The organism is Mesorhizobium sp. C372A (assembly GCF_030323245.1).
GTDB lineage: Bacteria > Pseudomonadota > Alphaproteobacteria > Rhizobiales > Rhizobiaceae > Mesorhizobium.
On sequence record NZ_CP100475.1, the window covers coordinates 4,369,910 to 4,424,304 of the forward strand.

Consider the following 54,395-nt stretch of genomic DNA (forward strand, 5'->3'; position numbering starts at 1 on the left):
AAAAGCCGTTCTCGCACCTCACGATCGTCGTTCGTGAAGTCGAAGAAAAAGGGGAGGCCGCATAATGGGTCAGAAAGTCAATCCGATCGGTCTGCGCCTCGGCATCAACCGTACCTGGGATTCGCGCTGGTTCGCGAACACCGGCGAGTACGGCAAACTGCTGCATGAGGACATCAAGATCCGCAAATATCTTGAAAAGGAACTCAAGCAGGCTGCGATTTCGAAGGTCGTGATCGAGCGCCCGCACAAGAAGTGCCGCGTCACCATCCATGCGGCGCGCCCGGGCCTGATCATCGGCAAGAAGGGCGCCGACATCGAAAAGCTTCGCAAGAAGCTGATGGAGATGACGAAGTCCGAGACGCACTTGAACATCGTTGAAGTGCGCAAGCCGGAAATCGACGCGACCCTGGTCGCCCAGTCGATCGCCCAGCAGCTCGAGCGTCGTATCGCGTTCCGCCGCGCCATGAAGCGCGCCGTTCAGTCGGCGATGCGCCTGGGCGCCGAAGGCATCCGCATCAACTGTGCCGGCCGTCTCGGCGGCGCCGAGATTGCGCGCATGGAATGGTACCGCGAGGGCCGCGTGCCGCTGCATACGCTGCGCGCCGATGTCGACTATGGCACGGCCGAAGCGCACACGGCTTACGGCATCTGCGGCGTCAAGGTCTGGGTGTTCAAGGGCGAAATCCTCGAGCACGATCCGATGGCTTCGGAGCGTCGCGCGACCGAGGGTGATGCTGCGCATGGCGGTGGTGGTGATCGCGAACGCGGTCGTCGTCGCGAAAACGCCTGATTATTTAGGAATTTGGAGTTAGAACGATGCTGCAGCCAAAGCGCACAAAGTTCCGCAAGCAGTTCAAGGGCCGTATCCATGGCACCGCAAAGGGCGGCACCAACCTGGATTTCGGTGGTTTCGGGCTGAAGGCGCTTGAGCCGAACCGCGTCACCGCGCGTGAGATCGAGGCGGCCCGCCGCGCGATCACTCGTGAGATGAAGCGTGCCGGCCGCGTGTGGATCCGTATTTTCCCTGATGTGCCGGTGACGTCGAAGCCGACCGAAGTGCGCATGGGCAAGGGCAAGGGCGCTGTCGACTACTGGGCGGCGCGCGTCAAGCCGGGCCGCATCATGTTCGAGATCGACGGCGTCAACGAAGAAACCGCCCGTGAGGCGCTGCGTCTCGGCGCGGCCAAGCTCTCGGTCAGGACGCGCTTCGTACAGCGCATCGCAGAATAAGGACGGGCTGATCATGAAAGCCGAAGACATCCGGACCAAGACCCAGGACCAGCTGACCGACGATCTGGCCAGCCTGAAGAAGGAGCAGTTCAACCTGCGCTTCCAGAAGGCCACCGGCCAGCTCGAGAAGACCGCGCGCGTGCGGCAGGTTCGCAAGGACATTGCGCGTATCAAGACCATCGCTGCGGAAAAGTCCGCGGCCAAGAAGGCTTAAGGACGAAAATCATGCCAAAGCGCATTCTGCAGGGCACTGTCGTCAGCGACAAGAACGAGAAGACGGTAGTCGTCAAGGTCGAACGGCGCTTCACGCATCCCGTGATGAAGAAGACCGTGCGCATGACCAAGAAGTACAAGGCGCACGACGAGAACAACGCCCACAAGGTCGGCGATCAGGTGTTCATCCAGGAATCGAAGCCGATTTCCAAGGACAAGCGCTGGATCGTCGTGTCTTCGGACCAGGCGTAACAAACCGAATTTTGGACAGACCGGGGAGGGGCTTTGAGCCCGTCCCGTTAGAAGAGAAGAAGGCGGCCAGTCATGATTCAGATGCAAACAAACCTCGACGTCGCGGATAATTCCGGCGCCCGTCGTGTCATGTGCATCAAGGTGCTGGGCGGCTCGAAGCGGAAATACGCTTCCGTAGGCGACATCATCGTGGTGTCGATCAAGGAAGCCATTCCGCGCGGCCGCGTTAAGAAGGGCGATGTGATGAAGGCGGTCGTGGTTCGCACGGCCAAGGACATCCGCCGCCCGGACGGCAGCGTGATCCGTTTCGACAAGAACGCGGCCGTTCTCGTCGACAACAAGAAAGAGCCGATCGGCACGCGTATCTTCGGACCGGTTCCGCGCGAACTCCGCGCCAAGAACCACATGAAGATCATCTCGCTCGCGCCTGAAGTGCTGTAAGGAGCCGGACCAATGCAAAAGATTAGAAAAGGCGACAAGGTCGTCGTGCTGGCCGGCAAGGACAAGGGCCGTTCGGGCGAAGTCCTCTCGGTTCAGCCGAAGGAAGACACCGCGCTGGTGCGCGGCGTCAACATGATCCGTCGTCACCAGAAGCAGTCCCAGTCCCAAGAGGGCGGGATCATCACCAAGGAAGCGCCGATCCAGCTGTCGAACATCGCGCTCGCCGACCCCAAGGATGGCAAGCCGACCCGCGTCGGCTTCATCTTCCAGAAGGACGGCAAGAAGGTGCGCGTCGCCAAGCGCTCGGGAGAAGTCATCAATGGCTAAGGCTCAAACCACGAAGCCCAAGGCTGAAAGCAAACAGTCCAAGGCCCAGAACACGCCGCGCCTCAAGCAGGTCTACAACGAGACCATCCGCAAGGCGCTGCAGGAGCAGTTCGGCTACGAGAACGAGATGCAGGTTCCGCGCATCGACAAGATCGTGCTGAACATGGGCGTCGGCGAAGCGACCGCGGATTCGAAGAAGCCTTCGATCGCGGCCGAAGACCTGGCGATGATCGCCGGCCAGAAGGCCGTCGTCACCCGCGCCCGTAATTCGATCGCCGGCTTCAAGGTCCGCGAGAAGATGCCGATCGGCGCCAAGGTCACGCTGCGCAAGGAACGCATGTACGAGTTCCTCGACCGTCTCGTGAACATCGCACTGCCGCGCGTCCGCGACTTTCGCGGACTGAATCCGAAGAGCTTCGATGGCCGTGGCAACTACGCCATGGGCATCAAGGAACACATCGTGTTCCCGGAGATCAACTACGACAAGGTTGATCAGATCTGGGGCATGGACGTCATCGTTTGTACGACTGCGAAGACGGACGACGAAGCCAGGGCATTGCTCAAGGCCTTCAACTTCCCCTTCCGCCAGTAACGGCAGCGAGAAAAGGAAAAATCTGAAATGGCAAAGACCAGCTCAGTCGAGAAGAACAACAGGCGCCGCAAGCTTGCCGACCAGTACGGTCCCAAGCGCGCAGCGCTCAAGGCGATCATCATGGACCAGTCCAAGCCGATGGAAGAGCGTTTCCGCGCTCAGCTGAAGCTTGCTGCCCTGCCGCGCAACTCGGCCAAGATCCGCATCCGCAACCGCTGCGAAGTTACCGGCCGTCCGCGCGCCTATTATCGCAAGCTCAAAGTATCGCGCATCGCGCTTCGTGATCTCGGCAATAACGGCCAGATCCCGGGCCTGGTCAAGTCGAGCTGGTAAGGAGGACATAACATGTCATTGAGCGATCCTCTCGGCGATATGCTGACCCGCATCCGCAACGCGTATGGCCGTAAGAAGTCGAGCGTTTCGACGCCGGCGTCGCGCCTGCGTACCCGCGTCCTCGACGTGCTGAAGGCTGAAGGCTATATCCGCGACTACAGCCAGACCGACTTCGACAACGGCAAGTCCGAAATCGAAATCGAGCTGAAGTATTTCGACGGTGCTCCGGTCGTGCGCGAAATCGCCCGCGTCTCGAAGCCTGGCCGCCGCGTTTACGTTTCGGCCAAGTCGATCCCGCACGTCGCCAACGGCCTCGGCATCGCCATCCTTTCGACGCCGAAGGGCGTGATGGCCGATCACGAAGCACGCGAACAGAATGTCGGCGGCGAAATCCTCTGCCAGATTTTCTAATTCGGCAGACCTGAAACAAGAGAAGTGACGAGGACAACCAAATGTCTCGTATTGGAAAGAAACCCGTTTCGCTGCCGCAGGGCGTGACCGCGACCGTCAACGGCCAGACCGTGACGGCGAAGGGCCCCAAGGGCGAACTGAAGTTCGTGGTGAACGATGAAGTGCTGGTCAAGATGGAAGGCAGCGAAATCGCTGTCCAGCCGCGCGACCAGACCAAGGCCGCCCGCTCCAAGTGGGGCATGTCGCGCACGCAGATCGTCAACATCCTGCAGGGCGTCAAGGACGGTTTCGAGAAGAAGCTCGAGATCACCGGCGTCGGCTATCGCGCGGCACTTCAGGGCAAGAACCTGCAGCTGGCACTTGGCTTCAGCCATGATGTCGTCTACCAGACGCCGGCTGGCATCACGATCACTGTGCCGAAGCCGACGGAAATCACCGTGACCGGCATCGACAAGCAGCAGGTCGGCCAGGTTGCCGCCGAGATTCGCGAGTATCGCGGTCCCGAGCCCTACAAGGGCAAGGGTGTCCGCTATGCCGGCGAGAAGATCGTCCGCAAGGAAGGCAAGAAGAAGTAGTAGGCCTGGCCCCGAAAAGTTGCAGACTTTTCGGAAAAGGCCAAGCCAAAGAAGTGCAACGCCGCGGGGAGCGGTCGCGGGAGGCGCTTTCGCCTACCGCACATGGCGGCCCCCGTTTTTTGAAGGCAAGGAAGACTATCATGGCTACCAAGGAATCCATCCAGCGCCGCGCGCAGCGCGTCCGCCGCCAGATCAAGAAGGTCGCCGGCGAACGTCCGCGTCTCTCGGTTCACCGCACGTCGAAGAACATTTACGTGCAGGTCATCGACGATGCCAAGGGCCATACCATCGCGGCTGCATCGACACTCGAGAAGGACCTCAAGGGTTCGCTCAAGACCGGCGCCGACACCGAGGCAGCAGCCGCTGTTGGCAAGCTGATCGCCGAGCGTGCTTCGAAGGCCGGCGTCAAGGAAGTCGTCTTTGACCGCGGCGCCTATATCTATCACGGCCGCGTCAAGGCGCTGGCCGAGGCTGCCCGTGAAGGCGGTCTGAGCTTCTAATTGCCTGATCCCGAACCGAAGGTCAGCGCAGCAAAAAGTTGCAGACTTTTCGGACAAGATCATGCAAGGAAAAATAATTCGCCCCCGGTGACCCAAAGAGGCGCACCGGATCTTATCAGCAACCGTGCTTCCGGAAAAAAACAAGGAACAGGATATGGCACAGGAACGTAGGGATGGCGGCCGCGGCCGCGATCGTGAAGAACGCGATGACGGCATGGTGGACAAGCTCGTCCACATCAACCGTGTCGCCAAGGTCGTCAAGGGCGGCCGTCGCTTCGGTTTTGCAGCACTCGTCGTCGTCGGCGACCAGAAGGGCCGCGTCGGCTTCGGTCACGGCAAGGCGCGCGAAGTGCCGGAAGCGATCCGCAAGGCAACTGAGTCGGCCAAGCGCGACATGATTTTCGTGCCGCTGCGCTCGGGCCGCACGCTGCACCACGACGTCGAAGGACGCTGGGGCGCCGGACGCGTGCTGCTGCGCGCTGCCAAGCAGGGTACCGGCATCATCGCCGGCGGCCCGATGCGCGCTGTCTTCGAGACGCTCGGCATGCATGACGTGGTCGCCAAGTCGATGGGTTCGTCGAACCCCTACAACATGGTTCGTGCCACATTCGACGCGCTGAAGAGCCAGATGCATCCCAAGGATGTGGCTGCTGCACGCGGCATCAAGTATTCGACCCTTCAGGCCCGCCGCGGCACCGCCGTTGCGGCTGAAGAATAGTCGATCTGACCAGGGATTTTGACCATGGCCAAGAAAGCAACCAAGACCATCACCGTTGAGCAGATCGGTTCGCCGATCCGCCGCCCGAAGGAACAGCGCGCGACGCTGGTCGGCCTCGGCCTCAACAAGATGCACAAGCAGCGCACTCTGGAGGACACTCCCTCGGTGCGCGGCATGATCGCTGCCGTCCAGCATCTCGTCCGCGTCGTGGACGAGGGCTGAGCAAAAGCGCAGGAGAACCCAGATGAAACTCAACGATCTGCGTGACAAGGACGGCGCGACGCACTCCAAGAAGCGTCTCGGCCGTGGCATCGGCTCCGGCTCGGGCAAGACCGGCGGTCGCGGCGTCAAGGGCCAGAAGGCGCGCTCCGGCGTTGCCATCAACGGCTTCGAGGGCGGCCAGATGCCGCTCTATCGGCGCCTGCCGAAGCGTGGCTTCAATAACATCTTCGCCAAGAGCTTTGTCGTCGTGTCGCTGGCTCGTATCCAGACGGCGCTCGATGCCAAGAAGCTTGACGCCAAGGCGACCGTGACGGCCGAGGCGCTCGTTGCCGCCGGCGTCATCCGCCGCGTCAAGGACGGCGTGCGCATCCTCTCGGACGGCGAGCTCAAGGCAAAGCTTGCCTTCGACGTCGCGGGCGCCTCCAAGGCCGCGATCGAGAAGATCGAAAAGGCCGGCGGTTCGGTCAAGCTGCCGGAAGCGGCAGCGGAGTAACGGCAATTTGAAGCGCGGTCGGCAGGAACGGTATCCGTTTTTGTTCACGATTGCGCTTTGATCCAATCAATTAGGCGGCCGCGTCAACGCGGCCGCTTGCATGTTTAGAGCCCGGAGCTTATCTCGTGAGCTTCGGTGCCACGCGCCGCCTGAGCTGCGGGCATCGAGCGTGACATACAAATCAAAGAAGTAGCGCATGACGTTGTCCGAAAACCGCTTCACACTTTTCGGCATCATGCTCTAGCGGAGAATCAGGCATGGCTTCGGCTGCTGAACAACTAGCCTCGAATCTGAATTTTGCGGCTTTCGCCAAGGCGGAGGACCTGAAGAAGCGAATCTGGTTCACCGTCGGCGCGCTGCTCGTCTATCGCCTCGGCACCTATATCCCGCTGCCCGGCATCAATCCGGATGCATTCGCGCAGGCCTTCTCTTCGCAGGCCAAGGGCGTGCTCGGCATGTTCAACATGTTCGCCGGCGGCGCCGTGCAGCGCATGGCGATCTTCGCGCTCGGCATCATGCCTTACATCTCAGCCTCCATCATCATGCAGCTGATGACCTCGGTCATTCCGTCGCTGGAGGCGCTGAAAAAGGAAGGCGAGCAGGGCCGCAAGGTCATCAACCAGTACACGCGCTACGGCACGGTACTCCTGGCGCTGGTGCAGGCCTACGGCATTTCGGTGGGCCTGGAAGGCGGCAACGGCATCGTCAATGATCCCGGCATGTTCTTCCGCATCTCGACCGTCGTCACGCTGGTTGGCGGAACCATGTTCCTGATGTGGCTGGGCGAGCAGATCACCGCCCGCGGCATCGGCAACGGCATTTCGCTGATCATCTTTTCCGGCATCGTCGCCGGCCTGCCGCGCGCCATCTCCGGCACGCTGGAGCTCGGCCGCACCGGCGCCCTATCGACCGGGCTGATACTCGCGATCATCGTGCTGGCTATCATCGTCATCGCGCTGATCGTGTTCTTCGAGCGCGCGCAGCGCCGCCTGCTGATCCAGTATCCGAAGCGCCAGGTCGGCAACCGCATGTTCCAGGGCGATACCTCGCATCTGCCGCTGAAGCTCAACACGTCGGGCGTCATTCCGCCGATCTTCGCGTCGTCGCTGCTTTTGCTGCCGGCAACGGTCGCCGGCTTCTCGCAGACGACAAACCTGCCGGCCTGGGCAAGCACCGTGCTCGCCTCGCTCGGCCACGGCCAGCCGCTCTACATGCTGTTCTATGCGGCAATGATCGTGTTCTTCGCCTTCTTCTACACGGCCATCGTGTTCAATCCGAAGGACACCGCCGACCAGCTCAAGAAGCATTCCGGCTTCATTCCGGGCTACCGTCCGGGTGAGCGCACCGCCGATTACATCGACTATGTCCTGACGCGCATCACCGTCGTCGGCGCCATCTATCTGGTGCTGGTGTGCCTGCTGCCCGAGTTCCTGATTTCGGCGACTGGCGTACCATTCTACCTCGGTGGCACATCGCTTCTGATCGTGGTCAGTGTAACCCTCGATACGGTGGCGCAGATCCAGGGTCACCTGATCGCGCACCAGTATGAGGGCCTGATCAAGAAGTCGAAGCTGCGCGGGGGGAAGAAGGCCAGATGAGATTGATATTGCTTGGGCCGCCAGGAGCGGGCAAGGGGACGCAAGCACAAAGACTGGTAGAAAAATACGGCATACCGCAGCTGTCGACGGGTGACATGCTGCGGGCGGCCGTGCAGGCCGGCACCGAAGTCGGCAAGCGCGCCAAGGCGGTGATGGATGCCGGCGAGCTGGTTTCCGACGCCATCGTCAACGCCATCGTGGCCGAGCGCATCGATCAGCCCGATTGCATCAACGGTTTCATTCTCGACGGCTATCCGCGCACGCTGGTGCAGGCTGATGCGGTTGAATCGATGCTCGCCGAGCGCGGCATTGGCCTCGATGCCGTGATCGAGTTCGTCGTCGACGACAAAGCGCTGGTCGGCCGCATCGTCAAGCGCGCCGACGACGCCAAGGCCGCCGGACAGCCGGTGCGCAAGGACGACAATCCGGTGGTGTTCGAAGAGCGCCTGCGGGAATATTACAAGAAGACCGCGCCGCTGATCGGCTATTATTATGCCAAACGCTCGCTTAGGAGTGTCGACGGCATGGCCCCTGTCGAGACCGTGACGGCGGAGATTGAAGCGCTGCTCGCGGCGGTGACGCGGGAGACCGTTACGGTAAAGTAAAGATTGCGCTTGACCGGAACGGTTCGCTGGGTTATGGCGGCCCGTCTTCCTATCAGGCATGAGGCTTGCTTGTCCGCAAGGGCAAGGCAGCCGCATTGAAACTAGGGAACTCCCGCAAGGGCCGGCCTCCACCGGACGCGGGGTAATTTGAACAGCGCCGCGCATGCCTTTTTTTGAAGGCCGGCCGGTCCCACATGGAGAAGAGAAGAATATGGCTCGTATAGCCGGCGTCAACATTCCGACCAACAAGCGCGTCGTCATTGCGCTTCAGTACATTCACGGCATTGGCAAGAAGTTCGCCCAGGAGATCGTCGACAAGGTCGGCATCCCGGCCGAGCGCCGCGTCAACCAGCTGACGGACGCGGAAGTGCTGCAGATCCGCGAGACCATCGACCGCGACTACCAGGTCGAAGGCGACCTGCGCCGCGAAGTGTCGATGAACATCAAGCGTCTCATGGACCTCGGCTGCTACCGCGGTCTGCGTCACCGCCGTTCGCTGCCGGTTCGCGGCCAGCGCACGCACACCAATGCACGCACCCGCAAGGGCCCGGCCAAGTCGATTGCAGGCAAGAAGAAGTAAGTGAGCGAATAGCGAGTAGCCATTAGCGAGTAGGGGTTCCCTATTCGCTGGTCCCTGCTCACTACTCGCTTTCAAAGGTGGAGCCGCTGGCATTACGGCGGTGTAGAGATCAACTGAAAGGACTATCATGGCCAAGGAAGCCGCTCGTGTTCGCCGTCGCGAACGCAAGAACATCTCGTCGGGCGTTGCCCACGTCAATTCGACCTTCAACAACACGATGATCACCATCACCGACGCGCAGGGCAATTCCATTGCCTGGTCGTCGGCCGGTGCCCAGGGCTTCAAGGGTTCGCGCAAGTCGACCCCGTTCGCCGCCCAGATGGCTGCCGAAGACGTCGCCAAGAAGGCCCAGGAACACGGCATGCGCATGCTCGAAGTCGAGGTCTGCGGACCCGGCTCCGGTCGTGAATCGGCGCTTCGCGCCCTGCAGGCGGCCGGCTTCACCATCACCTCGATCCGTGATGTGACGCCGATCCCGCACAATGGCTGCCGCCCGCGCAAGAAGCGCCGCGTCTAAGACATTACCGAACGCCGCGTGAGCGCCTCAAGGCGCTCCTCCACGGCACTCCAGGTCGCCCGCCACGATTGGATGGTGGCGGGTCAACGGAAGGAAAGCATCATGATCCAGAAAAATTGGCAGGAACTGATCAAGCCGAACAAGATCGAGTTCTCGTCGAAGAAGAAGACGCTGACCACGCTGGTCGCCGAGCCGCTCGAGCGTGGCTTCGGCCTGACGCTCGGCAACGCGCTGCGCCGCGTGCTTTTGTCTTCGCTGCGCGGTGCGGCTGTCACCGCCGTGCAGATCGACGGCGTTCTGCATGAATTCTCGTCGATTGCCGGCGTGCGTGAGGACGTGACCGACATCGTCCTCAACATCAAGGAAATCGCCATCCGCATGGAAGGCGATGGTCCCAAGCGCATGGTCGTTCGCAAGCAGGGCCCGGGTGCGGTTCTGGCTGGCGACATCCAGACGGTTGGCGACGTCGAGATCCTCAACCCCGACCACGTCATCTGCACGCTGGACGAGGGCGCTGAAATCCGCATGGAATTCACCGTCGACACCGGCAAGGGTTACGTGCCGGCCGACCGCAACCGCGCCGAAGACGCGCCGATCGGCCTGATCCCGGTCGACAGCCTGTATTCGCCGGTCAAGAAGGTCTCCTACAAGGTCGAGAACACCCGCGAGGGCCAGGTTCTCGACTATGACAAGCTGACCATGACTATCGAGACCGACGGTTCGATCTCGGGGGAGGACGCGGTGGCTTTCGCTGCCCGCATCCTGCAGGACCAGCTTGGCCTGTTCGTCAATTTCGACGAGCCGCAGAAGGAAGTCGCCACCGAGGCCGTCACCGAGCTCGCCTTCAACCCGGCGCTGCTCAAGAAGGTGGACGAACTCGAGCTTTCGGTGCGTTCGGCCAACTGCCTGAAGAACGACAACATCGTCTATATCGGCGATCTTATCCAGAAAACCGAAGCCGAGATGCTGCGCACCCCGAACTTCGGCCGCAAGTCGCTGAACGAGATCAAGGAAGTGCTCGCGGCGATGGGCCTGCACCTCGGCATGGAAGTGCCGGACTGGCCGCCGGAAAACATCGAAGACCTCGCCAAGCGTTACGAAGACCAATATTGAGCATGAATTTCCAAGGATCGGCGGCGTGGGCCGCTCGATCCGACGGTCATGCGGAAAACCATCAGAGGCCACGGCCTCTTGAACAACTGAAGAAGGAAAAGAGCCATGCGCCACGGTTTTAAAGGCCGCCGCTTCGCCCGAAGCATTAGCCATCGCAAGTCGATGTTCGCCAACCTCGCCGTGTCGCTGCTCGAACACGAACAGATCGTCACCACCCTGCCGAAGGCGAAGGATTTGCGTCCGATCGTCGAGAAGCTGGTGACGCTCGGCAAGCGCGGCGACCTGCATGCGCGCCGCCAGGTCATTGCCCAGATCGGCAATGAAGGCGTCGTCAAGCGTCTGTTCGACACCATCGCGCCGCGCTACGCCACCCGCAATGGCGGCTATCTGCGCATCATGAAGGCCGGCTTCCGCCACGGCGACAATGCCGCCATGGCAGTCATCGAGTTCGTCGATCGCGACACCTCGGCCAAGGGCGCCGGCGACCGCGCCCGCATCGAGGCCGAAGGCACCGACGAGGAAGCCGCTGCCGCATAAGGCTCGGTTTTTCAGGAATGACTTCAAGGGGCCTTCGGGCCCCTTTTTTGCATTGTCGCGAGGGCATGCTTCGCCAGGCTTTTTTGCCTGCCGGCCAAGTGCTTTTGCACGACAATCGCCGCATTTCAGTGCATTAGCCTTTCATTCTGCACAATCGTCGGGACAATGCCCCCGAACTTGCCTTGGAGGATTCGCGAATGCGCGCCAACCGACTGTCTCTTGTTCTGCTCTTCGCCATGATGGCGTTCGCAGCCGCGCCGACAGTCAGGCAGGCTCTGGCCGAGGACGCCGCCAAGCCAGCCGATCCGGGGCTCTCCGATGTGCTGACCGACCTCCTGCATGGCGTCGAAGGCGAGAACGGCACCTCCGGTCCCGACAAGCGCGTGCCGTTCGGCCGCGAAGAGGTACAGCTGTCGTTTGCGCCCCTGGTCAAGCAGACGGCGCCGGCGGTGGTCAATGTCTATGCTTCGCAGACGGCCAAGGTCACGTCGCCCTTCGACGGCGATCCTTTCTTCGAGGAATTCTTCGGCCGCGCGCAGCCGCGCGCGCAATCCTCGCTCGGCTCGGGCGTGCTGGTCGATCCAAGCGGCGTCGTCGTCACCAATTTCCACGTGATCAAGGATGCCGACGAGGTCAAGGTCGCGACCGCCGACGGGCGCGAATTCACCTCGAAGGTCATGCTCAAGGACGAGACGCTTGACCTCGCCGTGCTCAAGATCAACTCCGACAAGCCCTTTCCGGTGATCGCCATCGGCGATTCCGACGCGCTCGAGGTCGGCGACCTGGTGCTGGCCATCGGCAATCCGTTCGGCGTCGGCCAGACCACCACCAGCGGCATCGTGTCGGCGCTTGCCCGCAGCCATATCGGCGTTTCGGATTCGGGCTACTTCATCCAGACCGACGCCGCCATCAATCCCGGCAATTCCGGCGGCGCGCTGATCAACATGGGCGGCCAGCTGGTCGGCATCAACACCGCCATCTACAGCCGCAGCGGCGGCTCGATCGGCATCGGCTTTGCCATCCCGGCCAACATGGTGCGCGCCTTCGCCGACGCGGCCAAGGCCGGGCTCGATTTCTTCGAGCGGCCTTATATAGGCGCCGAGTTCGAAGCGGTCACACCGCAGATCGCCGAATCGCTCGGCATGGAGAAGCCGACCGGCGCGCTGGTGTCGTCGGTTGAGGAAGCCGGACCGGCGGCCAAGGCAGGGCTGAAGCCCGGCGATGTCGTGCTGCAGCTCAATGGCACGACGGTCGAAGGCATCGAGGCGCTGGATTACCGCATGGCGACCCTGTCGATCGGCACCAAGGCGACCTTCGCCATCCTGAGCAAGGGCCAGCAGGCGACGATGGAGATTGCACTGGAGCGCGCGCCGGAAGGAGCCAAGGCTTCGGAAGTGACGCTGCATGGCCGCAGCCCGTTCTCCGGCGCCAAGGTCGCGGAACTGTCGCCCAGGCTCGCCCAGCGGCTCGGCCTGCGCACCGACCTCAAGGGGGTCACCGTGGTCGACATCAACCGCGATTCGCCGGCCGCCGATTTCGGCTTCCAGCCGGGCGACATCGTGCGCGAGGTGAACGGCACGACGGTCGATACGGCGGCGACACTGGCGCAGCTTGCCCAGCAGGATACACGCTGGTGGCGCTTTACCGTCGAGCGCGGCGGGCAGATACTGCGCCAGGTGTTGCGTTACTGAGGCGATCTTCCCATTTCTGAGGATCGTGCTCCAACCAGAAGACCTAGATGGCCGATCTGTTCAGCGTCGATGAACCGGAAAGAGCGCCGCCCGGCCGGCCTTTGGCCGATCGGCTGCGTCCGAAAAACCTCGGCGAGGTTGTCGGCCAGGAGCATTTGACCGGGCCGGACGGCGCGCTGACGCGGTTGATCAACTCCGGTTCGCTCGGCTCGATGATTTTCTGGGGGCCACCCGGCACCGGCAAGACCACGGTGGCGCGGCTGCTGGCCGGCGAGACCAGCCTTGCCTTCGAGCAGATCTCAGCGGTGTTTTCCGGCGTTGCCGATTTGAAGAAAGTGTTCGAGGCGGCAAAGCTGCGTCGCACCAATGGCCGCCAGACGCTGCTGTTCGTCGACGAGATCCATCGCTTCAACCGCGCCCAGCAGGATTCGTTTCTCCCGGTCATGGAGGACGGCACGGTGGTGCTGGTCGGCGCCACGACCGAAAATCCGTCCTTCGAGCTGAACGCCGCGCTTCTGTCGCGCGCGCGGGTGCTGGTGTTTCACTCGCTGGGCGAGGACAGCATCGCCAAACTGATGACGCGGGCGGAGGAGACGGAGGGCAGGGCGCTGCCGCTCGACGACGAGGCGCGGGCGATGCTCATCCGCATGAGCGATGGCGACGGCCGGGCCTCGCTGACGCTGGCTGAGGAAGTCTGGCGCGCCGCCAAACCCGGCGAGGTTTTTGATCCCGAAGGGTTGCAGCGCATCGTGCAGCGCCGCGCGCCGATTTACGACAAGGGCCAGGACGGCCACTACAATCTGATCTCGGCGCTGCACAAATCGGTGCGCGGGTCCGATCCCGACGCGGCGCTCTACTATCTCGCCCGCATGTTCGACGCCGGCGAGGATCCGCTCTATCTCGGCCGCCGGCTGGTGCGCATGGCGATGGAGGATATCGGGCTGGCCGACCCGCAGGCGCTGGTTATCGCCAACGCCGCCAAGGACGCCTACGACTATCTCGGCTCGCCCGAAGGCGAACTGGCCTTCGCCGAGGCCACCGTCTATCTCGCCACCGCGCCCAAATCCAACGCCGTCTATACCGCCTTCAAGGCAGCCACGCGGGCGGCGAAGGAGTTCGGTTCGCTGCTGCCGCCCAAGCACATCCTCAACGCGCCGACCAAGCTGATGAAAGAGGAGGATTACGGCGCCGGCTACCGCTACGATCACGACCAGCCCGATGCCTTTTCCGGCCAGGACTATTTCCCCGAAAAGATGGGCCGGCAGACCTTTTACGATCCGCCCGAACGCGGCTTCGAGCGCGATATCAAGAAACGGCTGGACTATTGGGCAAAGCTGCGCAGCGAGCGGGAAAAATAGGTGCGCGGGACAAACGGGACGAACTCGGCTGCCTGCGATGAACTGAAATTCTGTCCTCGCCAGTCACAGCAGTGTGATTGTACCGCATGACAAAAAGCCCTATCACGTCGCATGACTCGGCCGGGAGGCTGCCAGGACGGGCGATAATTCGGAACGGGGACAGCGCGCCGCGCGAACAGAAAATGACAAAATCCCTTCGCAAAACGCTTCGCCAGGCTGTGATTGCTGTCCCGCTGCTCGCGCTCGGCTTCTATTTCATTCCGATCCTGACCACGATCTGGATCGTCTGCGGCCTGATCGATGTGCTGCGCAACGCCAACAAGGATCTGTCGCTGTTGCGCGGCTATTTCCTCGGCAATGGCATCTTCACCTGGCTGCTGTCGCCCTTCAATCTGCTGGTGGACCTCGTTTGCTACAGGAACCCGGGCGTGTGGAAGCTGGAGCAGTTTCCCGCCGATTATCAGCGCGAGGTCAACGAGGTTCTTGACGTCTTCAAGGCGCGCAAGGACGAGATCATCGCCGATATCGACGCCAATTTCGGCACCGGTCGTCGCGGCATGTATGTCTATCAGTGGTACGGCAAGCACCGGATCGACAATGTCGCGGAATTCAACAAGGATTTCAAATACATCAAGACCATTGCCGTGTCTGTCTTCAGAGGCAAGGAATCGACTTCCTGGCATTTTGGACCGCTGCGGCTCAGCCTGCGCATCCTCTACAATCTCTTGCCGGTGAAGGCAGAGGTTTTCGTCGAATGCAACGGCGCCAGGAATTACTGGCACGACAACCCGCTCTATATTTTCGACGACACGCTGCTGCACCGCTCGGTCAACGAGTATGATGGGCGCCGCTACTGCGTGTTCATGGACATCATCCGCCCGTCGCCGTTCCCCGGTTTCATCGCCGGACTTCTGGCCATCGTTTCGGTCACCGTCGAGCGCATCAATTCCATGTTCTACAAGAACTGGAAGATGATCGGCTCGAGCAAGGCAAAGAAGGTCGAGACGACCTGAGGCGTTGGCCTGAAGGGATTGACCGCACTGCCTTGGCCGGGCAGTAAACGGGCATGTTCAATCTGCTTCTTGTTGTGGTCGGCGGCGGCATCGGCGCCGGCATCCGCCACCTGACCAACATCGGCACCTTGCGCCTCGTCGGCCCCAACTATCCCTGGGGGACGATGGCGATCAACATCGTCGGCTCATTTGCCATGGGGTTGTTCATCGCCGCGCTGATGCGGCGCGGCGGTTCCAATGAGCTCCGGCTGTTCGTCGCCACCGGCATCCTTGGCGGCTTCACCACCTTCTCCGCCTTTTCGCTCGATTTCGCGACCCTATGGGAGCGCGGAGCGACGCTGCCGGCGTTGGGATATGCGCTGGCCAGCGTCGTTGGCGCCATTATCGCCCTGTTTCTGGGACTTTGGCTCGCAAGAACCGTTTCATAGTGTTATTGCCCCGCCTGGAGCACGGCGCATCCTCCTGGACGCGCTGCAGAAACTTTGATCTTGCGCATGATCCTTTCCGAAAGCCGGAGTAGATTTTCGGGGTCACACGTTAGAAACGGATAAAGCGAAAATCATGGCAGGCGTAGAACAGATCACGGTGGAGGCCGGCGAGGCGGGCATGCGGCTCGATCGCTGGTTCAAGACCCATTTCCCCGGCCTCGGCTTTGGCCATCTGCAGAAGTTGCTGCGCTCGGGCCAGATCCGCGTCGATGGCAGCCGGGTCAAGGCCGACAGCCGTGTCGAGCCCGGCCAGGTGGTGCGTGTGCCGCCGCTCGAGGTCGACAAGAAGGGCGAGAGTGCGCTTACGGGTTACTCGATCCGCAACCAGGGCGACGCCGATGTGCTGGCCAAGATGCTGATCCACGAAGATCCAAAAGTCTTCGTCTTCAACAAGCCGGCGGGCCTGGCGGTGCAAGGCGGCTCGGGCGTCACCCGCAATGTCGACGACATGCTGGAGGCCTGGCGCAGCCAGAAGGGCGAGAAGCCGCGCCTGGTGCACCGGCTCGACCGCGACACGTCGGGCGTGCTGGTGGTTGCCCGCACCAGGCTTGCGGCGATGAAGCTTTCCGAGTCATTCCGGGCGCGTGAGACCAAGAAGACCTATTGGGCGCTGGTCAAGGGTGTCCCGCCCAAGCGTGAGGACAAGATCTCGACCTGGTTGATCAAGGAGCCCACCGAGGACGGCGACCGCGTGCGCGTGGCAGCCCATGGCGAAAAGGGCTCCGACCACGCCGTGTCCTACTACCGCATCATCGAGCAGGCGGCTCAGACGATGACCTGGCTGGAAATGGAGCCGTACACTGGCCGCACCCACCAGCTGCGCGTTCATGCCGCCTATATCGGCTGCCCGATCCTTGGCGACCCCAAATATTTCGAGGCCGACACCAACTGGGACTTTCCGGGCGGCATTCAGAACCGCCTGCATCTGCATGCGCGCCGCATCGTCATTCCGCACCCGGACAAGGGCGTCATCGACGTCACCGCGCCGATGCCGCCGCATATGCGCCAGAGCTGGAACCTGATCGGCTTCGACGACGCCAGCGCGGAGGACTGACATTGGCCGTTGCCTCGGCATTGGATCGCCGCGATGCGGTCGATCTGGCGGCTGCCTCCATCATGGTCGGGCTGACCTTTTCCTGGGGATTGAACTACGTCGCTGCCAAGATCTCCTATGCCGGCTTCGATCCGGTTTTCGTCTCGATCGCACGCTCGATCATCGGCGGGCTCTGTGTGCTCGGCTGGTGCTGGCTGCGCGGCATCAGGCTGTTTAAGGCCGACGGGTCGCTTGTCGCCGGCATCATTGTCGGCGTGCTGTTCGGCGTCGAGTTCCTGTGCCTCTATATCGGGCTGGAATACACGACCGTTGCCCGCAACACACTGCTGGTCAACACCATGCCGTTCTGGGTCCTGATCGGCGGCCATTTCCTGCTCGGTGAGCGTATCAACGCGCGCAAGCTTGGCGGGCTCGTGCTTGCCTTCTGTGGCCTTGTGGCGGTGTTTTCCGACGGGATTGCCGGCGGCACCGACGTGACCTTGATGGGCGATCTGCTCAGCCTCGGCTCGGGCATCCTGTGGGCGGCGACCAGCATCGTCATCAAGCGTTCGAAACTGGTCGAGACCAGTGCCGAGAAATTGCTGCTTTATCAGCTGGCCGGTGCGGCCATTGTCGGTGTCCTGGTTCTGCCTTTCGCCGGCCCGCCGATCCGCGCGGTCAGTGCCTTGCCGACATTGGCGCTGCTGTTCCAGTCGCTCTATATAGTTGCCTTCACCTATGTGCTGTGATTCTGGCTGCTCAGGCGCTATCCGGCATCGGGCCTGTCGAGCTTCGCCTTCCTGTCGCCGGTGTTCGGCGTCCTCTGCGGCGCTATCATTCTTGGCGAGGCGCCAACGACCAGGATCTTTGTGGCGCTTGGGCTGATCGCAGTCGGCCTGATCATCGTCAACCGGCCGGCGCGCAAGCAGGTACCTGGATAGAAAGTTCGACCATGCGTGACATCCTCAACGACCTCGAAGCGGGAAAGCATCTGTCCGATCCGGATCCGGTCCGCCGCGCCCAGATCCAGATGAAGACGCACCTGCCGAAGCGCTTCTACAAGGACGTGTCGGTCGCAGCTGTGGAGGACGGTTTTGCCGTCCATCTCGACGGCAAGCCGGTGCGCACGCCGGGCAAGGCGCTGCTGGCGCTGCCGACCGAAAAGGCCGCCGCCCTGGTCGCCAATGAGTTCGCTGCACAGGGCGAGACCATCGACCCGGTCACGATGCCGGTGCTGCGTCTGGTCAACACCGCCATCGACGGCGTCGCCAGCGACCCGCAGGCGGTGCTGGAGGACGTCTTGCGCTTCGCCTCGTCCGATCTGACCTGCTACCGCGCCGACGCGCCACAGAGGCTGGTCGAGCGGCAGAACCAGCATTGGGATCCGGTGATCGACTGGGCGAGAGCGACATTAGGGGCTCGGTTCAATCTCGCCGAGGGCATCATCCATGTCGAGCAGCCGCGCGAGAGCATCGCAGTGCTCGGCGCTCATCTTGCCCAGCGTGCCGAGCCGCTGCGGCTGGCCGCAATCCATGTCATGACTTCGCTGACCGGGTCGGCGCTGCTGGCGCTGGCGGTCGATTACGGCGCGCTCGATGGCGACGCGGCTTGGGCCGCCGGCCATGTCGACGAGGACTGGCAGATCGAGCATTGGGGCCAGGATGCCGAGGCTGTCGCACGCCGCTCGGCCCGCAAACGCGACATGATGGCGGCCGTCGGCCTGCTCGATGCGCTGAAGACCTGATCCTCGGCCTTTGCCGCACTGCACCTAATACCAAAGTCATAAATCCAAGGTCTGTCTGCCTCCAGCGGTCGCTTTCTGTCATTTTTTACGCTGATGGCTGGTTCGAGTCGCGTTCAGAGGGAACGCCGACGATGACGCCCAGCGTCGAAGGCAGACGATTCACGGGAGGACAGTTCAATGGCATTGGCATCGACCGCCGGCGGAGCCAGCCGCGGCATGACACGAGAGGAGAAGAAGGTCATCTTCGCCTCCTCGCTGGGCGCGGTTTTCGAATGGTATGATTTCTATCTCTACGGAGCGTTGGCCGGCGCGATCGGCTTGACCTTCTTCAACTCGTTTCCCGAAAGCACCCGCTACATCTTCACGCTGCTGGTCTTCGCCGCCGGCTTCATCGTGCGCCCGTTCGGCGCGCTGGTGTTCGGCCGCATCGGCGATCTCGTCGGCCGCAAATACACATTCCTTGTCACCATCATGATCATGGGTCTGTCGACTTTCCTTGTCGGCCTGCTTCCGGGTTCAGAGACACTGGGCATTCTGGCGCCGATCCTGTTGATCGCGCTGCGCATGCTGCAGGGCCTGGCGCTTGGCGGCGAGTACGGCGGCGCCGCGACCTATGTCGCGGAACATGCGCCGGACGACCGTCGCGGCTTCTACACCTCATGGATCCAGACGACGGCGACGCTCGGCCTTTTCCTGTCGCTGATTGTCATCCTGCTGGTGCAGAATTCCGTAAGCAAGGACGCCTTCAACGCCTGGGGATGGCGCATTCCGTTCCTGGTCTCGGCTATCCTGCTCGGCATTTCGGTCTGGATCCGGCTGTCGCTTTCGGAATCGCCGACCTTCCTGCGCATGAAGGAAGAGGGCAAGAGTTCCAAGGCGCCGCTGTCGGAAGCCTTCGGCCAGTGGAAAAACGCCAAGATCGCCATCCTGGCGCTGTTCGGCCTCACCGCCGGTCAGGCCGTGGTATGGTACAATGGCCAGTTCTATGCACTGTTCTTCCTGGCCAATGTGCTCAAGGTGGACGCGCAGTCGGTCAACATCATGATCGCCATTGCGCTGGCACTCGGCACGGGCTTCTTCGTCTTCTTCGGCTGGCTGTCCGACAAGGTCGGCCGCAAGCCGATCATCATGGCCGGCCTTGCGCTGGCGGTCGTCACCACCTTCCCGCTGTTCAAGGCGTTGACCTGGGCCGCCAATCCGGCGCTCGCCACAGCACAGCAGAACACGCGCGCCACAGTGACGGCGGCTCCGGGAGACTGCAACTTCCAGTTCAATCCGACCGGCACGCGCGTACCGGTCAGTTCGTGCGATATCGCGACCGATTTCCTTGCCAAGAACTCGGTGCCTTACGACATCGTCTCGACGGCGGCGGCGGGGACCCCGGCGAGTGTCATGATCGGCAGCGAAACCGTGGCGTCTTATGATGCCAAGGCCGCGGGCGACAAGAAGGCTGCCAGCGACGCTGCCTTCAAGAAGGGTATCAACCTCGCGCTTCAGGGTGGCGGTTATCCGCTGAAGCGTGCTGCCGCCAAGGTTGCCGACCAGAAGCTCGACGCCTTTGTCGCGGCCAATCCTGAACTGAAGCTCGATGCGGCAGCCATACGCGCCGGCGAAAAGACCGCGGTCCCGACCGAACAGGCCATCAAGGACAAGGTGCTGACCAAGGATGAGGCCGCGGGCGCCACCGAGGTGACCGTGTACAGCGTTCCGGCAGCGGGCGCGTTCGCGATGTTTGCCGACCCCGCACAGGTCAACTGGGCAAAGGTCATCGGCATCCTGTTCATCCTGGTCCTCTACGTGACCATGGTCTACGGGCCGATCGCGGCGATCCTGGTTGAGATGTTCCCGACACGCATCCGCTACAGCGGCATGTCACTGCCCTATCACATCGGCAATGGCTGGTTCGGCGGCCTGCTGCCCGCGATCGTGTTCGCGTTCAGCGCCTACAAGGGCGATATCTATTACGGCCTTTGGTATCCGGTGGTGATCGCGGCGGTGACGCTGATCATCGGCATGATCTTCGTCAGGGATACGCTCGGCACCGACCTGCATACCAAGCAGTAGCCGACGGCTCTGTATCAAGCAAAAAACCCGGCGCGAGCGATCGCGCCGGGTTTTTGATTTGTGGGCCTGTTCGATCTATCAGCGCGGAAGACGCCTAGCTCTTGCGAGGCTGTTCGGCCTCCGCAATGGCGGCCTCATGATACCAGGCCTCGCCATGGGCAAGCGGGTGATCGCGCAGCGAAGCAAGCTCTGCCGCAAACTTGGCCTTTACGCCTAAATTTGAGGCACCCGCACGCGCTGCCACCGGGAACATCAGGATTTTGGCCGACGGACGGGCTGAGGTGATTTCCATGGTCGGTCTCCTTTCTTCTGGAGAGGCTCTTCGATTCATCTTTCCATCAAGGTAGGTCCTGCAATCCTTTTAGGCAAGATGCCTAAAGAAAGATCGGCATTTGCCTGTTATTTAAGCAAATTCTGCCTTTGATTGATCCGGGCGCATTGCTTAGGCGGCTTGCCATCACCGGCGGGATGAAAGGGCATTTTTGCCGCACCCTGACCAACTGAAGTGGCACACGATTTGCATTTTATCGACCGGCAGCTGGGCTGCTGGATGGCTCGGCGCGCCGGCGTCATCCAGGTTCGGTGATCAAGCAACGAGAGGCTCTAGAATGACGAAATACAAGCTCGAGTATATCTGGCTCGATGGTTACACGCCGGTCCCCAATCTTCGCGGCAAGACCCAGATCAAGGAGTTCGCCGAGTTCCCGACGCTCGAGCAGCTGCCGCTGTGGGGCTTCGACGGTTCTTCGACGCAGCAGGCCGAAGGCCACAGCTCCGACTGCGTGCTGAAGCCGGTCGCCGTATTCCCGGACCCGGCCCGCAGCAATGGCGTGCTGGTGATGTGCGAAGTGATGATGCCAGATGGCGTGACGCCGCATGTGTCCAACAAGCGCGCCACCATCCTCGACGACGAGGGCGCCTGGTTCGGCTTCGAGCAGGAGTATTTCTTCTACAAGGACGGCCGTCCGCTCGGCTTCCCCGAGAGCGGCTATCCGGCGCCGCAGGGCCCGTACTACACCGGCGTCGGCTATTCGAATGTCGGCCCGATCGCGCGCCAGATCGTCGAGGAGCATCTCGACCTCTGCCTCGCAGCAGGCATCAACCATGAAGGCATCAACGCCGAAGTGGCCAAGGGCCAGTGGGAATTCCAGATTTTCGGCAAGGGCTCCAAGAAGGCCGCCGACCAGATGTGGATGGCCCGCTATCTCTTGCAGCGCCTGACCGAAAAGTACGAGATCGACATCGAGTATCACTGCAAGCCGCTCGGCGACACCGACTGGAACGGCTCGGGCATGCACGCCAACTTCTCGACCGCCTATATGCGCGAAGTCGGCGGCAAGGCCTATTTCGAAGCGCTGATGGCTCAATTCGACAAGAACCTGATGGACCACATCGCCGTCTACGGCCCGGACAATGACAAGCGCCTGACCGGCAAGCATGAGACCGCTCCGTGGAACCGCTTCAGCTACGGCATCGCCGACCGAGGCGCCTCGATCCGCGTGCCGCATTCCTTCGTCAACAATGACTACAGGGGCTACCTGGAAGACCGCCGCCCGAATTCGCAAGGCGACCCCTACCAGATCGCTTCGCAGATCCTGAAGACCATCGCGGAGGTTTCGACCAGCGCCCAGGTTTCGGCGGCCGCCTAAGCATCTATAGCGGCGCAGGCTTCGTAAGCCTGCGCCGTAGCCTCCTGCTACCACGTCTACAGTCTGCTATTGGTCAAACAAAAACCCCGGCGTCTGAACTGACGCCGGGGTTTTTCCTTGTCGCTGAGGTTATCGTTCAGACCGAATAGTACATGTCGTATTCGACCGGATGCGGGGTCATTTCGAAGCGCATCACTTCGGCCATCTTGAGCTCGATGTAAGAGTCGATCTGGTCGTCGTCGAAGACGCCGCCGGCTTTCAGGAAGCCGCGGTCCTTGTCCAAGCTTTGCAGCGCTTCGCGCAGCGAACCGCAGACGGTCGGGATCTTCTTCAGTTCCTTCGGCGGCAGGTCGTAGAGATCCTTGTCCATCGGCTGTCCCGGGTGGATCTTGTTCTTGATGCCGTCGAGGCCGGCCATGAGCATGGCGGCGAAAGCGAGGTAGGGGTTCGCGCCCGGATCGGGGAAGCGGACCTCGACGCGCTTGGCTTTCGGGGACGAGCCGAACGGAATGCGGCAGGAGGCCGAACGGTTGCGCGCGGAGTAGGCGAGCAGCACCGGGGCTTCATAGCCAGGCACAAGGCGCTTGTAGGAGTTGGTCAGCGGGTTGGTGAAGGCGTTGATCGCCTTGGCGTGCTTGATGATGCCGCCGATGTAGAACAGGCACGACTCCGACAGGCCGGCATATTCATTGCCGGCGAAGGTCGGCTTGCCGTTCTTCCAGATCGACTGGTGGACGTGCATGCCCGAGCCGTTGTCGCCGAAAATCGGCTTCGGCATGAAGGTGGCCGTCTTGCCATAGGCGTTGGCGACCTGGTGCACGACATATTTGTAGATCAGCATCTTGTCGGCGTTGCGGACCAGCGTGTCGAACTTGATGCCGAGCTCGTGCTGGGCAGCGGCAACCTCGTGATGGTGCTTTTCGACGCGCACGCCCATTTCGGCCAGCACGGTCAGCATTTCGGAGCGCATGTCCTGCGCGCTGTCGATCGGCGGCACAGGGAAGTAGCCGCCCTTGACGCGCGGGCGGTGGCCGAGATTGCCGGTCTCGTAGTCGGTGTCGTCGTTGGACGGCAGTTCGGTCGAGTCCAGCTTGAACCCGGTGTTGTAGGGATCGGCCTTGTACTTGACGTCGTCGAAGACGAAGAACTCGGCTTCGGGGCCGACATAGATGGTGTCGCCGATGCCTTCGGCCTTCATGTAGGCCTCGGCCTTCTTAGCGGTGCCGCGCGGGTCGCGGTTGTAGGATTCGCCGGAGACTGGATCGAGAATGTCGCACAGGATGACCATGGTCGACTGGGCGAAGAACGGATCCATGTGGACGGTGTCCGCATCGGGCATCAGCACCATGTCGGACTCGTTGATCGCCTTCCAGCCGGCGATCGAGGAGCCGTCGAACATGACGCCGTCGGCGAACATGTCTTCCTCGACCTCGATGACATCCATCGTCACGTGCTGCAGCTTGCCCTTCGGATCGGTGAAGCGCAGGTCGACGAATTTCACGTCGTTGTCCTTGATCTGCTTCATGATGTCTTTGGCTGTCGTCATGTCGTTTCTTCCCTGTGTGATGACGTTTCGAGGAGACGTTAATCTGAAATCAGAAAGCTCAGACGGCGTCCATCCCCGTTTCGCCGGTGCGGATGCGAACGACCTCCTCGATGTTGGAGACGAAGATCTTGCCGTCGCCGATGCGGCCGGTCTGCGCCGCCTTGCGGATGGCTTCGATGGCGCCTTCGACGGCGTCGTCGCCCAGCACGACTTCGATCTTCACCTTGGGCAGGAAGTCGACGACATATTCGGCGCCGCGATAGAGTTCGGTATGGCCTTTCTGGCGGCCAAAGCCCTTAGCCTCGGTCACGGTAATGCCTTGCAGACCGGCCTCCTGAAGCGCTTCCTTCACTTCGTCTAGCTTGAACGGCTTGATGATCGCTTCGATCTTTTTCATGTAAAAAGTGGCCTCCACTGCCAAAAAAACGGGTTGTGCGCCCCGCTTGCGCCTCCATCAAGCACGAACTGTGCCAATTTCAGCCCACGCGAAGCGGTTTCGCGCAATTCCAATGCCGCGCCGCGCCGGGATGCACATTCGCGTCATCCTCTGCTTCGGCTGCGGCAAAGCTGCCCGAAGCCTACACATTGCCGCTTCGGGCGTCTGCACGATAATTAGGCAGATTGCGCATTTTGCAGGCCCGCGCGGATCCGTGGCACCAGTCTGCGAAAGGATTGGCCGCACGCCAACGCAGCACCTGGCCGTTTGCTTCGAATCCGAAACTGGACAATGCTCGATAGGGACAAAGGGGTCGGCCTTGAACGAAATGCGGATCGGCAATCCATGAGCAATGAAGTCCTGTCGCCGGCCGAGATGGGCGAGGCCGACCGGCTGGCGATCGCGGCCGGTCCGCTCGACGGCTATGGCCTGATGCAGCGCGCCGGCGAAGCGGTCGCTGCTGTGGTCCTGGCACGCTATCCCGCAGCAAGCCGCGTGCACGTGCTGTGCGGCCCCGGCAATAATGGTGGCGACGGCTATGTTGTAGCGCGGTTGCTGGCCGAGGCTGGTGTGAATGTGGCGCTCTGGGCCGAAGGCAAGCAGAAGCCCGGGAGTGATGCGGCGCGAGCTTCCGAGGCCTGCAATCTGCCGGTCGAGCACATCGGACACTGCTACCCGGAACCGGGTGAAGTCGTCGTGGACGCGCTCTATGGTGCGGGATTGTCGAAGAAGATATCCCTGCATGCGTCTGCCGTCTCAGGATTGGCCGCGGCGGAGCGCGTGCCTGTGGTGTCAATCGATCTGCCTTCTGGTGTGTCGGGCGAGACCGGCTTGAGCAACGCTTATTTCAAGGCCGACGTGACGGTGACGTTCGTGCGGAAAAAGCCCGGCCATCTGCTGATGCCGGGGCGCAGCCTCTGCGGCGAGATCATCGTCGCCGATATCGGCATTCCGGATGCGATCGTCGATGAGTTCAAGATCAAGACGTTCGAGAACACGCCTGACTTCTGGCTATACAGTTTTCCGAAAACGGCGGTCGATACACATAAGTATAAGCGCGGCCACGTCAGCGTCTTTTCCGGCGGGCCGAGCGCGACAGGTGCGGCGCGGCTGTCGGCGATGGCTGCAGCCAGAGCCGGGGCAGGGGCGGTGACCGTGCTCTCGCCTGAAAATGCCATACAGGTAAACGCCGCGCATCTGACATCGATCATGCTGCGCGAGGCCGGTTCGATGGAGGAAGTGCAGGAATTTTTGTCGGCGAGGCACCCCGAAGTACTTGTGTTCGGACCAGGGCTCGGGCCGAAACCCAAGGTGGGGGATTTCGCGTTGCAATTGATCGCGACGGTCGCTGACCTAAACCGCATGTCGACGAGTTCATTCGGAATTCAGCGCCCTGCCATTGTCTTGGATGCTGACGCCATCACGTCATTGGCGCATCAGCCTCAGGCCCTGTTCGACGCCGCGCTGCTCCCGTTGGCGCCGGTATTGGTGCTGACGCCGCATGAGGGCGAATTCGCCAGACTTTTTCCCGACATCGCGAAGGACAAGAAGCAGTCGAAACTCGCCAAGGCGCGCGCAGCCGCTGAACGAGCCAACGCCATCATGGTCTACAAGGGCGCCGACACCGTCATCGCGGCGCCGGACGGCCGCGCGGTGATCAACGCCAATGGTGCACCATGGCTCGCCACCGCCGGTTCCGGCGACGTGCTGGCGGGCATTGTCGCCGCGCTGCTGGCGCAGGGCATGCAGGCATTCGAGGCCGCCTGCGCAGCGGTCTGGATACACGCCGAGGCCGGCAGCCGCTTTGGACCGGGTCTGATCGCCGAGGATCTCCCGCTGGCACTGGTGCCGGTGCTGCGTGAACTGGTCGATGCACGGCAGAAGGTGGCGATCAGATGAAGCATTTCGCGTTCGTCGTTGCGGCCATCATCGCGCTGTTCGCGTCACATGGCGTGCGTGCTCAAGAGCCCGTGACCATCGTCGACGATCCGGCGGTGCTCGCCGCCCTCGATGTCAAGGGTTTTGGCTTCGCCCGCATTTTCGCCGTCGACGGCCCGGACGATCTGAAGACGCTCTACAGTGAGGCGCCGGCCTATCGTGCCGTTGTCGACATGGTTGCGGCCGATATTGCCACGCTGCGGGCCGAGATAAAGGCCGGCGGGCGCACGCTCTACGAGGTGACCGACGGCAATGTCGGCCGCATCATGGATATGCGCTGGCTGAAGACCGAGGCCGCGCGCTTCCGCCTGGTCGGCGTCGTCAACCGGCTGGACCGGCGTGACTTCACCGCGCTGCAAGGTGACAAGAGCTGTGGCGAGGTGCGCTTTGTCTATCGCCTGGCCTACAGTTTCCGCAAGAACGGCAAGGTTCTGGCATCGCGGCTGCCATTCAATTTCAACGCCGTCTACAGCGTGGCGCCGGATGCCGATGGCGGCTGCGTCGGCGTTGCCGGGCGCTGGACACCGCAGATCGACGAAAACGTTGATGCCGGCTGGCTGGCCGGCGGGCCGCTGGCACCGGAGGAACTGAACTTCAAACAGCTTGAGCTCAATGCGCAGGTGGTGCGTTTTCCCTCGGGACAGGAGACCGAATTCGGCGGGCAGGCGGCCTATCTGATGCGGATCTTCGGCATCGATGGCGCTGCCATCAGCGAGAAGCCGCTGGAGAATACGCCTGACGTTGCGCAGCTCTCGGACAATGCTGCACTCAAGAAAAGGCTCGCCGACTACGTCATCGCCGATGTCGCGGCGGTCGATCTCGGCGTCTACGAAATCCCCGACGAATTCCTGGCGAAGAAAATCATTTCGTGGTCGACCTTCGGCAGCGCGAGACAGGCCAACCATCCGTTCACGCCGCTGTTCCAGCCAGCGGATTTCGCCGGCCTGGACTATGCGGCGCTAAAGCTGGTGCGGACACCGGAGGCGCTGGTCGAGCGGCTGGACAATGGCGCCTGCCAGGGCTGCCACCAGGCGGGCTCGACGGCCGGCTTTCACTTCATCGGCCTCGACGACAAAACGACGTCGCCGCTCAACCGCATCGAAGTCGGCATCTCGCCGCATCTCCATGCCGAGATTGCGCGACGTGAGGCCTGGCTGCGCGCGACCGAAGAAGGCAAGGAGCCGAACCGCTACCGGCCGCTGTCCTTTGCGCCGCCGGCGACATGGACCGATGCCGGCGATGTCGACTACGCCCCGGCCGAGATGGCGATGACGTGCCTGATGCCGGATGATGCAAGACGCTTCGGCGCGACTTGGCAATGCGGTAGCGGCACCGTCTGCACGCCGCTGGCGACGGCCTCAGGCGTGCGCACCACGCTGGCGCAATGTCTGTTGCCCAAGGACAGTCCAAAGATGTTTTCGGGCCATCCCTGCCTGACCGGGTCGATCGCCAGCAACCCGTCTCAGCCGTTCAACGACCGCTACAAGATCACCGGCCAGTTCGCTGCTTTTGCGCCGACCTTTTCGCGGACCGCCTACACCTGCCGGCCACCGAAAATCGGCGTACCGGCAGGCATCGCTTATCGCGGCTGCGACGACAAGGACCGCAGCTTCGCCGCCTTCAAGACGGGCAAGCCGATGCCATCGGAAATTTGCGGCATGGTCGGCGGCAAGAAATTCGACACCTGCGTCGCCACCAACAATTTCGACCAGTGCCTCGGCGGCGCGGTCAACCGCGGCAACCGTCCCGCCTGTTCGGCCGATCATTTCTGCCGCGAGGATTATATGTGCCAGTCGCTGCCGCCCGACACGCCGGGCGCCGCCAAGGTGAAAGGCATCGGCTACTGCTCGCCGACCTATTTCATCTTCCAGATGCGCATCGACAACCACGCGACGCCTTGGGCGAGCGCGACCAGCGCCCCCAGGGATGCGGGGTTCGGGGCGGCAGAAGAGGAGTGAGCCTGGGAGTTGGGCGACCACCAGTTCAGCGCTGCAGATGGTCTTCCATCCGCGCAGTCCATTTGGTGTCGAATTCCGCAATATGCCGCTGTGCTACGCTCGAGTTCAGCAGCGTCGAGAGCGCGGTCACGGCGATCGGGTCCAGGTCGGGCGGCTCCGTGTAGCCAAGCGCCGCCAGCCGTTGAGCCAATGATGGATGGGTGGACTTTGCGTCATCCGGGCTTGCCCACGCCTTGCGGGCGCAAACATCGAGGCAAATGGGTTCTCGCAGCTGGCTGGCAGCTTCCAGCATGCGCTCGAGCGGCGGTCGCGGCGGACGCAAAGCACCTCGCAATTCATGCTGCAAAGGGTCATAGACCGTCTCCGTGAAATGCACGTCTGCCGTGGCAAGAAGCAACAGCGCGCGTGCGGCGTGCTCGGCGTCGCCGGAGGATGCCGCGTGTCGATCTGCCTTGATCTCCGCTTCGCGCGAAAGCCGGATTTCTTCCCGCTCGAACGATTGCGACAGCCAGCCGATAGCGGCGTGGAGCAGGCTGCCTGTGATCGTGGTTCCGGGCGGGGCATACTCGAAGACAAATCCGAAACCGTTTTCGAACTCAGCGAGATTGAGGCTGCCATTGGTATCCTTGTTGCGCACATGCGCGTCCTCATGGGCAAGGATCGCGGCAAGCGCTCTTTCATCGGTCACTGCGAGGAGAGGGATGCCAATGGTTAGAAACAGCCGATTGCCGAGAAGGCCGAGAAGCGTGCGCTCTTCGCGCACGCTGGCGTTCAGGTTGCCCTCTAGTATGACAACCGTGCGCGCAGCACGGTGCGGTCCGGCGACGCTCCGCCACAGCGCCCACAGGCCGGGCGCTTCTGCTTCACTGACGCCTTTGATCTTGCTGCGTCGGAAGCCCGCAAACAATGTGCCGAACAGAAATGCCAAGGCCGTGGTGGCGATCGGCATGACGACGAAGCCGCTGGCGATAAACCAGATTGGATGGTTGTCGAGCAGGGACATCCAGACGCAGAAGATGATGAGAGCGGGAACAACGAAAAACAGGACCGTGAACCTGCCAAACCGCCGACCGGCGCTGATGATCAGTCGCGACATTGGATGTTACAACGGGATGTTGTCGTGCTTCTTCCAAGGGTTCTGCATGTCCTTGTTGCGCAGCATGCGCAGTGCCCGGGCAATGCGGCGGCGGGTCGAATGCGGCATGATCACCTCGTCGACATAGCCGCGTTCAGCGGCGACGAAGGGCGACAGGAAACGGTCCTCGTAAGCCTTTGTGTGAGCTGCGATCTTTTCGGCGTCGCCGATATCCTTGCGGTAGATGACCTCGACCGCGCCTCTCGCCCCCATCACCGCGATCTGCGCCGTCGGCCAGGCATAGTTCATATCGCCGCGCAGATGTTTTGAGGCCATCACGTCATAGGCGCCGCCATAGGCTTTGCGGGTGATGACCGTGATTTTCGGCACGGTCGCCTCGGCGTAGGCAAACAGGAGTTTCGCGCCATGCTTGATCAGGCCGCCATATTCCTGCGCGGTGCCGGGCAGGAAGCCGGGGACGTCGACGAAGGTGACGATGGGAATGGAAAAACAGTCGCAGAAGCGCACGAAGCGCGCCGCCTTGCGGCTTGCGTCGGAATCGAGCACGCCGGCCAGCACCATCGGCTGGTTGGCGACGAAGCCGACGGTGCGGCCTTCGACGCGGCCGAAACCGGTGACGATGTTCTTGGCAAAGTTCTGCTGGATCTCGAAGAAATCGCCTTCATCGGCAACTTTGAGGATCAGCTCCTTGATGTCGTAAGGCTTGTTGGCGTTGTCTGGGATCAGCCGGTCGAGCGACAGATCATGGTCGGTGACCGACTGGTAGCACTCGATCTCAGGAAGCTCCGACGTATTTGACGCGGGCAAAAGGTCTACCAGCCGGCGCATCTGCAACAGCGCCTCGACGTCATTGTCGTAGGCGCCGTCGGCAATCGACGATTTGGTCGTGTGGACGGACGCGCCGCCAAGGCTCTCGGCCGTCACCGTCTCGTTGGTGACCGTTTTGACCACATCCGGCCCGGTGACGAACATGTAAGAGGTGTCGCGCACCATGAAGATGAAGTCGGTCATCGCAGGCGAATAGACGTCGCCGCCGGCGCACGGGCCCATGATCACGGAAATCTGAGGAATGACGCCGGATGCGAGCACGTTGCGCTGAAAGATCTCGGCATAGCCGCCTAGCGCCGCCACGCCTTCCTGGATGCGGGCGCCGCCGGCGTCGTAGATGCCGATGATCGGCGCGCGGTTGCGCAGCGCCATCTCCTGCACCTTGATGACCTTTTCGGCGTGAGCCTCCGACAGCGAGCCGCCGAAGACGGTAAAATCCTTGGCGAAGAGATAGACCGGACGGCCATTGACGGTGCCCCAGCCGGTGACGACACCATCGCCGGCGATCTTGGTTTTCTCCATGCCGAAGTCGGTCGAGCGATGCTCGACATACATGTCGAACTCCTCGAACGAGCCTTCGTCGAGAAAGACATCGATGCGCTCGCGCGCGGTGAGCTTGCCCTTCTTGTGCTGGGCGTCGATGCGGGCCTGGCCGCCGCCCATGCGGGCGATCTCGCGGCGGCGCTCAAGTTCCTTCAGCACGTCCTTCATCGCTCGGTCCCCAGAAATGGCAGCTGCCTTTGTGGTAATGATGGCTGCAGGCGTGTGCAAGCGCCGCTTTCGGCCTCGATTATTGCGCTGCAACATGTGGCCCCTTGCATTCCGGAGCGAACTCAGCCATATGCAGCCCATAGGCGCTTGGGCCGGAGATTCCGGCCTTCTCGACAAATGAGACTGGTTGCGTCTGTTTTCCCTCTTTCCGGTATATCGGCCTCTCTTTCCGATACATCACGAAGTGGCGAAAGAGCCCCGTGGCATGACGCCTGCGGGCACGACAGCGCAGCCGAGTGGACGTTACCGTCCGCCCGCCTTGTCGTTTCATATCAAATTTTTCGACGGCAGGTTGCGCCCTGCCGCCATCGATGTTTGCGGCCAAGACCGCGTGAAAGAAGACTATTTTGACCAACGAAAACACCTCAGCCGGTAACGCAATCTCGGCCGGCAACACTACGGAACTCACCGGTTTCGCAGCTCTTGGAATTACCGGCGCGCTGCTCAAGGCGACGCATGGCGCCGGCTTCACCGAGCCGAAGCCGATCCAGACGCAGGCGATCCCGCCGCAGATGGAAGGCCGTGATATCTTCGGCATCGCCCAGACCGGCTCGGGCAAGACCGCTGCCTTCGCGCTGCCGATCCTGTCGAAGATCATCGCGCTCGGCACCAAGCGCCGAGCCAAGACCACTCGTGCGCTGATCCTGGCGCCGACGCGCGAACTCGCCGTCCAGATCGAGGACACCATCAAGATCCTCGCCAAGGGCGCGCATGTCTCGACCGCTCTCGTGCTTGGCGGCGTCTCGCGCTTCAGCCAGGTGAAGAAGGTTGCGCCCGGCGTCGACATCCTGATCGCCACGCCCGGCCGCCTGACCGACCTGGTGCGCGAGGGCGACCTCATTCTCTCCGACACCAAATGGCTGGTGCTGGACGAGGGTGACCGCATGCTCGACATGGGCTTCATCAACGACGTCAAGCGGATCGCCAAGGCGACCGCGCCCGACCGTCAGACGGTGCTGTTCTCGGCCACCATGCCCAACGAAATCGCCGAGCTGGCGAAGGGCCTGTTGAAGAACCCGATCCGCGTCGAAGTCGCGCCGCAGAGCACCGCGGCCGCCGAGATCGTGCAGGGCGTCGTCTTTGCCCGCACCAAGCAGAAGCGCCAGGTGCTGTCGACGATGCTCGCCGACGAGGCAATGAAGTCCGTCATCATCTTCTCGCGCACCAAGCATGGCGCCGACCGGGTGACCAAGGACCTCGAGCGCGACGGCTTCAAGGCCGCCGTCATCCACGGCAACAAGTCGCAGAACGCCCGCCAGAAGGCGCTCAACGATTTCCGCGAGGGTTCGGTGCGCATTCTCGTCGCGACCGACATCGCGGCGCGCGGCATCGACGTTCCCGGCATCAGCCATGTGGTGAATTTCGACCTGCCGGATGAGGCCGAAAGCTATGTCCACCGCATCGGACGTACCGGCCGTAACGGCATGGACGGCATCGCCATCACGCTTTGCGATCCTTCCGAAAACAGCAAGCTGCGTCAGGTCGAGCGCATCATCCGCAGCAAGCTGCCGATCGTTGCCGACCATCTCGGCAGCCCGGATCCGGTGCGCAATCCGGCCGAAAAGAACGAGCGCTTCGAGCCCGCCAATGATCGCAACGACCGCAATGGCCGTCGCGACGGCAGGCGGCCCGGTGGCCAGAACAACGGCTTCGCCAAGAAGCGTTTTGGTGACAAGCCGGCCTTTGCGGGCGCAAGCGAGCGCAAGCCGGAAGGCGCCAAGGCCTTCAAGGGCAACAACAAGCGCCGCTTCGGCGGCAAGCGGCCCGCTGCGCGGGCTGCCTGATCAGACGAACCGGTCAGGCTCGTCGAGCCTGGCTTGATTGCTGACGATTGAATATGAGGACGGCCGGGGCAATGCTTCGGCCGTCCTTTTCGTTTAGGGCTGCCCGGTAATTGCCTTCACCCACACGACGATCCGCTGCGCCAGGAAAGCCGTGGTCGAGGGCGACAGCGCGTCGCCGGCAATGACGTGGTCGTCGGGATCGCCATTGTCGTCGACGGGCACCAGTTCATGCGGTGCGCCCCAGCGGCCGGCGATTTCGCGGGTGCGATCCTGGCGCACCACCTTGTCGGAATCCGAGAAGATGAACAGCGCCGGTATGGTTGCCTTCTCCACAGGCGCTGCGTAGGCAAGGTTGGTCAGCGCCGCCATCGGTAGCACAGCTGCCATTGGATATGTGTGCGTCCAGAGTTTCTCGTGCAGCGCGTTGCGGGTCGGAAAGCTGCGCTCCTTGCCGCCGACGAAATCGGCGATCTGCCTGCCCCAGGGCATGGTCAGCAGCTCGGCGCCTGAAGCCCTGATGCCAAAATTCGGCGAGATGAATGCGATTGCAGCGACGCCGTCCGATGCGCCAGGCTCAGTCGCCGCCCATGCCGCCAGCGATCCACCGGTCGAGGTGCCGATGACGATCACCTTGTCGCCGATGGCTCGGCCGATGGCGAGCGCCTCCTGATAGTCGTTGATCCAGGCATTGACGCTGCCTTGCGCCATAGCAGCGCCGTCCTGCCCATGACCGGTGAGGCGGGTGTAGAAAAGGTTGGCGTCGAGTTGGTCGGCGACCTCGTCGGCCAGCGGGCGAACCTCGCCCTTCGATGCCGAAAAGCCATGGATATAGACGATCGCCAATGGCGTCCTGGCGTGAACCATCGGATCGGCCCAGATGATTTCTTTCTCGAGCCCGTCGCGAACGTTGGGCACGGCAGCCTCTTCGCGCGCAATATACGCTTGCGGATCGTCGCCGATCACTTTGGGGTCGAAGCTGATTGTTGTGTCGACGGGAACGCGCGGACCAAGCAGGAGGGCCAAGACAAGGATGATGACGACGCCCAGCACCGCAAGCACGATCCGTCGCCCCATCTCAGACTCCACAACAATTCTAAAGCCTATGGCGGCCGGTGCAGTCAGGCAACAGCCGGACTGTGGACAGCTATTGGTTCGGCGGCTTGCGGTCGAAATTCAGCGGCCGCCCTGTCCAGCGGGTCGCCGTGCTGATGAACCACCGGCAGACTGGCCTTGGCAGCAGTGCCAGCACCTTCAGCCCCCAGCTCAGCCGGTGAGGGAAGGTAACCTCGAAGCCGCCATGCTCGATGCCGCGCAGCATGCGGCGCGAGGCGCGGTTGACCGGCATCAGTCCCGGCATCGGCAGCATGTTCTTTTCGGTCAGCGGCGTGTCGATGAAGCCCGGATTCATCACCTGGATCCGGACATTCATCTTGTCGAAATCGTATTTCAGCGACTCGGCCAAGATGTTGATCGCCGCCTTCGAGCCGCCATAGGCCGCCGTGGTCGGCCAGCCGAAATAGGCGGTAACCGATCCGACAAGCACAATATGGCCGCGCGCACGGATGCGCATGCGCTCCATGAGCGGGACGAGGCCATTGATGATACCGAAATAGTTGACCTCGAAGGTCTGGCGAAAGTCGCGGACCCTGAGGTCTTCGCCGGGCGTGGCGATGTAGTTGCCGGCGTTGAAGACGGCGAGCACGATCGGCCCGAGCTCCTTTTCAATCGCCGCCACCGTGCTTGCCATGCGCGGCTCATCGGTGACGTCGCAAGGGTAGGCGACGACACGTCCCGGCATCTGCGCCGTCTCGACGATGAGCGCGTCGAGTGGGTCGCCGTCGAGTGCGGTGACCGCGACGACAAAGCCCTTTGCCGCGAGGTCCTTGGCCAGCGCACGGCCGATGCCGCTGCTGCCGCCGGTTATCCAGGCGACGCCGTGCTTCGGGTTGGCCCGGTAAAGTGTCATTCTGCGCCCTGCCGATCTGTCATTAGTGCTCTAGCGGTGAAAAAATCGAATGAAAAGAGCGCTTTTCCGTACTGGTTGAAATGATCGTCATCGCGCGTTGTCCGGCCGCGGGAGATTGCAGTGCCCGAAATGCGACTGGACCAGGCGAATTCTTACCTTGAAACGCACGCTTCGGGTTTCTAGGGTCTCGCCGCAGCTACATAAGGAATCCCGGATGCCCCGTTCTGTGATCGAAGCGATCGGCAACACGCCCCTGATCCGCCTCAACAAGGCCTCGGAGCAGACCGGCTGCGAGATCCTGGGCAAGGCCGAGTTCATGAACCCCGGCCAGTCGGTCAAGGATCGCGCAGGCCTGTTCATCATCCGCGACGCCGAACAGCGCGGGCTGTTGAAGCCGGGCGGCGTCATCGTCGAGGGCACGGCAGGCAATACCGGCATCGGCCTGACGCTGGTCGCCAAGGCGCTGGGCTATCGCACAGTGATCGTCATTCCCGACACCCAGAGCCAGGAAAAGAAGGACACGATCAAGCTGCTTGGCGCCGAGCTGATCGAAGTGCCGGCGGTGCCTTACAAGAACCCCAACAATTACGTGAAACTGTCGGGGCGGTTGGCCGAGCAGATGGCGAGGTCGGAGCCGAACGGCGCGATCTGGGCCAACCAGTTCGACAACGTTGCCAATCGCGACGGCCATATCCGCACCACGGCGGAAGAAATCTGGACGCAGACCGGCGGCAAGGTCGACGGTTTCGTCTCGGCGGTGGGTTCGGGCGGAACGCTGGCCGGCGTCGCCTTCGGGCTGAAGGCCAGGAGCAGCAACGTCAAGATCGCACTCGCCGATCCGCTGGGTGCGGCGCTCTATTCCTTCTACACCAGTGGCGAATTGAAGTCCGACGGCAGCTCGATCACCGAAGGGATAGGGCAGGGGCGCATCACGGCAAATCTCGATGGGTTCACGCCGGACTTCTCGTTCCAGGTGCCGGACGAGGAAGCGCTGCCGATCGTCTTCGACCTGATCCAGGAAGAAGGCCTGTGCGTCGGCGGTTCGACCGGCATCAACATTGCCGGCGCGATACGGCTGGCGCGCGAGCTTGGCCCCGGCCACACCATCGTGACCATCCTTGCCGACTATGGCACGCGCTACCAGTCGAAGCTGTTCAACCCGGAATTCCTGCGGGATAAGAACCTGCCGGTGCCGGGCTGGATGGATGAGCGCAGCACAATTTCGGTGCCGTATGAGAAGGTCGCCTGATGGCGCACAGAACAGAAGCGCTGTTTCGCGACGACGCCTATCTCAGAGCGGCTGACGCCACTGTTGTCGCCATCAACGAGCGCGGCGGCATCATTCTCGACCGGACCATCTTCTATGCCACATCGGGCGGCCAGCCTGGCGATACCGGAACATTAGAGCGCGCCGACGGCAGCCGCATCGCCATTGCCGCCACCATCACCGGCGAGACCAAGGACGAGATTATCCATGTGCCGGCGCCGGAGCAGCCGGCACCCGAGGTCGGCGAGCAGGTGAAACTCGCCATCGACTGGGAGCGGCGGCATCTCCTGATGCGCATGCACGCAGCTTGCCATTTGCTCACCGTCGTCTGTCCGTTTCCGATTACCGGTGCCGCGGTTTCCGAAGATGACAGCCGCGTCGACTTCGACGCTCCCGATGCCGGCTTCACCAGGGAAGACGTCACCGCCGGGCTGATGGAGCTGGTGCGAGCCGATCATCCGATCTTCATCAGGCTGATCACCGACGAGGAACTGGCAGCCAATCCTGGCCTGGTGAAATCCAAGAATGTCCGGCCGCCCGCCGGCACCGGCAAGATCCGCCTGGTCTGCATCGGCGACAACGCTTCGATCGACAGCCAGCCCTGCGGCGGCACCCATGTCAAAAGCACCGGCGAAGTCGGTGAAATCCATATCGGCAAGATCGAGAAGAAGGGCCGCGAAAACCGGCGTTTTCGCATTCGCTTCGGACCAATGCCGGTGGCTTGAACGAACCATGATCCCGAAAAGTGGAAGCCGGTTTTCGGGGAAGATCATGGTCAACAGGAAGCAATGCTTCGCCAAGGCGGAGCAGGAGAAGAACAATGGCCGATGACAGCTCTTTCATCGTCGATGCGGACTGGTTGCAGAGCCGTCTTGGCGAGCCCGGCCTGACGATCGTCGATGCATCCTGGTATCTGCCGGCGCAGAAGCGCGATGCGCGCGCCGAGTATGAGGCTGCGCATATTCCGGGCGCGCGATTCTTCGATCATGATGCGGCCTCCGATCCTGATGCCAAGCTGCCGCACACGCTGCCCTCGCCACAGCATTTGGCGCAATATGTAGGCGCCATGGGAATTTCGGCCGACGACACCATTGTCGTCTATGACGGTCCGGGTTTCTTCTCGGCGCCGCGCGCCTGGTGGATGTTCCGCGTCATGGGCGTGTTCCAGGTCTATGTGCTCGACGGCGGCTTCGACCGCTGGAAGGCGGCGGGCCGGCCGGTGACGGCGGAGCCGACCAAGATCGCGCCGAATGTGTTTCATGCCGATTTCGATGCCGCTCGCGTCGCCAGCCTTGCCGACATGCGCCGCATCGTCGAGACTGGCGAGAGCCAGATTGCGGACGCCCGAGGCGCGGGCCGCTTCACCGGCGCCGAGCCAGAGCCCCGCGCGGGTGTTCGCTCCGGCCACATGCCCGGCGCGCACAATTTGCCTTATTCGGCGCTGTCGCTGGATGGCGCGCTGTTGTCGAAGGACCAGTTGCGCAAGGCCGTTGAGGATGCCGGTATCGATCTGTCGAAACCGGTCGTCACCTCTTGCGGTTCCGGCATCACGGCGGCTGTCGTCACTCTGGCGCTGGAGACGCTCGGCCACACCGACAACCGGCTCTACGACGGCTCATGGACGGAATGGGGCGGGCTGGCAGACACGCCCGTGGTGACGGGCAAGGAATGATGGCGATGGAAAATGGCGCGCTGGACGACATCGAGGTCACGGTCACGTTTCTGGAAATGCATGTGCCGCCGGCCTATTCGCCGCCCTTGCCCTACAACAGGCAGATCGCGCTGCTCAGGACCAAGGACATTCCGCTGCATTTCTATCGCTATCTGATGGATCGGGTCGGGCGCAAATGGCATTGGGTCAATGTGCTGAGGCTGGACGATGACGAGCTTGCCGCCGGGATCCACCGCGAGGACCGCGACATCAGGGTGCTTTATCTCGACGGCGCGCCGGCCGGTTTCTTCGACCTCAAGCCGCATTTGCCAGAGGAAGTCGAGCTCGCCTATTTCGGCATGATGGAACATGCGACCGGGCAAGGCATCGGCCGTTGGTTCCTCGGTGCGGCGATTGCCGCAGCATGGTCGTATGGGCCGAAACGGGTAACGGTGCAGACCTGCACGCTCGACCATCCGGCTGCCTTGCCGCTCTACCAGAAGCTCGGTTTTGCGCCGGTGGCGCAAAAGAAGGAGACCGTGCATCCGCTGTCGTTCGCCGAGCGCTCGGCCAGCGTCATGCGGCCGTGACTTTCTCCGACTGAAGGCCGAACCGACCGTTCATGGCGAGGAATTCCTGCTCGTGCGGACCCAGGACGAGAACTGGCGCAGGCGCCGGGTGATGCTGCGCCGCTTCGACGATTTCATCCGCTGAGCCGGCGCGGGACCTGCCCAATGCCGAAGCAGTCCGGCCTGAGACTGGCCGGGCTGCTGACAGTTGACAGGAATCGGGTGGGAAGCACCTCGGCGGGGGCATAATTTCCGGTCAACCACACCGGAGATTTAGCCATGACCGTCCAGTTCAAAGCCTTGCCGACAGAAGATGTGAGAGCGCTGCAGCGCGGCGGGCCGGACGCCTACGGGCAAACGCCGGAGCGGAAGGTTTCAGATGGCGACGGGGTGCCGTGCCGGCATTGCCTGAGAAACGTCGCCGAAGGCGATGGCTATCTGATCATGGCCTATCGGCCGTTTCCGGCGTTGCAGCCTTACGCCGAGACAGGACCGATCTTCCTGCATGCGCAGGAATGCGAACGCGCAGCCGAGACAGAAGCGCTTCCAGAGATGCTTGAGAGCAGCGACTATATCGTGCGCGGCTATGGTGCGGATGACCGCATCGTCTATGGCAGCGGCGGCGTCATTCCGACTGGCGGCATTGCGGCGCGGGCAGAGACGCTGTTTGAGCGCGCTGACATCGCCTATGTCCACGTCCGCTCGGCGCGCAACAATTGTTATCAGTGCCGCATCGAGCGTTTCTGACAAAAAGATGCCCGCCGGTGGTCTGGCGGGCAGTTGGGAACCGTGTGACGGCTCGATCCGTCAAGTTGGCATCCCTGTCTGCGCATGCTTTTCGAATTGCGGATGTGAAGCACTTCACACAGCATCGCGATCCTCGCCGGCATGGCGACGCACGCCGATGGCGGTTGGGACTTGTCGTACTCCCGTCGCATTCTCTCGGTAAAAGACCAGCGTCGATGGATTGCCGACCGCGGATGAACCGGCGGGGATCTCGATGACCGAGGAAGCGGGGCTTTGGCTCCGCTTTTTTGATGTCCGCCAGCCTGTTCAATTCCGGCGCCAGGAATTTTGCGCAAAGAAAAAGCCCGCCGGAATTGACCGACGGGCCTTCGCCGTGTGTGTGTGCGGCGTTTAGTTGAATTTATACTTCGCGCCGACGCGAACGGTCTGGAAGGAAGGCTCGTCGGTGAGGAAGCCGCCCGAGCCGAAATCTTCTTTCTCATACTGCGAATAGCGGTATTCGAGACCAAGCGTCATGTTGCTGGAAACGGCCGTTTCCAGGCCGCCACCGACCGAGAAGCCGCTCGATCCCCAGTCGACGATGTCGCCAACGGGCGAGGAGGCATGCAGGTCGAAATGCTGCCAGCTGTAACCGCCGAGGACATAGGCCAGCGTCGATTCGTTGACCTTGGCGCCGATGCGGGCCAGGGCATCGAAGCCATAGTCGGCATCGCCCTTGATCGACCCACCCGGAATGTCCAGCTTCGAGCGTATGCCGGAATAGCGGGCGTCGACCAGAACGCCGGCGACCCAGCCGCCGAAATCATGGTCGTAACCGATGCTCGCCTCGCCGAACACGCCTTCGCCGCCGATGCCATCCAATTCGAGGGCGCTGGCGAGCGTCAGGTCATGCACCACGGTGCCGGCGCCAAGCGCGCCGCCGACATAGAAGCCGGTCCAGTTGTAGGTCGGAGCAGCAAACGAGGCCCCGCCGCCATTCTGGGCGCCGAAGCGGTAATTGGCCGCGATGTGGAAGGTGTGGCTGGACGGCTCGACATCCAGAGAGGTTCCCGGGCCGCCGATAATGCCGAGGTCAGCCACCGAGTCGTCGCCATAGTTGGCGTAGCGGTACTCGGTCTTAATCGTCCAGTTGCCGCGCAGCACGGTTTCCATGCCAACGCCGACGACATAGCCGCCACGGTTCTCCGTGAAATCAAGACCGTCGGCAAAGCCCGAACCCTCGAGCTTGAAATGGTTCCAAGTGTAGCCGCCGAGCACATAGCCGAGCGTACTGGGGTTCAAGAGATAGCCGGCGCGCAAGCCGACGTCGAAGCCATAAGCGTTCGTCAGGTCGATATCAGCGCCCGGAAGGCTGATCGACGGACCGATATTCCCGATGTTGGCGTCGATGAAGCCGCCGAGCAGGAAGCGTTCAGAGACCATGTAGTCGTAGCCGGCGGTCACTTCGCCAAACACGCCGTTGCCGCCGATGCCATTGAAGTCGAGAAACGGGTCGACGCTGATGCGGTGCACGGTGGCGCCGAAGCCGCCGCCGATGCCGACATAGGCGCCGCTCCAGTTGAAACCGGCAGGTTCTTCCACCGGCTGCACAACGTCGGCGGCATGCGCTACCGATATCAAAGCCATTGCCGAAACGGCGCCGAGAAGAACGGATTTAGCAGAAATAAACATTTTAGCCCCTTAGCATAGAACAAACCCGTCCGTGTTCTAACAGGATGCTCGTTAATATTGGAATGACAAAAATGTCACATCGACAGGCAAAAGCGCTGTCGAGAGGGGCTGCACCTTGCCCTGGAGCGGGCGTTTTGCGGTCTTGTAGCCAAGAAAAACCCGCCGGTACAACCGGCGGGTAAGGGAGGCAAAATGCCAGGTCAGGTCAGGCAGCCAGAACCACTTTCGGTTCGACCAGCTCATAGCCGAGTGCTTCGGCCACGGCGCGATTGGTGATCTTGCCCCTGTGGACATTGAGGCCGTTGCGCAAATGGTGGTCGTCGACCAGCGCCTTCAGGCCCTTGTCGGCCAGCTGCAGGCCATAATGCAGCGTCGCGTTGTTGAGCGCGTGCGCCGAGGTCACCGGCACGGCGCCCGGCATGTTGGCGACGCAGTAATGGATCACGCCGTCGACCTCATAGGTCGGCTCGGCATGGGTGGTGGCGTGCGAAGTCTCGAAGCAGCCGCCCTGGTCGATAGCGACGTCGACCAGCACCGAGCCCTTCTTCATGCCCGACAGCATTTCGCGGGTCACCAGCTTGGGTGCAGCAGCACCCGGGATGAGCACGGCGCCGACGACGATGTCGGCCGAGAAGCATTCTTCCTCAAGCGCCTCGACTGTGGAGTAGCGGGTGTGGACGCGGCCGGTAAAGAGGTCGTCCAGCTGGCGCAGGCGCGGGATCGAGCGGTCGATGATGGTGACGTCGGCGCCGAGGCCGACCGCCATGCGGGCGGCATGCAGGCCGACGACGCCGCCGCCGAGCACGGTGACCTTGCCGGGCAGCACGCCGGGCACGCCGCCGAGCAGCACGCCGCGGCCACCATTGGCCTTCTGCAGCGCGGTCGCGCCGGCCTGGATCGACAGGCGGCCGGCAACTTCCGACATCGGCGCCAAGAGCGGCAGGCCGCCGCGGTCGTCGGTTACGGTCTCATAGGCGATTGCGGTGACGCCGGACGCGAGCAGGCCCTTGGTCTGCTCCGGATCCGGGGCCAGGTGCAGATAGGTGTAGAGGATCTGGCCGTCGCGCAGCTGCGCCCATTCGTTGGGCTGCGGCTCCTTGACCTTGACGATCATGTCGGACTTGGCGAACACGTCGGCGGCGGTCCTGGCGATGGTGGCGCCGGCGGCGCGGTAGGCATTGTCATCGGCGCCGATGCCGGCGCCGGCGCCGCTTTCGACCAGCACTTCATGACCATGCGCGACATATTCGCGGACGGAGCCCGGCGTCAGGCCGACGCGGTATTCGTGGTTCTTGATTTCCTTGGGGCAACCGACGCGCATAGTCTTCTCCTGATCCGGCCCTTCGGGCTCGTTCCCTGTATCAACCGAGTGAACCACAAATCGTTGCGCAGGTGTTTGCGAATGCGCTTGCGCGGGGTCACGCGTTTCGATAATCGTTGCGCGAAATCAAGGAAATTTCGCAGGAATCACGAGAAATGCCGCTCGACAGGATCGATATCGCCATTCTCGAGGCACTGCAGAAGGATGGCCGCATACCCAATGCGGCGCTCGCCGAAAGGGTCGGCCTGTCGCAGTCGGCCTGTTCGCGCCGGCTCGACAATCTGGAGAAATCCGGCACCATCCGCGGCTATCACGCCCGGCTTTCGAATGCAGCGCTCGGTCACCAGATGACGGCGATCGTGCACATATCGCTGTCGGGACAGTTCGAAAAGACGCTGTCGGATTTCGAGGCGGCGATCAAGCGCTGCCCGAATGTGCTGTCGTGCCACCTGATGTCGGGCGAATACGACTATATCCTGCGCATCGCCGCCAAGGATCTGGTCGACTATGAGCGCATCCACAAGGAGTGGCTGTCGGCGATGCCGCATGTGACCAAGATCAACTCATCCTTTGCCCTGCGCGAGATCGTCGATCGGACCGCCATGGGAATGAAGCCGGAACTGGCTTAACGCCACAAACATACTCGGACGTCCTTCCCGATATAGCATGCGCCTTCGCGGCGAAGTTCTTCCCAGCGTTCATCACCGTGGGTGGCGCGAATGTCGGAGTTTGCATAGCCCGCCCAGACATCACCGTCCTTGTAGACATCCGCCCAGTAATCTTTAGACATTTCACCAGCGCCACTATGCGGATCAGGATAGTCGATCCCTGCAAAAACTTGCTTCGGTCCCTGGATATTGAAATCGCCGCCCTGCTCGATTTGATAAGAGCACCTTCCGGATATGCGGGTCTGACCGCCAACAACAAGCAGGCAGCGGCCCCATTTGTAGCCGCTCGGCAAACGATGCCGTGGTTGCGCATGCAAAGGCGAAAGGGAAAACGCAATTGCGAGGGTAATTGCTATGGTTCGTCCGATCATCTCGCCACCCGTTGCGAAGCAGCCAATTCAAGAGCGGCTCGACACTGTTGGATCCGCCCGAAGCGCATGTCGAAGCGGTTCGCTGCAGCATGGTTCCCTTAAAGAGTATTTATCGACCACGTCGGATTTTTGTCACGTAACATTTGTGTTGCTACACGGCGGTCAACCGGCCTCGATGCGGCGATAAAGTGCTGCCCAAATGTGCTGTCCTGCCACCTGATGTCGGGTGAATACGACTACATCCTGCGCATCGCGGCGAAGCACCTCGTGGGCTATCAACGCATCCACAAGAAGTGGCTGTCTGTTATGCCGCACGTGATGAAGATCAGTTCGTCCTTTGCCTTGCGCGATTGTTGATCGCGCGGCGATGGAGAAGAAGCGGAGAGGCTTAGGAGCTGAGTAGCGGAGTGCACGGAATTGTGCTTAAAACAAATAAAGTGGATACTAGAAAAGCCGCTGAAGAGGTGAAGATAATCGCCGACAGTGCCAATGACATGGCCCGATTGATTGAGCTTCCGTCTGCAGGTGCGCTACACGCGCGCACCGGAGATCCGCTTGTCTTTCTGAAAATTCTGTTCAGTGTGTATCGCCGCATTCGTTTGTTGGCCGAGTATAAAGATGCCGGTAAGGCGGATATTCCTCAGTTGCCTGGGAATGACACCAACGGCGATCTTTTCTAAGCGTGATATTTATGAATATGTGCGATCACACGGAGGGTCTCTGAATCTCATCACGCTAGGCTTTTAATACCTCGGTCACCAGTTGGTCCATCGGGATGTCGTGCGGCTGCGGGTAGATGGTGGGGATGCGCTGCAGTTCGTAGCCGACGCCGATGACCAATGGCTTGAACGGCATGGCAGCCAGCGTGCGGTCGAAGAAGCCGCCGCCATAGCCCAGGCGGTAGTTTCGCGGGTCGATGCCGACGATCGGCGAGATGACGATGTCGGGCAGCACCGGGTCGCCTTCGGCGGGGATAGGGATGTTCCAGACGCCTTTTTCCAGCCGGTCGCCAGGCACATAAGCGCGGAAGATCAGCGGCTGGCCCTTCTCGATCACGATGGGCAGCGCCGTGCGGCCGCCGCGTTCGTTGATCGACGCCATCCACGGCCGCAGGTCCGGCTCGCCGCGAAACGGCCAATAGAGGCTGACCATGCGGCCGGCAATGTCGCCGATGGTCGCGTCGAGCCCTTCGGCGATAGCCCGCGACATCGCCACCCGCGCATCGGCGGAAACCGCCAACCGTGCCGCGATCAGACGCTCGCGCTCGGCCTTGCGCCAACGGCGCACATCGGTCCAGTCGGTCAATGGCGCGCGAAATTCCGGATCGAGTTCGTGCATGAAGCAAGGCGGCGAAGAATATTGCGCCCGCCCTTTGCGATCTTTGTCATCGTCGTTGGCCATGCTTCACTCCCGTGGTTCCAGCCCCTGCAAGGCTATACCCGTCCAGGCTTGCCGACATAGGCATTCGCGACATCCGGCGACGAGTCCTGGGCAGCCTTACGCGCGGCAGTCTAGCGCGCCGCGACATTGTTGCGGTGCACAAAAATCACTAGATAAAGAGAGACAAACAGGGGTGAATGCGATGAGTGAAACCAGCCATCATGTCGTTGTCGTCGGCGCAGGGTTCGGCGGTCTCGAACTCACCCGGGCGCTGGCCGGCGCACCCGTGCGCATCACCATGATCGACAAGCGCAACCATCACCTTTTCCAGCCGCTGCTTTACCAGGTGGCGACCACCTCGCTGGCGACCTCGGAAGTTGCCTGGCCGATCCGTCATCTGCTGCGCAAGCGCGAGGACGTGACGACCCTGCTCGGCAACGTCACCGGCGTCGACCGTCCAGGCAAACGCGTGCTGCTTGAGGACGGCAGTTCTGTTCCCTACGACACGCTGGTGCTCGCCACCGGCGCGCGTCATGCTTATTTCGGCCACGACGAATGGGAGCCTTTCGCGCCCGGGCTGAAGACGCTTGAAGACGCAACCACCATTCGGCGGCGCATCCTGCTCGCCTTCGAGCAGGCCGAGCGCGAGACCGATCCGGCCAAGCGCCAGGCACTGCTGACACTGGTCATCGTCGGCGGCGGCCCGACCGGCGTGGAGCTTGCCGGCACCATTGTCGAACTCGCGCATGAAACGCTGCGCGGCGAATTCCGCAACATCGACACGCGTGAGGCGCGTGTGGTGCTGGTCGAGGCCGGAGACAGGATCCTAGCCAATTTCGCGCCAAAGCTGTCCGACTATGCGCGCAAGGCGCTGGAGCGACGGGGCGTCACGGTCGAGCTTGGCCGCGCCGTCACGCGCCTCGATGCCGAAGGCGTCGTCTTTGGCGATACGCATCTGCCGGCGCGAACCATCCTGTGGGCCGCCGGCGTGGCGGCTTCACCCGCGGGAGAGTGGCTGGGCGCGCCGGTGGACCGGGCGGGCAGGGTAATGGTCGAGCCCGATCTGACCGTGCCGAACAGTCCTGAAATCTTCGTCATCGGCGACACCGCGCATGTCTTGCGGCCGGACGGCAAACCGGTGCCCGGCGTGGCGCCCTCGGCCAAGCAGGAGGGCAAGCATGTCGCCGCGACGATCAGGGCGCGGCTGGCCGGCGATGGCGCGCCGCGGCCTTTCCGCTACAAACATGCCGGCGACCTGGCGACGATCGGCAAGTGGGCAGCCGCGATCGATTTCGGCTCGATCAAGCTCACGGGATGGCTTGCCTGGTGGCTGTGGGGCGTGGCGCATATCTACTTCCTGATCGGTTTCCGCAACCGGCTCTCGGTGTCGCTTAGCTGGCTATGGATCTATTTCACCGGCCAGCGCAGCGCGCGGCTGATCACCCAGGGCGACGATGACAAGGGCTGAGGTTCTCAACCGCGGCCAAGGATATTCATCCAGCCGTCACCTTTTGCTGATCGACTGACTTCCCGATGGACATGGCCGGTTTTCGGCGCGAAGCTTCCGCCCGGGGCTGGGATCTTGTCACGTCGCTGGGAGGGAAAACCAATGCCGCATCTCAATTACCCCGTCTCCCGCCGTAGTTTTCTTGCCGGTACGGCCGCCAGCGGGGCGCTGATCATGCTCCATCCGTTTTCCGCCCGCGCGCAGGCCAATCAGGCGCATCTGAGGATCATGGAGACCACCGACATCCATGTGAATGTGCTGCCTTACGACTACTACGCCGACAAAGCCAACGACACGATGGGCCTGTCACGGACGGCCTCACTGATCGCGGCGGTGCGCAAGGAAGCCACCAATGCGATGCTGATCGACAATGGCGATCTTTTGCAGGGCAATCCGATGGGCGATTACATCGCCTATGAGAAGGGCCTCAAGGAAGGCGATCTGCATCCGATCATGAAGGGCATGAACCTGCTGGGCTATGAATGCTCGACGCTCGGCAATCACGAGTTCAATTACGGCCTGTCGTTCCTCGACAAGGTGCTGGCCGGAGCCAATTTCCCCTTCGTCTGCGCCAATCTGATCCGCGGCACCGAGCTTGCCGCCAAACCGCGCGACGACAAGCTCTACCTCAAGCCCTATGTCATCCTCGACAAGAAGATCAAGGACGGGTCGGGCGCCGAGCAGCCGATCAAGATCGGCATCATCGGCTTTGTGCCGCCGCAGATCATGGTCTGGGACCTGAAGAACCTGGAAGGCAATGTCAGGACGCGCGACATCGTCGAGGCGGCCAGGGCATGGGTGCCGCAGATCAAGGAGGAGGGCGCCGACATCGTCATCGCGCTCTCGCATTCCGGCATCGATATCAAGCAGGGCGACGGCATGGAGAACGCCTCCTTCTTCGTCGCCGGCGTCGAAGGCATCGATGCGGTGTTCACCGGCCATCAGCATCTCGTCTTCCCCGGCAAGAAGGATTTTCAGGCGCTCGAAGGCGTCGACACCGAGAAAGGCACGCTGCAGGGCAAGCCCGCCGTGATGGGCGGTTTCTGGGGCTCGCATATGGGACTGATCGATCTGCTTCTGGAACGGGACGGATCGAAATGGCGCGTAGCCTCGGCCACATCGGAGGCAAGGCCGATCTACCAGCGCGTCGACAAGGCAAACAAGCCGACGGTGGCGGACGACCAGCGCGTCGTCGATGCGCTGAAGGCGGACCATGAGGCGACACTTGCCTATGTCCGCCGACCGGTCGGCAAGACCTCGGCGCCGCTCTATTCCTATTTCGCGCTGGTCGCCGACGATCCGTCGGTGCAGATCGTCAACCAGGCGCAGAGCTGGTACCTCAAGGACATATTGAAGAGCACGCAGTGGAAGGATGTGCCGCTGCTGTCGGCGGCAGCACCCTTCAAGGCCGGCGGGCGCAACGGCGCCGACTACTATACCGACGTGTCGGTGGGCGACATCGCCATCAAGAACGTCGCCGACCTCTATCTCTATCCGAACACGGTGCGCGCCGTCGAAATCACCGGCGCGCAAGTGAAGGAATGGCTGGAAATGTCGGCCGGCATTTTCAGGAAGATCGAGCCGGGCAAGGCCGACCAGGCGCTCATCGACACCGAATTCCCGTCCTACAATTTCGATGTGATCGATGGCGTCAGCTACGGAATAGACCTGTCGCAGCTGCCGAAATACGATGCCAAGGGTGGCGTCGCCAATGCCGGCTCGAACCGCATCGTCGGCCTCAGCTTCGACGGCAAGCCTATTGATCCGGCAGCGAAATTCGTCGTCGCCACCAACAATTACCGCGCCGGCGGTGGCGGCAATTTCCCCGACATCAATGCCTCGAAGATCATCTACGAGGCGCCGGACACCAACCGCGACGTGATCGTGCGCTACGTCGTCAGCGAAGGCACGATCAATCCCTCGGCCGACGACAATTGGTCGTTCACGCCGCTGCCCGGCACCAGCGTCGTGTTCGAGACCGGCCCCAAAGCGAAGGATTTTATATCGGGAGTGAAATCGCTCAAGATCGAGCCGGCCGGCGAGGGCGAATCCGGGTTTGCGAAGTATCGCATCCTGCTTTGAGGCAACGTGCAGCTAACAGGGAAAACGAGCGGGCATACGCCCGCTCAATCACGCTTCGGATCAGGCTTTGTAGACCACTTGGCGCACGTCGATGTAGCTGGCTCTAAAGCCGGCTTCGCAATAGTGGAGATAAAATTCCCAAAGCTTCTTGAAGCGGTCGTCGAAGCCGAGCGGGACGATCTTTTCCCACGACGCCCAGAAGCGGTTGCGCCATTCGGCAAGCGTGCGGGCATAGTCGTCCGGAAAGACGCGCTCGCGCAGATGGGCAAGGCCATGGTCGCTGCCCAGCGTCTTCAGGATCGACGGCGTCGGCAGCATGCCGCCTGGGAAGACATAGCGCTGGATGAAATCCGGCCTCGCCCGATAGGTGTCGTAGGCGGCCTCGTTGATGGTGATGATCTGCAGGCCGGCGGTGCCGCCGGGCCTCAAGCACGCCTTCATCTTGCCGAAAAATACCGGCCAATATTTTTCGCCGACCGCCTCGAACATCTCGATCGAGGCGATGCGGTCGTAAGTGCCCGTTTCGTCGCGGTAATCCTGCAGCTTGATCTCGACCTTGTCGGCAAGCCCGGCCTTCTGGATGCGCGCCTTGGCAAAATCGTGCTGTTCGCGGCTGATGGTCAGGCCGGTGACGCGGCAGCCGATCTCGCGCGCGGCAAATTCGGCAAAACCGCCCCAGCCGCAGCCGATCTCGAGCACATGGTCCTTCTTGCCGATACCCGTATCCTTGGCCAGCGCGCGGTATTTGGCGGCCTGAGCGCTTTCCAGGTCGTTGGCGCCGGTCGCATAGAGCGCCGACGAATAGGTCATGCTGGGATCGAGCCATTGCTTGTAGAAGGCGTTGCCGAGATCGTAATGCGCCGAGATGTTGCGCTTCGAGCCTGTGCGGGTGTTTTCGTTGAACCAGTGGCGGATGCGCTGGACCGTGTTGATGAGCCAGCTGGCGCCGCCGGCAATGCGTTCGCCAACGGCCGAGTTGACGACGAACAGTTCCAGGAAGCTGGTTACATCAGGGCTTTCCCAGTCGCCGTCCATGTAGGATTCGGCAACGCCGATGGTGCCGCCGGAAAAGGCACGGCCGGGCAGGCGCCAGTTCTTCAACACCAGTTCGGCATCCGGGCCGGGTCCGTTGCCGCCGACAAGAACCGCCCGGCCATCCGGCATCCTCACCTTCAGCGAACCGCGCGGCAATTTCATCGCCGCCGACAGCACCATGCGCGCCTTGGCCGGCAGGCCCTTGACCATCTCGGCGAAATTGAGTTCGTCCAGCCTGATGGCGTCGCCGAAGCCTTTGTATTCCCTGACAGCCATCTCACACCCCCCTGGAATTCCGCGGGGGCGGCGCAAGATCTGCCGGCCTCCACATCCTCCACTTTCATTCGCCAGGCGCGAACGCCGTAGCCTGCGTGAATTTTCCCCACAATCTTCCATGGCATTGGCCGAAACTTCAAGAGGCAAGCTTCGTGCGGCGCTGGCCCAGCTTGCCGGCCTGAGGCCAGAATCCGCGGGAGAGCGCGGCCCTCGGTGAAATCGCTATGGTTACGAACAGCCACATACGTTAGTTTCAGCCATGCGTTATGTCATCGTCATCGTCGCCATCGCCTTTTTCCTGATCTGGGACGGCCTCTATAATCAGGGCCGCTATCTCGACACGACGGTCAGGGAGATGTCGCGCGTCGTGCGCTACGTCACCGGCAAAGCCTAGCTTTTTGCGCCTCTGCAAAGTCGCTGCCGGCATTGCCGGGCGCGACATCGTGGCGGTTGACGCGACGGTCCCGCTCACACAAAACATGCCGCAAATCGAACGTGGAGGCAGGCGTGATCCGGCATATCGTTTTCTTCAGCGCGCGGCGCAAGGACGATGTCGAGGCCGTGCGCACGGGCTTGCTCGCGCTGGGCAAGATCCCGCATTCAAGCCTCTTCGAGGTGACGCTCAACACCAAGGTCGATCCGCTGTCGGATGCGATCGACGTGGTCGTCTATGCCGAGTTCGAGGATGATGCCGCGCTTGCCGCCTACAAGGCGCACCCGCTCTATGCCGAGACGACCAGCCGGGTCAAACCATTGCGCGAATTGCGCTATTCGGCCGATGTCGTGGCGATGGCCTGATCGGGCTGGCAAGAGGCCTTGAACCGATTTCCGGAATGATGCACACCGCGCCGGCATGACCAGCACGATCCATCCGCTTGACCATCTTGTGTTGCCGACGGCGAGCCTCGCCGTGGCGCGGGCGCGGCTGACATCGCTTGGCTTCATCGTCGCACCAACCGGCATCCACCCTTTCGGCACCGAAAATTGCTGCGTCTTCCTTGCCGACGGCACCTATCTCGAACCGCTGGCGGTCGGGAATGAACAGGTGGCAGCGAGTGCGATCGCCGGCGGCAATGTCTTTGTCGCGCGCGACCGCCTCTATCGCGCCAGCCTGGGCGATGAGGGCTTTTCCGCCGTAGTGCTGGCCACCGACGATGCCGATGCGGATCATGCGCGCTATGTCTCGGCCGGTATGTCGGCGGGAGACGTGCTGAGCTTTTCCCGCGCCTTCACCGATACGGCCGGAAAGAGCGACATGGCCTCGTTCAAACTGGCTTTCGCCGCCGGCGCCGAGACGATGGACGCCTTTCTGTTCGCTTGCGAGCGGATCAACGCCCCTCAAATCGACCGTACGGCACTGCAGGCCCATGCCAACGGCGTGACCGGCATTGCCGAAGTCGTTGCGGTCAGCGATGTGCCTTCCACACAGATCAGCCTGATCTCGACAGTGGTTGGCTCGGAGCAGCAGAGCAGCGCGGTCTTCGCCCTGCCGAATGCGCGTCTGACCGTTCTGGATCCTGCGGCTTTCACCGCGCGCTTCGACATTCCGGCCGGTGCGCCGACAAGAGTTCGCTTCGCCGCGATTGTCTTTTCAGTCCGCAGTGTCGGCGCTGTCGCGAGGCTGCTTGCAGACAACGCCGTCGGGCACGATATAGCGGGCAACGAAATCGTCGTGCAGCCGGCATCCGGACAGGGCGCGGCTTTCATCTTCCGGGAGACCCCATGAGCAAGCCGCAAGGGCCTAATTCGATGGCGCCGAATTCGTCGGTAACCGTCGGCAACGTCGTCTTCGACAATAGCGGGCCCTTGGCGTTGATCGCCGGTCCGTGCCAGTTCGAATCGCGCCAGCACGCTTTCGACATGGCCGGCGCGCTGAAGGAACTGACCGGCAAGCTCGGCATCGGCCTCGTCTACAAGACCAGCTACGACAAGGCCAACCGCACCTCGCTGTCGGCAACGCGCGGCGCCGGCATGGACGTGGCGCTTCCGGTGTTCGACGAGTTGCGCAAGGCGTTTTCGCTTCCCATTCTGACCGATGTCCACACCGAGGAGCAGTGCGCGATCGTCGCACCCCATGTCGATGTGCTGCAGATTCCGGCCTTCCTGTCGCGCCAGACCGACATGCTGGTCGCCGCCGCCAAGACCGGCAAGGTGATCAACGTCAAGAAGGGGCAGTTCCTGGCGCCCTGGGACATGAAGAACGTGGTGGCCAAGATCACCGGTTCGGGCAACCTCAATGTGCTGACCACCGAGCGCGGCGCGTCTTTCGGCTACAACACGCTGGTGTCGGACATGCGGGCTTTGCCTGTGATGGCCGAGATCGGCGCGCCGGTGATTTTCGACGCCACCCATTCGGTGCAGCAGCCGGGCGGGCAGGGCGGTTCCTCCGGTGGTGAGCGCCGCTTTGTCGAGACGCTGGCGCGGGCTGCCGTTGCCGTCGGCATCGCCGGCGTGTTCATAGAGACCCACCAGGATCCCGACAATTCGACCTCCTCCGACGGGCCCAACATGCTGCCGCTGAAGGACATGCCGGCGCTGCTCGAAAGACTGATGGCATTCGACCGCATCGCCAAGAATGCTGCTGACCTGAACCGAGGCTGATGCTTTCGGCTATGGCGCGCGCGCTGCCCTGCTTGTGGAAGGCATAAGCCGGCTGTAGGCTCGCTCCTGCAAATGAGCGTCTTGGCAGGAGGAAGCCATGTCCGTCGCCCGCGTCACCGAAATCACGTCGTCGTCGAAAAAGAGCTTTCAGGACGCCATCGAGAAGGGGATTGAGCGCGCATCCAAAACCCTGAAGAACGTCGAAGGCGCCTGGATCCAGGACCAGAAGATCGTCGTCGAGGACGGCAGGATCGCGGCGTATCGCGTCAACATGAAGGTGACGTTCATCCTCGCGGAGTAACCGCCCGCCGCTCGAAAAAACGGGAACTTTCGCCCGCGCCCCTCATTGTCAAAGTATCGATCAACGACATGAGGAGCAGCAGCCATGACCACCCAGACAGGCCACACCGAAGCCATCGCCGCTTCGCGCGTCATCGGCACGTCGGTCTACAACACCGAAGGCACGAGCATCGGCAGCATCGAGGACATCATGCTCGACAAGACGTCGAACGGCATCATGTTCGCGGTGATCGGGTTCGGTGGATTTCTCGGCATTGGCGAGAAGTATCACGCCATTCCGTGGGCGAGCCTCGACTATGACGAGGACAAGGGCGGCTATGTCGTGCCGTTCTCGAAGGAGCAGCTGAAGGCAGCACCCGCCTATTCGATCAATGAACTGGCCGGCGCCGATGGCGAGGCCGCGCGTGATGCTTCCTATGATTACTACAAGGTCACGCCGTATTGGCATTGATCAGCTGCGCTGACGCCTGACGTGAAAAGGCCCCCGAATTCCGAAACGGGGGCCTTTTCAGTGTAACCCGACAGTTTCTATTCTGCTGCGTAAAGCGTGGACAGTTGCGTCGCCGCCCTTGGCGGCTGCCGCGTATCGCAGGACGTCAGGAACGCCGCCGCGATCAGGAACAAACTCACGATACCGCTCAACTCGGACATGGCGAAACTCCTCCTGTTTCGCCCCGCGCATCACCATCCTAGTCGACACAGAGATTGTTATCTCTGAATTATGATGACGTGGTGTTGTCGAACGTGATCCGAGGCATGCTCAGCCGAGGAGTCCGGCATTCTTGACCGCCTTGAAAACCTTCTCATGCCAGGCGATCCGATCCGCTTCGCCATTGGCCTGCGTGGCGGAATTGGCGTTGCCGACGTTGATCGCGCGCGAGATCTTTTTGATCAGGCCGGCATCGGCAAAGGCATTGCAGCCTGACCCTTTCCATTCGGCGCAAGCTGCGAGCAGCGAAGTCTGCGGATCCTCGATCAGTTCAGGATGATTGGCGAGGTCAACCTTGGCGAGCTTGCCCTTGGCCGTGTACGCGTCGCGCCCGGTGGTCTGGAACGTGCCGCCGCCGCGGAAATTGAAGCCGTCCAACGTTCCCTTCACATTGCCCATGCGGCCGCCATAGGCCCAGTCGCCCAGGGCTTGCGGCTTGCGCAGCAGGTTGTCCTTGATCCACTGATCCGTCTTGCCCGCGGCTCGCGACCTCCATGCGTTCCGGATTGCCGCCACGGTCGTGTAGGTCAGGGATTCGCGAATGAGGGTGAAGCCACCGGTTTCCATCGCCGCTTGAGCGAAGAAATGCATCAGCCGATCATAGTTGTTGCACACGCCATGATCGCCAAGTGTCTTGAGGCCCTTGTCGGAGGTAAAGGCGCCGATGTAACCGTCATAGATTGTTCGCTTGGAACCGCTTGCCGGTCTCGGCGCGAATTTCTGGAAGACCGCTGCCGGCAAACCCTTGTTCGGATCGCCCGCAACGGCTTCGAGCACGCTCTCGACACTCTCGGTCGAGAGCACCGGTTCGCCTTCGACGACCACCGAAGCATTGGGAATTCGCTTGCCGTTGCTTTTCGGGAAGCCACCGCCGGCAAAGGTTTTCAGATCATCGATGAGGGCGATTACGCGTGTCCGGCTCTCCGTGAAATCCATGTCGGAAAGCGGACCGCTCACCTTCTTCGTCGGATTGATGCACCCGACGCTGGACAGGAAATTGACGCCCGGATGGATCAGGATTTCGGTGCGCTTGTTGGTCTTCAGCAGTTCGAGTCCAGGTTTGGGTGGCGTCTTGCCGCCAGTGTAGCCGATGGTCACATATTTGCCTCCGGCCTGCGTCGCCAGTGGATAGGTGCCGGGCTCGATGCGCCTGCCATTGTCTTCTTTGGAATTGTCGCCTGGGCCGCGAGATTCACACACGAACCCCGATAGACCCGTTACTGCCGTGCCGTTGTGAAAGACTTTATAGGTACCAACTGTCCTGCGTCTGGTGCCCCTCGTATGTTCGACTTGGCGACTAATAAGAAGTTCCCAGCCAGTACCTGAAATCGCTGCCATTGCCGCCTCCCCAAAGAGTTCAAGTTTGTTGATTTCACTGTGGTCGCCAAATAGTTCGCGTTGTAGATGTGACCCTAACATCTTCGAATTCTCTGCATTGTGAAGTTTGTCACGTTGGCGGTAGCCTCTTTTGAAGCATCGGGTGGAGTTTGTGTGCCGCCTGGTTTCGTGACAAAGGCATTGCCGCAGGGGCGGGGCACCCACCCCATGCCGCGCCAGACATATGACGTCAGGGCGGGCTGTTTGCGTTCAGATGGCGTCGCCCATGCCCCACGGCCTGAG

The 54,395-nt window shown here is 62.0% G+C and carries 61 protein-coding genes and 2 pseudogenes (1 of these 63 cut by a window edge); 49 read left to right on the forward strand and 14 right to left on the reverse strand.

What is annotated here, in order from left to right:
- The 29 genes and pseudogenes from rplV to NLY42_RS20955 form a co-directional block, all read left to right on the forward strand.
- Positions 1–65 carry the end of a 50S ribosomal protein L22 gene (gene rplV, locus NLY42_RS20815; RefSeq protein WP_006205462.1) on the forward strand. Its footprint begins 325 nt before the window's first position, so the window shows 65 of its 390 coding nt (coding positions 326–390); its start codon lies off the left edge, out of view; it ends in the stop codon at positions 63–65.
- Entirely contained in the window at positions 65–790 is a 726-nt protein-coding gene (gene rpsC, locus NLY42_RS20820; protein ID WP_023672753.1) for a 30S ribosomal protein S3, read from the forward strand. The genes rplV and rpsC overlap by 1 nt, the downstream gene beginning before the upstream one ends.
- Positions 791–816: 26 nt before the next feature.
- Entirely contained in the window at positions 817–1,230 is a 414-nt protein-coding gene (gene rplP, locus NLY42_RS20825; RefSeq protein ID WP_006205460.1) for a 50S ribosomal protein L16, read from the forward strand.
- Between the two features lie 13 nt (positions 1,231–1,243).
- Positions 1,244–1,444, forward strand: a complete 201-nt coding sequence (gene rpmC, locus NLY42_RS20830; protein ID WP_006205459.1) for a 50S ribosomal protein L29 — start codon at positions 1,244–1,246, stop codon at positions 1,442–1,444.
- A gap of 11 nt (positions 1,445–1,455) precedes the next feature.
- Complete coding sequence (rpsQ, locus tag NLY42_RS20835; RefSeq protein WP_010909280.1) at positions 1,456–1,695, forward strand: 30S ribosomal protein S17; 240 nt, start codon at positions 1,456–1,458, stop codon at positions 1,693–1,695.
- Between the two features lie 72 nt (positions 1,696–1,767).
- Positions 1,768–2,136 (forward strand): 50S ribosomal protein L14, encoded by a 369-nt coding sequence (gene rplN / locus NLY42_RS20840; RefSeq protein WP_006205457.1) that lies wholly within the window; start codon positions 1,768–1,770, stop codon positions 2,134–2,136.
- Between the two features lie 12 nt (positions 2,137–2,148).
- Entirely contained in the window at positions 2,149–2,463 is a 315-nt protein-coding gene (gene rplX / locus NLY42_RS20845) for a 50S ribosomal protein L24 (protein ID WP_013531428.1), read from the forward strand.
- Entirely contained in the window at positions 2,456–3,055 is a 600-nt protein-coding gene (gene rplE, locus NLY42_RS20850; RefSeq protein ID WP_023672755.1) for a 50S ribosomal protein L5, read from the forward strand. Before rplX ends, rplE begins: the two co-directional genes overlap by 8 nt.
- A gap of 27 nt (positions 3,056–3,082) precedes the next feature.
- Positions 3,083–3,388, forward strand: coding sequence for a 30S ribosomal protein S14 (gene rpsN, locus NLY42_RS20855; protein ID WP_010909282.1), 306 nt, complete (start codon positions 3,083–3,085; stop codon positions 3,386–3,388).
- Between the two features lie 12 nt (positions 3,389–3,400).
- Positions 3,401–3,799: a 30S ribosomal protein S8 gene (gene rpsH, locus NLY42_RS20860; protein ID WP_006205453.1), complete on the forward strand. Its 399-nt coding sequence runs from the start codon at positions 3,401–3,403 to the stop codon at positions 3,797–3,799.
- A 41-nt stretch (positions 3,800–3,840) separates the two neighbouring features.
- Positions 3,841–4,374, forward strand: coding sequence for a 50S ribosomal protein L6 (gene rplF / locus NLY42_RS20865; protein WP_023755194.1), 534 nt, complete (start codon positions 3,841–3,843; stop codon positions 4,372–4,374).
- Between the two features lie 140 nt (positions 4,375–4,514).
- Entirely contained in the window at positions 4,515–4,874 is a 360-nt protein-coding gene (gene rplR / locus NLY42_RS20870; protein WP_023682602.1) for a 50S ribosomal protein L18, read from the forward strand.
- Between the two features lie 154 nt (positions 4,875–5,028).
- On the forward strand, positions 5,029–5,592 hold the full coding sequence (gene rpsE, locus NLY42_RS20875) for a 30S ribosomal protein S5 (protein ID WP_006333394.1): 564 nt from the start codon (positions 5,029–5,031) through the stop codon (positions 5,590–5,592).
- Positions 5,593–5,616: 24 nt separating this feature from the next.
- Positions 5,617–5,814 carry a 50S ribosomal protein L30 gene (gene rpmD / locus NLY42_RS20880; protein ID WP_006205449.1) on the forward strand — a complete coding sequence of 66 codons (198 nt, stop codon included), beginning with the start codon at positions 5,617–5,619 and terminating at the stop codon, positions 5,812–5,814.
- Between the two features lie 22 nt (positions 5,815–5,836).
- Positions 5,837–6,307: a 50S ribosomal protein L15 gene (rplO, locus tag NLY42_RS20885; RefSeq protein WP_023672760.1), complete on the forward strand. Its 471-nt coding sequence runs from the start codon at positions 5,837–5,839 to the stop codon at positions 6,305–6,307.
- Positions 6,308–6,564: 257 nt separating this feature from the next.
- Complete coding sequence (secY, locus tag NLY42_RS20890) at positions 6,565–7,905, forward strand: preprotein translocase subunit SecY (RefSeq protein ID WP_023672761.1); 1,341 nt, start codon at positions 6,565–6,567, stop codon at positions 7,903–7,905.
- The gene (locus NLY42_RS20895; protein WP_023755195.1) at positions 7,902–8,510 is read left to right on the forward strand and encodes an adenylate kinase; all 609 of its coding nucleotides are present in this window, start codon (positions 7,902–7,904) and stop codon (positions 8,508–8,510) included. Before secY ends, NLY42_RS20895 begins: the two co-directional genes overlap by 4 nt.
- A 211-nt stretch (positions 8,511–8,721) precedes the next feature.
- Positions 8,722–9,090: a 30S ribosomal protein S13 gene (gene rpsM, locus NLY42_RS20900; RefSeq protein ID WP_006205445.1), complete on the forward strand. Its 369-nt coding sequence runs from the start codon at positions 8,722–8,724 to the stop codon at positions 9,088–9,090.
- Positions 9,091–9,217: 127 nt separating this feature from the next.
- Positions 9,218–9,607: a 30S ribosomal protein S11 gene (gene rpsK / locus NLY42_RS20905; RefSeq protein ID WP_006205444.1), complete on the forward strand. Its 390-nt coding sequence runs from the start codon at positions 9,218–9,220 to the stop codon at positions 9,605–9,607.
- 102 nt (positions 9,608–9,709) lie between these two features.
- Entirely contained in the window at positions 9,710–10,720 is a 1,011-nt protein-coding gene (locus tag NLY42_RS20910) for a DNA-directed RNA polymerase subunit alpha (RefSeq protein ID WP_023682599.1), read from the forward strand.
- Between the two features lie 105 nt (positions 10,721–10,825).
- Complete coding sequence (rplQ, locus tag NLY42_RS20915; RefSeq protein WP_023682598.1) at positions 10,826–11,257, forward strand: 50S ribosomal protein L17; 432 nt, start codon at positions 10,826–10,828, stop codon at positions 11,255–11,257.
- A 197-nt stretch (positions 11,258–11,454) separates the two neighbouring features.
- Positions 11,455–12,948 carry a DegQ family serine endoprotease gene (locus tag NLY42_RS20920; RefSeq protein WP_023672765.1) on the forward strand — a complete coding sequence of 498 codons (1,494 nt, stop codon included), beginning with the start codon at positions 11,455–11,457 and terminating at the stop codon, positions 12,946–12,948.
- 47 nt (positions 12,949–12,995) lie between these two features.
- Positions 12,996–14,306 carry a replication-associated recombination protein A gene (locus NLY42_RS20925; RefSeq protein WP_023682595.1) on the forward strand — a complete coding sequence of 437 codons (1,311 nt, stop codon included), beginning with the start codon at positions 12,996–12,998 and terminating at the stop codon, positions 14,304–14,306.
- Between the two features lie 182 nt (positions 14,307–14,488).
- The gene (locus NLY42_RS20930) at positions 14,489–15,319 is read left to right on the forward strand and encodes an aspartyl/asparaginyl beta-hydroxylase domain-containing protein (RefSeq protein ID WP_023698807.1); all 831 of its coding nucleotides are present in this window, start codon (positions 14,489–14,491) and stop codon (positions 15,317–15,319) included.
- A 53-nt stretch (positions 15,320–15,372) separates the two neighbouring features.
- Positions 15,373–15,747 carry a fluoride efflux transporter CrcB gene (gene crcB / locus NLY42_RS20935; protein WP_023672768.1) on the forward strand — a complete coding sequence of 125 codons (375 nt, stop codon included), beginning with the start codon at positions 15,373–15,375 and terminating at the stop codon, positions 15,745–15,747.
- Between the two features lie 133 nt (positions 15,748–15,880).
- On the forward strand, positions 15,881–16,861 hold the full coding sequence (locus NLY42_RS20940) for an RluA family pseudouridine synthase (protein ID WP_023755196.1): 981 nt from the start codon (positions 15,881–15,883) through the stop codon (positions 16,859–16,861).
- 62 nt (positions 16,862–16,923) lie between these two features.
- Positions 16,924–17,781, forward strand: a pseudogene (locus NLY42_RS20945) (DMT family transporter).
- Between the two features lie 11 nt (positions 17,782–17,792).
- Positions 17,793–18,584 carry an ATP12 family chaperone protein gene (locus tag NLY42_RS20950; protein WP_023755197.1) on the forward strand — a complete coding sequence of 264 codons (792 nt, stop codon included), beginning with the start codon at positions 17,793–17,795 and terminating at the stop codon, positions 18,582–18,584.
- 177 nt (positions 18,585–18,761) lie between these two features.
- Positions 18,762–20,648 (forward strand): MFS transporter, encoded by a 1,887-nt coding sequence (locus tag NLY42_RS20955; protein WP_023755198.1) that lies wholly within the window; start codon positions 18,762–18,764, stop codon positions 20,646–20,648.
- A 94-nt stretch (positions 20,649–20,742) separates the two neighbouring features.
- On the opposite strand, the gene NLY42_RS20960 is transcribed toward NLY42_RS20955, so the two are convergent.
- Positions 20,743–20,940 carry a DUF2735 domain-containing protein gene (locus NLY42_RS20960; protein WP_023682589.1) on the reverse strand — a complete coding sequence of 66 codons (198 nt, stop codon included), beginning with the start codon at positions 20,938–20,940 and terminating at the stop codon, positions 20,743–20,745.
- Between the two features lie 316 nt (positions 20,941–21,256).
- Between NLY42_RS20960 and NLY42_RS20965 the strand changes: the two genes are divergently transcribed.
- Complete coding sequence (locus NLY42_RS20965) at positions 21,257–22,297, forward strand: glutamine synthetase beta-grasp domain-containing protein (protein WP_023755199.1); 1,041 nt, start codon at positions 21,257–21,259, stop codon at positions 22,295–22,297.
- A gap of 136 nt (positions 22,298–22,433) precedes the next feature.
- Here the strand turns inward: NLY42_RS20965 and glnA are convergent, their stop codons facing one another.
- Together glnA and NLY42_RS20975 are read right to left on the reverse strand one after the other, a co-directional pair.
- Positions 22,434–23,843, reverse strand: coding sequence for a type I glutamate--ammonia ligase (gene glnA / locus NLY42_RS20970; RefSeq protein ID WP_023672775.1), 1,410 nt, complete (start codon positions 23,841–23,843; stop codon positions 22,434–22,436).
- 58 nt (positions 23,844–23,901) lie between these two features.
- A complete protein-coding gene (locus NLY42_RS20975) occupies positions 23,902–24,240 on the reverse strand; it encodes a P-II family nitrogen regulator (RefSeq protein ID WP_006205430.1) in 339 nt (112 codons plus the stop codon).
- A gap of 384 nt (positions 24,241–24,624) precedes the next feature.
- Here NLY42_RS20975 and NLY42_RS20980 point away from each other — a divergent pair, with 384 nt between their 5' ends.
- Positions 24,625–26,178, forward strand: a complete 1,554-nt coding sequence (locus NLY42_RS20980) for a bifunctional ADP-dependent NAD(P)H-hydrate dehydratase/NAD(P)H-hydrate epimerase (protein WP_023755200.1) — start codon at positions 24,625–24,627, stop codon at positions 26,176–26,178.
- A complete protein-coding gene (locus NLY42_RS20985) occupies positions 26,175–28,175 on the forward strand; it encodes a hypothetical protein (protein ID WP_023755201.1) in 2,001 nt (666 codons plus the stop codon). Before NLY42_RS20980 ends, NLY42_RS20985 begins: the two co-directional genes overlap by 4 nt.
- A gap of 25 nt (positions 28,176–28,200) precedes the next feature.
- On the opposite strand, the gene NLY42_RS20990 is transcribed toward NLY42_RS20985, so the two are convergent.
- Together NLY42_RS20990 and NLY42_RS20995 are read right to left on the reverse strand one after the other, a co-directional pair.
- Positions 28,201–29,271 carry a M48 family metallopeptidase gene (locus NLY42_RS20990; protein WP_023755202.1) on the reverse strand — a complete coding sequence of 357 codons (1,071 nt, stop codon included), beginning with the start codon at positions 29,269–29,271 and terminating at the stop codon, positions 28,201–28,203.
- A 6-nt stretch (positions 29,272–29,277) separates the two neighbouring features.
- On the reverse strand, positions 29,278–30,810 hold the full coding sequence (locus NLY42_RS20995) for an acyl-CoA carboxylase subunit beta (protein WP_023698796.1): 1,533 nt from the start codon (positions 30,808–30,810) through the stop codon (positions 29,278–29,280).
- A gap of 407 nt (positions 30,811–31,217) precedes the next feature.
- Between NLY42_RS20995 and NLY42_RS21000 the strand changes: the two genes are divergently transcribed.
- Complete coding sequence (locus NLY42_RS21000) at positions 31,218–32,654, forward strand: DEAD/DEAH box helicase (protein WP_023698795.1); 1,437 nt, start codon at positions 31,218–31,220, stop codon at positions 32,652–32,654.
- Between the two features lie 93 nt (positions 32,655–32,747).
- On the opposite strand, the gene NLY42_RS21005 is transcribed toward NLY42_RS21000, so the two are convergent.
- The gene (locus tag NLY42_RS21005) at positions 32,748–33,728 is read right to left on the reverse strand and encodes an alpha/beta hydrolase (RefSeq protein WP_023755203.1); all 981 of its coding nucleotides are present in this window, start codon (positions 33,726–33,728) and stop codon (positions 32,748–32,750) included.
- A gap of 70 nt (positions 33,729–33,798) precedes the next feature.
- Positions 33,799–34,620, reverse strand: a complete 822-nt coding sequence (locus NLY42_RS21010; protein ID WP_023698793.1) for an SDR family oxidoreductase — start codon at positions 34,618–34,620, stop codon at positions 33,799–33,801.
- Positions 34,621–34,834: 214 nt separating this feature from the next.
- Between NLY42_RS21010 and NLY42_RS21015 the strand changes: the two genes are divergently transcribed.
- The 5 genes from NLY42_RS21015 to NLY42_RS21040 all read left to right on the forward strand — a co-directional run bounded on the left by NLY42_RS21015 (position 34,835) and on the right by NLY42_RS21040 (position 38,854).
- The gene (locus NLY42_RS21015) at positions 34,835–35,869 is read left to right on the forward strand and encodes a cysteine synthase A (RefSeq protein WP_023682581.1); all 1,035 of its coding nucleotides are present in this window, start codon (positions 34,835–34,837) and stop codon (positions 35,867–35,869) included.
- Positions 35,869–36,612, forward strand: a complete 744-nt coding sequence (locus tag NLY42_RS21020) for an alanyl-tRNA editing protein (protein ID WP_023736674.1) — start codon at positions 35,869–35,871, stop codon at positions 36,610–36,612. The genes NLY42_RS21015 and NLY42_RS21020 overlap by 1 nt, the downstream gene beginning before the upstream one ends.
- A 95-nt stretch (positions 36,613–36,707) precedes the next feature.
- The gene (gene sseA, locus NLY42_RS21025; RefSeq protein WP_023755204.1) at positions 36,708–37,559 is read left to right on the forward strand and encodes a 3-mercaptopyruvate sulfurtransferase; all 852 of its coding nucleotides are present in this window, start codon (positions 36,708–36,710) and stop codon (positions 37,557–37,559) included.
- Positions 37,560–37,564: 5 nt separating this feature from the next.
- Complete coding sequence (locus tag NLY42_RS21030) at positions 37,565–38,128, forward strand: GNAT family N-acetyltransferase (protein WP_023682574.1); 564 nt, start codon at positions 37,565–37,567, stop codon at positions 38,126–38,128.
- Between the two features lie 258 nt (positions 38,129–38,386).
- On the forward strand, positions 38,387–38,854 hold the full coding sequence (locus NLY42_RS21040; RefSeq protein ID WP_023736671.1) for a DUF1203 domain-containing protein: 468 nt from the start codon (positions 38,387–38,389) through the stop codon (positions 38,852–38,854).
- A gap of 390 nt (positions 38,855–39,244) precedes the next feature.
- Here NLY42_RS21040 and NLY42_RS21045 read toward each other — a convergent pair whose 3' ends face one another.
- Positions 39,245–40,525, reverse strand: a complete 1,281-nt coding sequence (locus NLY42_RS21045; protein ID WP_031195686.1) for an outer membrane protein — start codon at positions 40,523–40,525, stop codon at positions 39,245–39,247.
- A gap of 205 nt (positions 40,526–40,730) precedes the next feature.
- A complete protein-coding gene (gene ald, locus NLY42_RS21050) occupies positions 40,731–41,846 on the reverse strand; it encodes an alanine dehydrogenase (protein WP_023688436.1) in 1,116 nt (371 codons plus the stop codon).
- A gap of 155 nt (positions 41,847–42,001) precedes the next feature.
- Between ald and NLY42_RS21055 the strand changes: the two genes are divergently transcribed.
- A complete protein-coding gene (locus NLY42_RS21055) occupies positions 42,002–42,475 on the forward strand; it encodes an Lrp/AsnC family transcriptional regulator (protein ID WP_023668897.1) in 474 nt (157 codons plus the stop codon).
- Here the strand turns inward: NLY42_RS21055 and NLY42_RS21060 are convergent.
- Positions 42,472–42,885, reverse strand: coding sequence for a hypothetical protein (locus tag NLY42_RS21060; protein ID WP_155922397.1), 414 nt, complete (start codon positions 42,883–42,885; stop codon positions 42,472–42,474). The genes NLY42_RS21055 and NLY42_RS21060 overlap by 4 nt on opposite strands.
- A gap of 174 nt (positions 42,886–43,059) precedes the next feature.
- Here NLY42_RS21060 and NLY42_RS21065 point away from each other — a divergent pair.
- Positions 43,060–43,242 (forward strand): annotated as a pseudogene (locus NLY42_RS21065) (Lrp/AsnC ligand binding domain-containing protein); the annotation flags it as partial.
- A gap of 50 nt (positions 43,243–43,292) precedes the next feature.
- The gene (locus tag NLY42_RS21070) at positions 43,293–43,565 is read left to right on the forward strand and encodes a hypothetical protein (protein ID WP_031203541.1); all 273 of its coding nucleotides are present in this window, start codon (positions 43,293–43,295) and stop codon (positions 43,563–43,565) included.
- A 55-nt stretch (positions 43,566–43,620) separates the two neighbouring features.
- On the opposite strand, the gene NLY42_RS21075 is transcribed toward NLY42_RS21070, so the two are convergent.
- Positions 43,621–44,286, reverse strand: a complete 666-nt coding sequence (locus tag NLY42_RS21075) for a 5-formyltetrahydrofolate cyclo-ligase (RefSeq protein ID WP_023668901.1) — start codon at positions 44,284–44,286, stop codon at positions 43,621–43,623.
- A 181-nt stretch (positions 44,287–44,467) separates the two neighbouring features.
- On the opposite strand from NLY42_RS21075, the gene NLY42_RS21080 reads away from it, so the two are divergent.
- Positions 44,468–45,733, forward strand: coding sequence for an NAD(P)/FAD-dependent oxidoreductase (locus tag NLY42_RS21080; RefSeq protein WP_023668902.1), 1,266 nt, complete (start codon positions 44,468–44,470; stop codon positions 45,731–45,733).
- Between the two features lie 141 nt (positions 45,734–45,874).
- Positions 45,875–47,854, forward strand: coding sequence for a bifunctional 2',3'-cyclic-nucleotide 2'-phosphodiesterase/3'-nucleotidase (locus NLY42_RS21085; RefSeq protein WP_023755207.1), 1,980 nt, complete (start codon positions 45,875–45,877; stop codon positions 47,852–47,854).
- A gap of 60 nt (positions 47,855–47,914) precedes the next feature.
- On the opposite strand, the gene NLY42_RS21090 is transcribed toward NLY42_RS21085, so the two are convergent.
- Complete coding sequence (locus NLY42_RS21090) at positions 47,915–49,165, reverse strand: SAM-dependent methyltransferase (RefSeq protein ID WP_023755208.1); 1,251 nt, start codon at positions 49,163–49,165, stop codon at positions 47,915–47,917.
- Positions 49,166–49,424: 259 nt separating this feature from the next.
- Here NLY42_RS21090 and NLY42_RS21095 point away from each other — a divergent pair, with 259 nt between their 5' ends.
- The 6 genes from NLY42_RS21095 to NLY42_RS21120 all read left to right on the forward strand — a co-directional run bounded on the left by NLY42_RS21095 (position 49,425) and on the right by NLY42_RS21120 (position 52,517).
- Positions 49,425–49,559, forward strand: coding sequence for a hypothetical protein (locus NLY42_RS21095; RefSeq protein WP_023688440.1), 135 nt, complete (start codon positions 49,425–49,427; stop codon positions 49,557–49,559).
- Positions 49,560–49,672: 113 nt separating this feature from the next.
- Positions 49,673–49,963 carry a Dabb family protein gene (locus NLY42_RS21100; RefSeq protein WP_023682566.1) on the forward strand — a complete coding sequence of 97 codons (291 nt, stop codon included), beginning with the start codon at positions 49,673–49,675 and terminating at the stop codon, positions 49,961–49,963.
- Positions 49,964–50,018: 55 nt separating this feature from the next.
- On the forward strand, positions 50,019–50,891 hold the full coding sequence (locus NLY42_RS21105; RefSeq protein ID WP_023755209.1) for a VOC family protein: 873 nt from the start codon (positions 50,019–50,021) through the stop codon (positions 50,889–50,891).
- Positions 50,888–51,766: a 3-deoxy-8-phosphooctulonate synthase gene (gene kdsA, locus NLY42_RS21110; RefSeq protein WP_031244652.1), complete on the forward strand. Its 879-nt coding sequence runs from the start codon at positions 50,888–50,890 to the stop codon at positions 51,764–51,766. The genes NLY42_RS21105 and kdsA overlap by 4 nt, the downstream gene beginning before the upstream one ends.
- Positions 51,767–51,863: 97 nt before the next feature.
- Positions 51,864–52,067 carry a dodecin family protein gene (locus NLY42_RS21115; protein WP_023668908.1) on the forward strand — a complete coding sequence of 68 codons (204 nt, stop codon included), beginning with the start codon at positions 51,864–51,866 and terminating at the stop codon, positions 52,065–52,067.
- Positions 52,068–52,151: 84 nt separating this feature from the next.
- Positions 52,152–52,517, forward strand: a complete 366-nt coding sequence (locus NLY42_RS21120) for a PRC-barrel domain-containing protein (RefSeq protein ID WP_023668909.1) — start codon at positions 52,152–52,154, stop codon at positions 52,515–52,517.
- Between the two features lie 77 nt (positions 52,518–52,594).
- Here the strand turns inward: NLY42_RS21120 and NLY42_RS21125 are convergent, their stop codons facing one another.
- Positions 52,595–52,717: a hypothetical protein gene (locus NLY42_RS21125; protein WP_023755211.1), complete on the reverse strand. Its 123-nt coding sequence runs from the start codon at positions 52,715–52,717 to the stop codon at positions 52,595–52,597.
- 109 nt (positions 52,718–52,826) lie between these two features.
- Entirely contained in the window at positions 52,827–54,317 is a 1,491-nt protein-coding gene (locus NLY42_RS21130; RefSeq protein ID WP_198022208.1) for a glycoside hydrolase family 19 protein, read from the reverse strand.
- Between the last annotated feature and the right edge of the window lie 78 nt (positions 54,318–54,395).

Coding starts and splice junctions, on each gene's coding strand:
- rpsE (WP_006333394.1), top strand. CDS start 5,029: ATGGCACAGGAACGTAGGGATGGCGGCCGCGGCCGCGATCGTGAAGAA.
- NLY42_RS20995 (WP_023698796.1), bottom strand. CDS start 30,810: ATGAAGGACGTGCTGAAGGAACTTGAGCGCCGCCGCGAGATCGCCCGC.
- NLY42_RS21055 (WP_023668897.1), top strand. CDS start 42,002: ATGCCGCTCGACAGGATCGATATCGCCATTCTCGAGGCACTGCAGAAG.
- rpsQ (WP_010909280.1), top strand. CDS start 1,456: ATGCCAAAGCGCATTCTGCAGGGCACTGTCGTCAGCGACAAGAACGAG.
- NLY42_RS20930 (WP_023698807.1), top strand. CDS start 14,489: ATGACAAAATCCCTTCGCAAAACGCTTCGCCAGGCTGTGATTGCTGTC.
- rplP (WP_006205460.1), top strand. CDS start 817: ATGCTGCAGCCAAAGCGCACAAAGTTCCGCAAGCAGTTCAAGGGCCGT.
- NLY42_RS21095 (WP_023688440.1), top strand. CDS start 49,425: ATGCGTTATGTCATCGTCATCGTCGCCATCGCCTTTTTCCTGATCTGG.
- crcB (WP_023672768.1), top strand. CDS start 15,373: ATGTTCAATCTGCTTCTTGTTGTGGTCGGCGGCGGCATCGGCGCCGGC.
- glnA (WP_023672775.1), bottom strand. CDS start 23,843: ATGACGACAGCCAAAGACATCATGAAGCAGATCAAGGACAACGACGTG.
- NLY42_RS21080 (WP_023668902.1), top strand. CDS start 44,468: ATGAGTGAAACCAGCCATCATGTCGTTGTCGTCGGCGCAGGGTTCGGC.
- NLY42_RS20925 (WP_023682595.1), top strand. CDS start 12,996: ATGGCCGATCTGTTCAGCGTCGATGAACCGGAAAGAGCGCCGCCCGGC.
- NLY42_RS21030 (WP_023682574.1), top strand. CDS start 37,565: ATGGAAAATGGCGCGCTGGACGACATCGAGGTCACGGTCACGTTTCTG.
- secY (WP_023672761.1), top strand. CDS start 6,565: ATGGCTTCGGCTGCTGAACAACTAGCCTCGAATCTGAATTTTGCGGCT.
- NLY42_RS20955 (WP_023755198.1), top strand. CDS start 18,762: ATGGCATTGGCATCGACCGCCGGCGGAGCCAGCCGCGGCATGACACGA.
- rplQ (WP_023682598.1), top strand. CDS start 10,826: ATGCGCCACGGTTTTAAAGGCCGCCGCTTCGCCCGAAGCATTAGCCAT.
- NLY42_RS21090 (WP_023755208.1), bottom strand. CDS start 49,165: ATGGCTGTCAGGGAATACAAAGGCTTCGGCGACGCCATCAGGCTGGAC.
- NLY42_RS21045 (WP_031195686.1), bottom strand. CDS start 40,525: ATGTTTATTTCTGCTAAATCCGTTCTTCTCGGCGCCGTTTCGGCAATG.
- NLY42_RS21015 (WP_023682581.1), top strand. CDS start 34,835: ATGCCCCGTTCTGTGATCGAAGCGATCGGCAACACGCCCCTGATCCGC.
- NLY42_RS20975 (WP_006205430.1), bottom strand. CDS start 24,240: ATGAAAAAGATCGAAGCGATCATCAAGCCGTTCAAGCTAGACGAAGTG.
- NLY42_RS21005 (WP_023755203.1), bottom strand. CDS start 33,728: ATGGGGCGACGGATCGTGCTTGCGGTGCTGGGCGTCGTCATCATCCTT.
- rpsN (WP_010909282.1), top strand. CDS start 3,083: ATGGCAAAGACCAGCTCAGTCGAGAAGAACAACAGGCGCCGCAAGCTT.
- rplX (WP_013531428.1), top strand. CDS start 2,149: ATGCAAAAGATTAGAAAAGGCGACAAGGTCGTCGTGCTGGCCGGCAAG.
- NLY42_RS21120 (WP_023668909.1), top strand. CDS start 52,152: ATGACCACCCAGACAGGCCACACCGAAGCCATCGCCGCTTCGCGCGTC.
- NLY42_RS20940 (WP_023755196.1), top strand. CDS start 15,881: ATGGCAGGCGTAGAACAGATCACGGTGGAGGCCGGCGAGGCGGGCATG.
- rpsM (WP_006205445.1), top strand. CDS start 8,722: ATGGCTCGTATAGCCGGCGTCAACATTCCGACCAACAAGCGCGTCGTC.
- rpsC (WP_023672753.1), top strand. CDS start 65: ATGGGTCAGAAAGTCAATCCGATCGGTCTGCGCCTCGGCATCAACCGT.
- NLY42_RS20895 (WP_023755195.1), top strand. CDS start 7,902: ATGAGATTGATATTGCTTGGGCCGCCAGGAGCGGGCAAGGGGACGCAA.
- rplR (WP_023682602.1), top strand. CDS start 4,515: ATGGCTACCAAGGAATCCATCCAGCGCCGCGCGCAGCGCGTCCGCCGC.
- rplE (WP_023672755.1), top strand. CDS start 2,456: ATGGCTAAGGCTCAAACCACGAAGCCCAAGGCTGAAAGCAAACAGTCC.
- NLY42_RS21060 (WP_155922397.1), bottom strand. CDS start 42,885: ATGATCGGACGAACCATAGCAATTACCCTCGCAATTGCGTTTTCCCTT.
- NLY42_RS21020 (WP_023736674.1), top strand. CDS start 35,869: ATGGCGCACAGAACAGAAGCGCTGTTTCGCGACGACGCCTATCTCAGA.
- sseA (WP_023755204.1), top strand. CDS start 36,708: ATGGCCGATGACAGCTCTTTCATCGTCGATGCGGACTGGTTGCAGAGC.
- NLY42_RS21040 (WP_023736671.1), top strand. CDS start 38,387: ATGACCGTCCAGTTCAAAGCCTTGCCGACAGAAGATGTGAGAGCGCTG.
- NLY42_RS20910 (WP_023682599.1), top strand. CDS start 9,710: ATGATCCAGAAAAATTGGCAGGAACTGATCAAGCCGAACAAGATCGAG.
- NLY42_RS20980 (WP_023755200.1), top strand. CDS start 24,625: ATGAGCAATGAAGTCCTGTCGCCGGCCGAGATGGGCGAGGCCGACCGG.
- NLY42_RS21125 (WP_023755211.1), bottom strand. CDS start 52,717: ATGTCCGAGTTGAGCGGTATCGTGAGTTTGTTCCTGATCGCGGCGGCG.
- NLY42_RS21085 (WP_023755207.1), top strand. CDS start 45,875: ATGCCGCATCTCAATTACCCCGTCTCCCGCCGTAGTTTTCTTGCCGGT.
- rplN (WP_006205457.1), top strand. CDS start 1,768: ATGATTCAGATGCAAACAAACCTCGACGTCGCGGATAATTCCGGCGCC.
- NLY42_RS21010 (WP_023698793.1), bottom strand. CDS start 34,620: ATGACACTTTACCGGGCCAACCCGAAGCACGGCGTCGCCTGGATAACC.
- NLY42_RS20960 (WP_023682589.1), bottom strand. CDS start 20,940: ATGGAAATCACCTCAGCCCGTCCGTCGGCCAAAATCCTGATGTTCCCG.
- NLY42_RS20950 (WP_023755197.1), top strand. CDS start 17,793: ATGCGTGACATCCTCAACGACCTCGAAGCGGGAAAGCATCTGTCCGAT.
- NLY42_RS20920 (WP_023672765.1), top strand. CDS start 11,455: ATGCGCGCCAACCGACTGTCTCTTGTTCTGCTCTTCGCCATGATGGCG.
- rplF (WP_023755194.1), top strand. CDS start 3,841: ATGTCTCGTATTGGAAAGAAACCCGTTTCGCTGCCGCAGGGCGTGACC.
- rpmC (WP_006205459.1), top strand. CDS start 1,244: ATGAAAGCCGAAGACATCCGGACCAAGACCCAGGACCAGCTGACCGAC.
- NLY42_RS21075 (WP_023668901.1), bottom strand. CDS start 44,286: ATGGCCAACGACGATGACAAAGATCGCAAAGGGCGGGCGCAATATTCT.
- rpmD (WP_006205449.1), top strand. CDS start 5,617: ATGGCCAAGAAAGCAACCAAGACCATCACCGTTGAGCAGATCGGTTCG.
- NLY42_RS21105 (WP_023755209.1), top strand. CDS start 50,019: ATGACCAGCACGATCCATCCGCTTGACCATCTTGTGTTGCCGACGGCG.
- NLY42_RS20990 (WP_023755202.1), bottom strand. CDS start 29,271: ATGTCGCGACTGATCATCAGCGCCGGTCGGCGGTTTGGCAGGTTCACG.
- ald (WP_023688436.1), bottom strand. CDS start 41,846: ATGCGCGTCGGTTGCCCCAAGGAAATCAAGAACCACGAATACCGCGTC.
- NLY42_RS20965 (WP_023755199.1), top strand. CDS start 21,257: ATGACGAAATACAAGCTCGAGTATATCTGGCTCGATGGTTACACGCCG.
- NLY42_RS20985 (WP_023755201.1), top strand. CDS start 26,175: ATGAAGCATTTCGCGTTCGTCGTTGCGGCCATCATCGCGCTGTTCGCG.
- rplO (WP_023672760.1), top strand. CDS start 5,837: ATGAAACTCAACGATCTGCGTGACAAGGACGGCGCGACGCACTCCAAG.
- kdsA (WP_031244652.1), top strand. CDS start 50,888: ATGAGCAAGCCGCAAGGGCCTAATTCGATGGCGCCGAATTCGTCGGTA.
- rpsH (WP_006205453.1), top strand. CDS start 3,401: ATGTCATTGAGCGATCCTCTCGGCGATATGCTGACCCGCATCCGCAAC.
- NLY42_RS21115 (WP_023668908.1), top strand. CDS start 51,864: ATGTCCGTCGCCCGCGTCACCGAAATCACGTCGTCGTCGAAAAAGAGC.
- rpsK (WP_006205444.1), top strand. CDS start 9,218: ATGGCCAAGGAAGCCGCTCGTGTTCGCCGTCGCGAACGCAAGAACATC.